43 protein-coding genes, 1 tRNA gene and 1 riboswitch (1 of these 45 cut by a window edge) are annotated in these 57,671 nt (G+C 47.2%); of the genes, 33 read left to right on the top strand and 11 right to left on the bottom strand.

Features of this window, described 5'->3' with window-relative positions:
- The 5 genes from BN3656_RS01770 to adhE all read left to right on the top strand — a co-directional run.
- Positions 1–1,989 carry the 3' portion of a hypothetical protein gene (locus BN3656_RS01770; RefSeq protein ID WP_066543472.1) on the top strand. The gene continues 492 nt to the left of window position 1, outside the view, so only the last 1,989 of its 2,481 coding nucleotides appear in the window; the start codon falls outside the window, past its left edge; the stop codon is at positions 1,987–1,989.
- Positions 1,990–2,155: 166 nt separating this feature from the next.
- Positions 2,156–3,448, top strand: coding sequence for a UDP-N-acetylglucosamine 1-carboxyvinyltransferase (locus BN3656_RS01765; RefSeq protein WP_066543470.1), 1,293 nt, complete (start codon positions 2,156–2,158; stop codon positions 3,446–3,448).
- Between the two features lie 95 nt (positions 3,449–3,543).
- Entirely contained in the window at positions 3,544–5,400 is a 1,857-nt protein-coding gene (locus tag BN3656_RS01760) for a bifunctional UDP-sugar hydrolase/5'-nucleotidase (RefSeq protein WP_066543468.1), read from the top strand.
- A 144-nt stretch (positions 5,401–5,544) separates the two neighbouring features.
- Positions 5,545–5,683: riboswitch (SAM riboswitch) on the top strand.
- A 185-nt stretch (positions 5,684–5,868) separates the two neighbouring features.
- Positions 5,869–7,056 carry a methionine adenosyltransferase gene (gene metK / locus BN3656_RS01755; protein ID WP_066543466.1) on the top strand — a complete coding sequence of 396 codons (1,188 nt, stop codon included), beginning with the start codon at positions 5,869–5,871 and terminating at the stop codon, positions 7,054–7,056.
- A gap of 418 nt (positions 7,057–7,474) precedes the next feature.
- Positions 7,475–10,087 carry a bifunctional acetaldehyde-CoA/alcohol dehydrogenase gene (gene adhE / locus BN3656_RS01750; protein ID WP_066543556.1) on the top strand — a complete coding sequence of 871 codons (2,613 nt, stop codon included), beginning with the start codon at positions 7,475–7,477 and terminating at the stop codon, positions 10,085–10,087.
- Between the two features lie 90 nt (positions 10,088–10,177).
- On the opposite strand, the gene BN3656_RS01745 is transcribed toward adhE, so the two are convergent.
- Complete coding sequence (locus BN3656_RS01745) at positions 10,178–11,185, bottom strand: WYL domain-containing protein (protein WP_066543464.1); 1,008 nt, start codon at positions 11,183–11,185, stop codon at positions 10,178–10,180.
- A complete protein-coding gene (locus tag BN3656_RS01740; protein ID WP_066543462.1) occupies positions 11,172–12,437 on the bottom strand; it encodes a WYL domain-containing protein in 1,266 nt (421 codons plus the stop codon). The genes BN3656_RS01745 and BN3656_RS01740 overlap by 14 nt, the downstream gene beginning before the upstream one ends.
- Positions 12,438–12,559: 122 nt before the next feature.
- Between BN3656_RS01740 and BN3656_RS01735 the strand changes: the two genes are divergently transcribed.
- The 3 genes from BN3656_RS01735 (at position 12,560) to BN3656_RS01730 (ending at position 15,411) form a co-directional block, all read left to right on the top strand.
- Positions 12,560–13,795: an RtcB family protein gene (locus BN3656_RS01735; RefSeq protein ID WP_066543457.1), complete on the top strand. Its 1,236-nt coding sequence runs from the start codon at positions 12,560–12,562 to the stop codon at positions 13,793–13,795.
- A gap of 227 nt (positions 13,796–14,022) precedes the next feature.
- Positions 14,023–14,199 (top strand): hypothetical protein, encoded by a 177-nt coding sequence (locus BN3656_RS16565; protein ID WP_167544847.1) that lies wholly within the window; start codon positions 14,023–14,025, stop codon positions 14,197–14,199.
- Positions 14,200–14,286: 87 nt separating this feature from the next.
- Positions 14,287–15,411, top strand: coding sequence for a slipin family protein (locus tag BN3656_RS01730; RefSeq protein WP_066543455.1), 1,125 nt, complete (start codon positions 14,287–14,289; stop codon positions 15,409–15,411).
- Between the two features lie 15 nt (positions 15,412–15,426).
- Here the strand turns inward: BN3656_RS01730 and BN3656_RS01725 are convergent, their stop codons facing one another.
- The 5 genes from BN3656_RS01725 to BN3656_RS01705 all read right to left on the bottom strand — a co-directional run bounded on the left by BN3656_RS01725 (position 15,427) and on the right by BN3656_RS01705 (position 23,702).
- Entirely contained in the window at positions 15,427–16,923 is a 1,497-nt protein-coding gene (locus BN3656_RS01725) for an alpha-N-arabinofuranosidase (RefSeq protein WP_066543453.1), read from the bottom strand.
- Positions 16,923–19,901, bottom strand: a complete 2,979-nt coding sequence (locus BN3656_RS01720) for a glycoside hydrolase family 38 C-terminal domain-containing protein (RefSeq protein WP_066543449.1) — start codon at positions 19,899–19,901, stop codon at positions 16,923–16,925. Before BN3656_RS01720 ends, BN3656_RS01725 begins: the two co-directional genes overlap by 1 nt.
- Before the next feature lie 24 nt (positions 19,902–19,925).
- Positions 19,926–20,159: a NifU family protein gene (locus BN3656_RS01715; RefSeq protein WP_066543438.1), complete on the bottom strand. Its 234-nt coding sequence runs from the start codon at positions 20,157–20,159 to the stop codon at positions 19,926–19,928.
- Between the two features lie 115 nt (positions 20,160–20,274).
- On the bottom strand, positions 20,275–22,080 hold the full coding sequence (locus tag BN3656_RS01710) for a histidine kinase (protein ID WP_066543436.1): 1,806 nt from the start codon (positions 22,078–22,080) through the stop codon (positions 20,275–20,277).
- Positions 22,081–22,100: 20 nt separating this feature from the next.
- The gene (locus BN3656_RS01705) at positions 22,101–23,702 is read right to left on the bottom strand and encodes a response regulator (RefSeq protein WP_066543434.1); all 1,602 of its coding nucleotides are present in this window, start codon (positions 23,700–23,702) and stop codon (positions 22,101–22,103) included.
- A 246-nt stretch (positions 23,703–23,948) separates the two neighbouring features.
- On the opposite strand from BN3656_RS01705, the gene BN3656_RS01700 reads away from it, so the two are divergent.
- The 9 genes from BN3656_RS01700 (at position 23,949) to BN3656_RS01660 (ending at position 41,738) form a co-directional block, all read left to right on the top strand.
- Positions 23,949–25,355, top strand: coding sequence for an extracellular solute-binding protein (locus BN3656_RS01700; RefSeq protein WP_066543433.1), 1,407 nt, complete (start codon positions 23,949–23,951; stop codon positions 25,353–25,355).
- 83 nt (positions 25,356–25,438) lie between these two features.
- Positions 25,439–26,353, top strand: a complete 915-nt coding sequence (locus tag BN3656_RS01695) for a sugar ABC transporter permease (protein WP_066543432.1) — start codon at positions 25,439–25,441, stop codon at positions 26,351–26,353.
- Positions 26,354–26,364: 11 nt separating this feature from the next.
- Complete coding sequence (locus BN3656_RS01690) at positions 26,365–27,231, top strand: carbohydrate ABC transporter permease (protein WP_066543431.1); 867 nt, start codon at positions 26,365–26,367, stop codon at positions 27,229–27,231.
- Positions 27,232–27,308: 77 nt separating this feature from the next.
- Entirely contained in the window at positions 27,309–29,747 is a 2,439-nt protein-coding gene (locus BN3656_RS01685) for a hypothetical protein (protein WP_066543429.1), read from the top strand.
- A 25-nt stretch (positions 29,748–29,772) separates the two neighbouring features.
- Positions 29,773–31,752: a glycosyl hydrolase family 28 protein gene (locus BN3656_RS01680; protein WP_066543427.1), complete on the top strand. Its 1,980-nt coding sequence runs from the start codon at positions 29,773–29,775 to the stop codon at positions 31,750–31,752.
- A gap of 13 nt (positions 31,753–31,765) precedes the next feature.
- Positions 31,766–33,529, top strand: a complete 1,764-nt coding sequence (locus tag BN3656_RS01675; protein ID WP_066543554.1) for a phospho-sugar mutase — start codon at positions 31,766–31,768, stop codon at positions 33,527–33,529.
- A 156-nt stretch (positions 33,530–33,685) separates the two neighbouring features.
- On the top strand, positions 33,686–35,020 hold the full coding sequence (gene gdhA / locus BN3656_RS01670; protein WP_066543425.1) for an NADP-specific glutamate dehydrogenase: 1,335 nt from the start codon (positions 33,686–33,688) through the stop codon (positions 35,018–35,020).
- A 167-nt stretch (positions 35,021–35,187) separates the two neighbouring features.
- Positions 35,188–40,713: a discoidin domain-containing protein gene (locus tag BN3656_RS01665; protein ID WP_066543423.1), complete on the top strand. Its 5,526-nt coding sequence runs from the start codon at positions 35,188–35,190 to the stop codon at positions 40,711–40,713.
- Positions 40,714–40,724: 11 nt separating this feature from the next.
- The gene (locus BN3656_RS01660) at positions 40,725–41,738 is read left to right on the top strand and encodes a hypothetical protein (RefSeq protein ID WP_066543420.1); all 1,014 of its coding nucleotides are present in this window, start codon (positions 40,725–40,727) and stop codon (positions 41,736–41,738) included.
- A gap of 130 nt (positions 41,739–41,868) precedes the next feature.
- Here the strand turns inward: BN3656_RS01660 and BN3656_RS01655 are convergent, their stop codons facing one another.
- Entirely contained in the window at positions 41,869–42,642 is a 774-nt protein-coding gene (locus BN3656_RS01655) for a GntR family transcriptional regulator (protein ID WP_066543419.1), read from the bottom strand.
- A gap of 177 nt (positions 42,643–42,819) precedes the next feature.
- Here BN3656_RS01655 and BN3656_RS01650 point away from each other — a divergent pair, with 177 nt between their 5' ends.
- The 7 genes from BN3656_RS01650 (at position 42,820) to BN3656_RS01620 (ending at position 47,530) form a co-directional block, all read left to right on the top strand.
- On the top strand, positions 42,820–43,797 hold the full coding sequence (locus tag BN3656_RS01650) for an SIS domain-containing protein (RefSeq protein ID WP_066543418.1): 978 nt from the start codon (positions 42,820–42,822) through the stop codon (positions 43,795–43,797).
- 30 nt (positions 43,798–43,827) lie between these two features.
- Positions 43,828–44,499, top strand: coding sequence for an HAD family phosphatase (locus BN3656_RS01645; protein WP_066543417.1), 672 nt, complete (start codon positions 43,828–43,830; stop codon positions 44,497–44,499).
- Positions 44,500–44,523: 24 nt separating this feature from the next.
- Positions 44,524–44,955 carry a hypothetical protein gene (locus BN3656_RS01640; RefSeq protein ID WP_066543416.1) on the top strand — a complete coding sequence of 144 codons (432 nt, stop codon included), beginning with the start codon at positions 44,524–44,526 and terminating at the stop codon, positions 44,953–44,955.
- Positions 44,948–45,412, top strand: coding sequence for a PTS sugar transporter subunit IIB (locus BN3656_RS01635; RefSeq protein WP_066543414.1), 465 nt, complete (start codon positions 44,948–44,950; stop codon positions 45,410–45,412). The genes BN3656_RS01640 and BN3656_RS01635 overlap by 8 nt, the downstream gene beginning before the upstream one ends.
- A gap of 27 nt (positions 45,413–45,439) precedes the next feature.
- Positions 45,440–46,183, top strand: a complete 744-nt coding sequence (locus BN3656_RS01630) for a PTS sugar transporter subunit IIC (RefSeq protein WP_066543412.1) — start codon at positions 45,440–45,442, stop codon at positions 46,181–46,183.
- Positions 46,184–46,185: 2 nt separating this feature from the next.
- Positions 46,186–47,022, top strand: a complete 837-nt coding sequence (locus BN3656_RS01625) for a PTS system mannose/fructose/sorbose family transporter subunit IID (RefSeq protein WP_081422805.1) — start codon at positions 46,186–46,188, stop codon at positions 47,020–47,022.
- 178 nt (positions 47,023–47,200) lie between these two features.
- Complete coding sequence (locus tag BN3656_RS01620) at positions 47,201–47,530, top strand: SCP2 sterol-binding domain-containing protein (RefSeq protein ID WP_066543550.1); 330 nt, start codon at positions 47,201–47,203, stop codon at positions 47,528–47,530.
- A gap of 62 nt (positions 47,531–47,592) precedes the next feature.
- On the opposite strand, the gene BN3656_RS01615 is transcribed toward BN3656_RS01620, so the two are convergent.
- From BN3656_RS01615 to BN3656_RS01605, 3 genes are read right to left on the bottom strand one after another with little or no spacing between them, the layout of a single operon-like run.
- The gene (locus BN3656_RS01615) at positions 47,593–48,210 is read right to left on the bottom strand and encodes a manganese catalase family protein (protein ID WP_066543410.1); all 618 of its coding nucleotides are present in this window, start codon (positions 48,208–48,210) and stop codon (positions 47,593–47,595) included.
- Positions 48,210–48,512 (bottom strand): spore coat protein CotJB, encoded by a 303-nt coding sequence (locus BN3656_RS01610; protein ID WP_066543408.1) that lies wholly within the window; start codon positions 48,510–48,512, stop codon positions 48,210–48,212. The genes BN3656_RS01615 and BN3656_RS01610 overlap by 1 nt, the downstream gene beginning before the upstream one ends.
- Complete coding sequence (locus BN3656_RS01605; RefSeq protein ID WP_066543406.1) at positions 48,505–48,723, bottom strand: spore coat associated protein CotJA; 219 nt, start codon at positions 48,721–48,723, stop codon at positions 48,505–48,507. Before BN3656_RS01605 ends, BN3656_RS01610 begins: the two co-directional genes overlap by 8 nt.
- Positions 48,724–49,066: 343 nt before the next feature.
- Between BN3656_RS01605 and BN3656_RS01600 the strand changes: the two genes are divergently transcribed.
- From BN3656_RS01600 to BN3656_RS01560, 9 genes are all read left to right on the top strand, one after another.
- Positions 49,067–49,390 (top strand): SCP2 sterol-binding domain-containing protein, encoded by a 324-nt coding sequence (locus BN3656_RS01600; RefSeq protein ID WP_066543403.1) that lies wholly within the window; start codon positions 49,067–49,069, stop codon positions 49,388–49,390.
- 69 nt (positions 49,391–49,459) lie between these two features.
- Positions 49,460–50,866 (top strand): aspartate ammonia-lyase, encoded by a 1,407-nt coding sequence (locus BN3656_RS01595; RefSeq protein ID WP_066543402.1) that lies wholly within the window; start codon positions 49,460–49,462, stop codon positions 50,864–50,866.
- Positions 50,867–51,125: 259 nt separating this feature from the next.
- Positions 51,126–51,956, top strand: coding sequence for an AraC family transcriptional regulator (locus BN3656_RS01590; protein WP_066543400.1), 831 nt, complete (start codon positions 51,126–51,128; stop codon positions 51,954–51,956).
- Positions 51,957–52,125: 169 nt separating this feature from the next.
- Positions 52,126–53,472: a potassium transporter TrkG gene (locus BN3656_RS01585; RefSeq protein WP_331467836.1), complete on the top strand. Its 1,347-nt coding sequence runs from the start codon at positions 52,126–52,128 to the stop codon at positions 53,470–53,472.
- A gap of 18 nt (positions 53,473–53,490) precedes the next feature.
- The gene (locus BN3656_RS01580) at positions 53,491–54,138 is read left to right on the top strand and encodes a TrkA family potassium uptake protein (protein WP_066543399.1); all 648 of its coding nucleotides are present in this window, start codon (positions 53,491–53,493) and stop codon (positions 54,136–54,138) included.
- A complete protein-coding gene (locus BN3656_RS01575; RefSeq protein ID WP_066543394.1) occupies positions 54,135–55,220 on the top strand; it encodes a DUF4118 domain-containing protein in 1,086 nt (361 codons plus the stop codon). Before BN3656_RS01580 ends, BN3656_RS01575 begins: the two co-directional genes overlap by 4 nt.
- On the top strand, positions 55,213–55,914 hold the full coding sequence (locus BN3656_RS01570) for a response regulator transcription factor (RefSeq protein ID WP_066543392.1): 702 nt from the start codon (positions 55,213–55,215) through the stop codon (positions 55,912–55,914). The genes BN3656_RS01575 and BN3656_RS01570 overlap by 8 nt, the downstream gene beginning before the upstream one ends.
- A gap of 149 nt (positions 55,915–56,063) precedes the next feature.
- The gene (locus BN3656_RS01565; RefSeq protein WP_066543390.1) at positions 56,064–57,398 is read left to right on the top strand and encodes an MATE family efflux transporter; all 1,335 of its coding nucleotides are present in this window, start codon (positions 56,064–56,066) and stop codon (positions 57,396–57,398) included.
- Between the two features lie 186 nt (positions 57,399–57,584).
- Positions 57,585–57,661, top strand: a tRNA-Arg gene (locus BN3656_RS01560).
- Positions 57,662–57,671 lie beyond the last annotated feature (10 nt).

Genomic DNA, 57,671 nt, shown 5'->3' with positions numbered 1-57,671 from the left:
ACGGATGCTCCAAGGGCTTTGGATATGCTGCAGCTGGCAGAGGAATTTACAAGAAAGAGTTTGGATTATGAGCAGGCAAAGGAATTGATATCGTATCTGGAAACCAGTCCGGAGGAGGATAACAGTTCTCTGGGCCATGTGACGATCCGGGCCAGTTTTGATCATTTGACCTGGGATGGACTCCATGCGGAGATGGAAGGAGAACCCAGGATTACCCTTCAGGAATTTGACGGAATTATGGGACAGGTTCAGGTTCAATATTATGTCCGGCTTACAGATTCGCAGGGAAAGGAGAGTCTGGCAGAGGCAGAAGATAATTTTGCCATGAAATGGAATGAGCAGCGGATCTACTTAATGAATTATGAGCGCAATGCCAACCATATTTTTACAGGAAGTGAAGGGGCATTTTCTGGAAAGAGGATTGTTTTGGGAATTTCCGATGAAGCCGGTATTGGTACGGTAAAGAGCCAGGATTCCCGGTATATTCTTTTTAAAGTAAATGGCAATCTGTGGCGTTATGATCAATCAGACCACAGGATCATGTGTGTGTTTACATTTTCAAATGGAGAAACAGACGATGTGCGCAGCAGCTATGGAGATCATGATGTACAGATTTTGAGAGCAGGAGATGACGGCTCGGCAGATTTTCTGGTTTACGGCTATATGAACCGTGGACCGTATGAGGGTCAAACCGGAGTGATATTTTATCGCTATGATGCGGGAAGCAATACAGTCCAGGAGAAATTCTTCATTCCGGTTGTTCTGGAATTTGAAAAATTAAAAAAGGATATAGAGCAGCTGGCCTATGTAAGTCCCGGAGAAATGGTATATCTGATGCTGAATGGAAATGTATTTGGAATTGATTTAAGCAGTAACGAATCCATTTCTGTAGCTCAGGGACTTACGGAGGGAACCTTTGCGGTAAGCCATGACGGAAGCCGGATGGCATGGCAGGAAAAGAGAGAGGATACACGGGATGAGAGGATTCATGTGATGGATTTTAATACATCCCAAAAACAGGAAATTCCTGTTTCAGAAGGTGATTATGCCAGGGTGCTGGGCTTTGTAGGAAGTGATCTGATCTATGGTTTTGCCCGGCAGGAGGATGTCTGGAGTGTAAACGGAAGGGTACAGGAAATCCCCATGTATGTGATGTATATCGCGGACAGTGACATGAACATTGAAAGCGAATACAGAAAGGACGGAATCTACATTTCAGATGTGGTGACGGAGGATGGACGGATTCATTTAAAGAGGCTGGTAAAGCTGGGGGACAATCAGTATTCCTATCAGGATGAGGATACCATTGTCTGCAATGAAAAGGTGGAAACAGATCCACTGGAGGGAATTGGCTGGTATGCTTCTTCCGAGATGGGACGAATGTATTTTGTACAGATGGATTCAGACCAGAAGGCTTCGTCTGTAAAATCCGAACGGCCAAAGGCATTTTCGTATGAAAATACAGGTACTCTGGAGCTGGCAGGAAAAGCGGCTTCGGGAGAAAAAGGTGAAGTGATTTTTTACGCTTACGGAGGCGGCCATTTTCTGGGAGCATCCAGACAGTTTGCAGAAGCTGTGAACCTTGCCTATGATAAAATGGGATTTGTGACAGATGAAAGAGGACACCTTGTCTGGGATCGCATTAACCGTCAGCCGATCCGAAATCTGAAAGATCCATCCGGTGCAGCCGGTGCAGTGATGAGCCATCTGGATGGATTTACCAGAAGTACGCTGTATGAGGACGGGATCATGGTGATTGACGCTACGGGCTGTACACTGAATCAGGTATTGTATTTTATTGATAAAGGGATTCCGGCAGCCGCTTACAGAGAGGATGGAAGTTATGTTCTTCTGTCCGGTTATGATACCTATAATGTAACCATTTATGATCCTGCTGTCCAGGAAAACGTAAAAATGGGGCTGGGGGACGCAGCCGCGCACTTTGGAAGCCAGCATAACCGTTTCCTGTGCGGGTTAAAAATTGAATAAAAATAATTTTGAAACACGCCTGTCCGGTGAAACGTTTTTTTCGCCCGGCAGGCGAGTTTGCTTTACAAATCCTGTTCTTATGGTATAATCTAAGAGATGTAAATAAAATGTGAACAAAGACAGAAAGAAAAATTAAGGTCTGTTCGATCAGTAATTGAGGTATAAAATGGAACATTATATTATAAAAGGCGGCAATCCGCTGGTGGGCGATGTGACCATAGGCGGAGCCAAAAATGCCGCACTTGGTATTCTGGCAGCATCCATTATGACCGATGAGGATGTTCTTATCGACAATCTGCCGGATGTGCGGGATATCAATGTTATGCTGGAAGCAATCCAGGAGATCGGTGCCAGCGTACACCGCATTGACCGCCATACAGTAAAGATCAACGCAGGAAATATCAGAGAAGTATCCGTGGATGACGAATATATCCGCCGGATCCGTGCGTCCTATTATTTTATCGGTGCTCTTTTAGGAAAATACAAGAGCGCTCAGGTTCCTCTTCCCGGAGGCTGCAATATCGGAAGCCGCCCCATTGACCAGCATATTAAGGGCTTCCGGGCGCTGGGAGCAGATGTACAGATTGAGGGCGGAGCAGTGATCGCCCATGCCATTGATTTGGTGGCAAGTCATATTTATCTGGATGTGGTTTCTGTGGGAGCGACCATCAATATCATGATGGCTGCTGCTATGGCAGAGGGACAGACGATTCTTGAGAATGCTGCCAAGGAGCCCCATATCGTAGATGTGGCAAACTTCCTTAACAGTATGGGAGCCAATATTAAGGGTGCAGGAACAGACACAATCCGTATCAGGGGCGTAGAGCGGCTTCACGGCACAGAATATTCTATTATTCCGGATCAGATCGAGGCTGGTACCTTTATGTGTGCAGCAGCAGCAACCAGAGGCGATGTGATGGTAAAAAATGTAATTCCAAAGCATCTGGAGGCGATTTCCGCCAAGCTTACAGAGATTGGCTGTGAGGTGATCGAGTTTGATGACGCAGTCCGTGTTGTGGGTAAGCCGAACCAGCGTCATACAGATATTAAGACACTGCCATATCCCGGCTTTCCTACCGATATGCAGCCTCAGATGGCTGTTACACTGGCTCTTACCAAAGGAACCAGTATGGTTACAGAAAGCATTTTTGAGAATCGTTTTAAATACGTGGACGAGCTGGCACGCATGGGAAGCTCTATCAAGGTAGAGGGAAATGTAGCTGTGATTAACGGCGTAGAAGGCTTTACTGGCGCTCAGGTAAATGCGCCGGATCTTCGGGCAGGTGCAGCTCTGGTAATCGCAGGGCTGGCGGCAGAAGGATATACCATTGTAGATGAGATCGGATATATTCAGAGGGGATACGAAAGCTTTGAGGAAAAGCTCCAGGGGCTGGGAGCCATGATCGAGCTGGTGGATTCTGAAAGGGAGATGCAGAAATTTAAACTTAGGGTAGGATGATGACCGTATATCCATCGTACGGTTTCATATAAGAATAGCCTCTGTCAGGAGCAATCCGGGCAGAGGCAAAATTATCTCATAAGGAGGGTTATGAAATGACCGGGAGAACAGGAAAAAGAAGGTTCCTGGGTCTGCTTTGGTCCCTGATTCTTACCTGCAGCCTTATCACAGGTATGTCCATGTCCGCATGGGCACAGGAGGCTGGAACAGTCAAAGGAGCGGATCAGGACATTGTGGTTCTATATACCAATGATGTTCACTGCGCAATTGATGAAAACATCGGTTACGGCGGATTGGCGCTGTACAAAAAGCAAATGATGAACCAGACACCGTATGTTACTCTGGTGGATGCAGGTGATGCCATCCAGGGTGCTCCGGTAGGAACTCTGTCCGAGGGCGGTTATATCATTGATATCATGAATCAGACAGGATATGATGTGGCAGTTCCGGGAAATCATGAGTTTGACTACGGTATGCCCAGATTTCTGGAATTGGCAGAAAAATTAAACTGCGGATATTATTCCTGCAACTTTATCAGCACTGCTTCCGGACAGTCTGTATTTGCACCCTATAAGATGATTTCTTACGGTGATACACAGGTGGCTTATGTGGGCGTTTCCACACCGGAAAGCTTTACAAAATCTACGCCTGCTTATTTCCAGGATGCGAATGGAAATTATATCTATTCCTTCTGTGAGGATGCAGACGGAACTGCATTTTACAATCAGGTGCAGTCGGCAGTGGACAGTGCCAGGGCTGAAGGAGCGGAATTTGTGATTTTAGTTGGACATCTGGGAGAAAATGGAATCACAGAGCGCTGGAGTGCCGGAAGCCTGATCGGTCATATCCGGGGCGTGGATGCCTGCATTGACGGACATTCCCATGAAACTACACTTTCCATGATAGTAAAGGATGCAGACGGGAAGGATGTTATCGTTACCCAGACAGGCACTAAGCTGGCAAATATTGGAAAGATGACCATTCATACAGATGGAACGATTTCCACAGAGCTGATCTCAGAGGTTGTGCCTTCAGAAGTAAATCGTACCTATACGGTTCAGAAGAATGATTCCTTAAGCAGGATCGCCAAGAGAGAGCTGGGAAGCTATGACCGCTGGAGAGAGATTTATGACAGCAATCGGGATAAGATTTCTGATCCGGGTACCATTTATCCCGGAATGGTTCTTACCATCCGCCAGGGCAGTGTTGTAAATGAAAATGGCCGTGCAGTGGATCCGGATACCCACAGCCTGATCGAGCAGATCAAGGGGCAGTTTAACGAAACCTTAAAGACCCCATTGGGAAGTACAGCGTACAAGCTGACGATCAAGGATGAGGCCACCGGAGAACGCCGGATAAGAAATGGCGAAACTAATCTTGGTGATTTGGCGGCAGATGCTTACAGAGTTCAGCTGGGAGCAGACATCGGACTTTGCAATGGCGGAGGCGTCCGCACAGATATTGAGTCCGGAACCATTACATATGAGGATACACTGGCTGTATTCCCATTTGGAAACATGGGATGTGTGGCAGAGGTGACAGGACAGCAGATCAAGGATGCCCTGGAAATGGGCGTTAAGAATTATCCTGAGGAGTCCGGAGGCTTCATGCATGTATCCGGTCTGACCTATACCATTGACAGCTCTGTAAAATCCAGTATAAAGGTGGATGATAAGGGTAATTTTGTCAGTGTAGACGGGCCGTACAGAGTTACGGATATTCAGGTTGGCGGACAGCCCATTGATCTGAATAAGACTTACACAGTGGCTTCCCATAATTATATGTTAAAGTCCGGTGGGGACGGCATGACCATGTTTAATGGCTGCAATATTATAAAGGATGAGGTTATGGTGGATGTAGATGTATTATCCACCTATATTCAGGGCCTGGGCGGTTCTGTATCCTCTGAATATGAGAATTCCGAAGGACAGGGACGGATTGTGATCCAGTAAAAAGATTGTTTTAATGAAAATTCCGGCAGAGGAGATGGAACTTTGCCGGGATTTTTTGCGCGGAAAAATGTATATTGACAGGAAAGAAAAAATGATTTAATATATGCTGGTAGTCATTTCACAATAGAAAACGTTCGTAAATATCCCTTATTCAGAGTGATGGAGGTATAAAGGACCTGTGAAGTCACGGCAACCCCGGTTGAGTATCCCGTAAGCAGTGCTTATGCGGTGTGCGAAAGGGCCGGAAGGTGCCAGCCTGAGCGAGGAGTGCAGCTTATAAAGTTTTAAAAAGAGCTTTTTGATGTGCTTGATCGAGCAATAAGAGGATTTGAAGATCTAATATTTTCAAGTCCGCCGTTGCTGCGGACTTTTCTTTTTGCCAGAGGGCAGAGGATTACACCTGCTTAAATGACACGAAACACAGTACAGTATGTATTTATTTTACAGCAAAGAAAAGGAGAATGATTGATGGAGAGAAGATTATTTACATCTGAATCTGTAACTGAAGGCCATCCGGACAAAATGTGCGACGCGATTTCTGATGCGATTTTAGACGCTTTAATGGAGCAGGATCCCATGAGCCGTGTTGCCTGCGAGACAGCGACCACCACAGGACTGGTGCTGGTTATGGGCGAGATCACCACAAAGGCATATGTAGATATCCAGAAGATCGTAAGAGAGACGGTTCGCGAGATTGGCTATGACCGTGCAAAATATGGTTTTGACTGTGATACCTGCGGCGTGATTACCGCCATTGACGAGCAGTCCTCCGACATTGCTATGGGTGTTGACAAGGCTCTTGAGGCAAAGGAAAACCGTATGTCCGAGGAAGAGCTGGACGCCATTGGTGCAGGCGACCAGGGTATGATGTTCGGCTATGCAAGCAACGAGACAGAGGAGTATATGCCATATCCTATTTCCATGGCTCACAAGCTGGCTAGAAGACTGACTGAGGTAAGAAAGAACGGTACCTTAAAGTATCTTCGTCCGGACGGAAAGACTCAGGTTACAGTAGAGTATGACGAGAATGGAAAGCCGGTTCGTCTGGATGCAGTGGTTCTGTCCACTCAGCATGATGAGAATGTAACTCAGGAGCAGATCCATGCAGATATCAAGAAGTATGTATTTGATGAGATTATTCCTGCAGATATGGTAGATGAGAATACAAAGTTCTTTATCAATCCTACAGGACGCTTTGTAATCGGCGGACCTCACGGAGACAGCGGTCTGACCGGACGCAAGATTATTGTAGATTCCTACGGCGGAACGGCACGTCACGGCGGCGGCGCATTTTCCGGTAAGGACTGCACCAAGGTAGACCGTTCTGCAGCTTATGCGGCCCGCTATGTGGCTAAGAATATCGTAGCTGCCGGTCTGGCTGATAAGTGCGAGATCCAGCTGTCCTATGCAATCGGCGTGGCTCACCCAACCTCTATTATGGTAGAGACCTTCGGAACAGGAAAGCTCAGTGAGGAGAAGCTGGTAGAGATCATCCGCGAGAACTTTGACCTTCGTCCGGCTGGAATCATCCGTATGCTGGATCTGCGTCGTCCGATCTATAAGCAGACTGCTGCTTACGGACATTTTGGCCGCAATGACCTTGACCTTCCTTGGGAGAAGTTAGATAAGGTGGATACCCTTAAAAAATATCTGTAATAAGAATACAAAAAGGCATTTGCACAATGGTATGTATCGGCGTGCAGATGCCTTTTTTCAGCTCCAGCTGCTGTCCGTAACGTGGCATTGGCCGAAACATAGAAAAGCTCTCCTTATGTTACAGTTTTATTTTTATAGTTGCCAGGTATATTTTACCATAATTTATAAAATAGCAGTGGATAGGTTTTAAAATTATACAAAATATCCAAAGTGGTGTTATATATTTAACAATCTTTTTGCCATTGGTGAATCGATAGAGTATGCTCTGAGACTAAAAATTTGCGCAAAACCTGAAAAAAGAAAAAATATGGTTGACATTTTTTTAACGATGTTATATAATGCGGATAGTTAAATTGTTAATAAATTGACAAACATTCCGAATACAAACACAAACACAAGGAAAATGGAGGAAATGGAAATGGCAAAGAAGACCGAGCAGGTAGTTCCGGAGATCATTGACAGCGTAGAGGGACTGAACGCCAAGATGGCAGCAATGCGCGAGGCTCAGAAGGTATTTGCAACCTACACACAGGAGCAGGTAGATAAGATCTTTTTCGCGGCAGCAAGCGCAGCGAATAAAATGCGTATTCCGCTGGCAAAGATGGCGGTAGAAGAGACCGGAATGGGCGTGGTTGAGGATAAAGTAATCAAGAACAACTACGCAGCTGAGTATATCTACAATGCATACAAGAATACAAAGACCGTTGGTGTGGTTGAGGAGGATAAGGAGTACGGTATAAAGAAGATTGCAGAGCCAATCGGCCTGATCGCAGCTGTTATCCCTACTACAAATCCAACCTCCACTGCAATCTTTAAGACACTGATTTCCTTAAAGACACGCAATGCCATCATCATTTCCCCACATCCAAGAGCAAAGAAGAGTACCATTGAGGCTGCCAAGGTTGTGCTGGAGGCTGCTGTTAAGGCAGGCGCTCCTGAGGGGATCATTGGATGGATCGACGTTCCTTCCCTGGAGCTGACCAATGAGGTAATGAGAGACGCTGATATCATCCTGGCAACTGGTGGCCCGGGCATGGTTAAGGCTGCATATTCTTCCGGTAAGCCTGCGCTGGGCGTTGGCGCTGGAAATACGCCAGTTATCATTGACGATACGGCTGATATCCGTATGGCAGTTAACTCCATTATCCATTCCAAGACCTTTGATAATGGTATGATCTGTGCTTCTGAGCAGTCTGTAACTGTTCTGGAGCCTGTATATGAGGCTGTTAAGAAGGAATTTGAATACAGAGGCTGCTATTTCTTAAAGCAGGGTGAGATTGAAAAGGTAAGAAAGACCATCCTGATCAACGGGGCATTAAATGCAAAGATCGTAGGACAGTCTGCATACACCATCGCAAAGCTGGCAGGTGTGGATGTTCCGGTTGATACAAAGATTATCATCGGCGAGGTTGAGTCTGTAGATATCAGCGAGGAGTTTGCTCACGAAAAGCTGTCTCCTGTACTGGCTATGTACAAGGCTAAGACCTTTGACGAGGCTCTGGATAAGGCAGAGCGTCTGGTAGCAGACGGCGGCTACGGCCATACCTCTTCTCTGTACATCAATGTAAATGAAAAAGAAAAGATGATGAAGCATGCAGAGAGAATGAAGACCTGCCGTATTCTTGTAAATACACCTTCCTCCCACGGCGGTATCGGCGATCTGTACAACTTTAAGCTAGCTCCGTCTCTTACACTGGGCTGCGGTTCCTGGGGCGGAAACTCCGTATCTGAGAACGTTGGCGTTAAGCATCTGCTGAACATTAAGACTGTTGCTGAGAGGAGAGAAAATATGCTGTGGTTCCGTACACCTGAGAAGGTTTACTTTAAGAAGGGCTGTCTGCCTGTAGCATTAAACGAATTAAAGGATGTAATGGGCAAGAAGAGAGCCTTTATCGTAACAGACTCCTTCCTGTACAAGAACGGCTACACAAATGTAATTACAGACCGTTTAAATGAAATGGGAATCACATATACCGTATTCTCTGACGTTCAGCCTGATCCTACTCTGGCAAATGCACAGGCAGGCGCCAAACTGATGAAAGAATTTGAGCCGGATGTAATTATCGCAATGGGCGGCGGCTCCGCAATGGATGCAGGAAAGATCATGTGGGTACTGTACGAGCATCCGGAAGCAGATTTCATGGATATGGCAATGCGCTTTATCGATATCCGCAAGAGAGTTTACACTTTCCCGAAGATGGGTGAGAAGGCTTACTTTGTAGCTGTTCCTACCTCCTCCGGTACAGGTTCTGAGGTTACTCCATTTGCCGTTATCACCGATCAGGAGACAGGCATCAAGTATCCTCTGGCTGATTACCAGCTGCTTCCAAATATGGCGATTGTTGATACTGACAACATGATGAGCCAGCCAAGAGGCTTAACCAGCGCTTCCGGCGTTGATGTTTTAACCCATGCATTAGAGGCATATGCTTCTGTTATGGCAACGGATTATACAGACGGACTTGCATTAAAGGCAATGAAGAACGTATTTGACTACCTGCCGATCGCTTACAATGAGCCAAACAATGTTGAGGCACGCCAGAAGATGGCAGACGCATCCTGTATGGCAGGTATGGCATTTGCGAACGCATTCCTGGGCGTATGCCATTCTATGGCACATAAGCTGGGCGCATTCCATCATCTGCCCCACGGTATTGCAAATGCGCTGATGATCTCTCTGGTAGTTGAGTTCAACGCTGCTGAGAATCCACGCAAGATGGGAACTTTCTCCCAGTACCAGTATCCGCATACCATGGCAAGATACGCTGAGTGTGCAAGATTCTGCGGAATCAATGCAGGCAGCGATGAAGAGGCTGTGAAGAAGCTGATCGAGAAGATCGAGGAGTTAAAGAAGGCTGTTGGCGTGAAGTCCTGCATCAAGGATTACGGCATTGACGAGAAAGACTTCTTAGACAGACTGGATGATATGACGGAGCAGGCCTTCGACGACCAGTGTACCGGCGCCAACCCAAGATATCCTCTCATGAGCGAGATCAAGGATATGTATTTAAGAGCTTATTACGGAAAATAATCGAACCCATTGAGGGTGAACCTTTATCCTTTGTGTTTGGAACAGGCCGTCTGTCCGGTTAGGGCAGGCGGCCTGTTCGCGTAGAAATATTTACTCCACCGTTCCATACAAAAGCTCATGCTGCCGTTTCACCCGGTTTTTCACCATACTGCGGAAATGGCCTGGCCCCAGAACCTCTATTACGGGGCCGAAGGAAAGGATATCGATGAGAAGCTCCGTTTCATCTGCGGTATCATAGTAAATGGAGCACAGCCAGTATTTGCCTTCTTCATGGTATTCCGTATGCTTTTCATAGCTGGCAAAGTGAAGCATACAGCGTTCAAGAGAGTTCCGTTCTCCGGTTATTTTTAAGAGAACGGGCTCTTTTGCTTTGCGGACCGGGAGAAAGCGGTGGCAGGAGAGAGTCTGTATATCGCTGTCCGAAAGGAGGTCAGGGGAAACGCGGCAGTCACGAATCCGTTCCAGGTTGAGAATGGTATTTAGGCCGCAGCGTCCCCGTCGGTACTGCAGACAGCAGAGACGGAATTTGTCATCCTTGGAGGAGTACTGGAGCTGATAGGGGATGACTTCAAAGGAATGGCAGATTCCTTTTTTGCCTTCATATCCAATAAAAAGGATATGATGCTCCCTCAGGGCTTTTAAAATTGCCTGAAAATGCTCCCGGTAGGAAGGTGAAGCATAGGAATCACCGTCGCAAAACTGGTCGTAATAGTAAAAATTTTCTTGCTGATACAGCGGTTCAAATCCCTTTAGGGATTCTGAAAGATTTTTTAATTCTTCATCCGTAAAAAAGAGCCGGAAGCGCGGGTCATGGATCAGAGCTGCCAGCCAGGACATCTGAAGTGCAGTCAGCGGCAGTTCGGGAGGAGAAAAATGCAGGGCACTTTCATAGCAGCCAGGATGCTCCTTTGGGGGGAAAAGAAGGGGCCACTCTCCCTTTGTAAGTTTCGGGAGTACAGCCAGGGCTGTTTCCTGAAAGGCCTGATTTTTGCAGATCTGCTCCATTTCTTTCATGTTCACTGAATGGCCGGCAGCTTCCTCCAAAATATGGCGGACCGTGTGGTAGTAACAGCTATATATCTCATTAAACAGTTCCATTTGTTTCTTCCTTTTCTTCGCTGCAGTACATCTGATACATCCGTTCCCAGTCTCTTGTGACCTTAAGGATGGCAGGTTCACAGGTTCCCTGAATATCCAGAATGCGCCCGGTAAAGGACTTTACCCAGGACAGAAGTTCATTGGTATCGAAAAATGCTCCCGTATACAGATATTCATGCTCCCGTATTTTTAGGATTTCTCCGCCCTTCCCCTCCCGGTAAAGGCGTTTTAAAACATAGGGTTCTTTTTCTTCATCAATAGAAAGGCGCAGGCAGATGGTTTCCAGGCGGCTTCTTCCGCTTCCGAAGGAAACGCCCCAGCAGCGTTTTATATTCGCCAGCAGCGCCTCATAGGTTCGTTCATAGTCTTCCCAGGGCTCCTTAATGGTAATGGAGAGAATGGAGTCCAGACGGGCATTGTGGAACCTCCGCAGAGATGGAAGGTACAGACAGAGGTAGCGCCTTCCGGTACGGGTGCTTACAAAGATTTTTAAGGGAACGCCGGACTGGGAGGAAATGCTCCCGGAACGGAAACTCTTATTTTCATAGTCGATCAAACGGTGCTCCCGGATGGCTGTAAGGCTTTGCAGGAGCACCTGATCTTCCAGGGTATGTACGATAAAATGATGCTTGAACTGAAAAAAGGTATTTTTCCGGTCGTGCCAGTCCAGAATGGTGCTCCCGATAAACCCGAAAGGGGCGGTTCCCTGAAAAAAGGAAACAGCGGTTAAAAGAGTATCATTTAAGGGAGAGTCATGGGGAAACTGGGGCGGGAGCATCTGATAGATAAGGTTTTTTCCTTCTTTATGAGAGCACAGCAGTCCCAGAGATTCGTATTCCTTCAGCTTCAGCCGCACGGTCTGGGGGTCAAAGGCAACGCCGTAGGTAAGGGAGATCGCATCGCTCAGGGCAGAGGCATTCATTCCCCGAGGATGATCGGTGAGCTGATCCAGAATGAAAAAGTGCAGAAGGATATCATTATCCGTAAAGCTTTTCGATTTCCAGGCCGCATAGAGGGGATTTTCGGGCACTGTCTTGCTGTCGATATTGATATAGACCTGTTTTCCCTTGGTCGTATAGGAAGAGCAGGTGTAATCGCCCAGCCAGCTCTCGATCCGCCTCCGTTCATTGTCATAGGTCCGGGCGCTGCGGGAGTCAAAATCATTTCTCACCTTAAATCCATAAATATAAAACTGGCGCATATAATCCCGGATCCGGTCAAAGTTTTTGATAAGCTCCTGAAATTCTGCCATATAGATCCCTCCATAGGGTGATATAGCTCCATTATAGCGGGTTCGCACCTTTTTTTAAATGATAAAAATGGAAAATCAGGCTAAGATAAAGCCATGATAAGAAATGAAAGGATGTGCAGGATATGTTCGTAATGTATGAAAAGGATGCCATGAGATTGCCGGTAAAGGTATGGCTTGAGGATAAAAAGGATTTGGAAGAGACCTGCAGGGAACAGGCATACCACCTGGCACAGCTTCCATTTCTCCATAAATGGGTCAATCTGATGCCGGATACCCATGCAGGAATGGGAATGCCCATCGGCGGTGTGATCGCTGCAGAGGGAGTGATCATCCCTAATGCAGTGGGTGTGGATATTGGCTGCGGGATGGCATATACGGAAACCAATATTCCGTTAGAGGCCATTCGGGAGATCCAGACCGGGAACGGAACGCTGATCCAGGCGGTGATCGGTGATATTATGAGAAATGTTCCCGTGGGCTTTGCCCATCATAAGTTGGGGATGCCCTCTTATACCATGGACCGGGCACTGGAAGAGCTGAACCTGTATGAGGAGGATGCAGAGCTTTTGGGACAGTTGGAGGCCGGATATTTTCAGATCGGAACTCTGGGCGGAGGAAATCATTTTATTGAGCTTCAGGAGGATGATCAGGGGATGCTGGCAGTGATGATTCACTCCGGCAGCCGTCATTTTGGAAAATCCGTCTGCGACTATTTTCATTATAAGGCCCGTCAGCTGAACCAGAAATGGTACAGCCAGGTGCCGGATGAATACAGGCTGGCTTTTCTGCCCGTGGACAGCCCGGAGGGCCGCCAGTATCTGCGCTGGATGCAGCTTTCCATGGATTTTGCAAAGGAAAACCGGGAAAAGATGATGCTGGCAGTAAAGGCGATTCTGGAAAAGTATATTGGAAAATATACGGAGCTGGATTTGAAGTTTTCCGGCGATATTAACTGTCATCATAATTATGCATCCCTCGAAACACGCTATGGAAAAGAGGTATGGGTGCACAGAAAAGGTGCGGTAAGGGCAGAAAACGGCGAACTGGCAGTTATCCCCGGCGCCATGGGTTCTTACAGCTATGTGGTGATGGGAAAGGGGAATCAGGAGAGTTTTTGTTCCTGTTCTCACGGAGCAGGGCGGAAATATTCCAGAAAAGGCGCTATGGAAGCCTTTTCCTGTGAGGATGTAATCCTGGATCTGAGAAAACAGGGCGTGGTTCTGGGAAAGAAGGGAAAGGCAGATGTGGCAGAGGAAAGCCGGTTTGCCTATAAAGATATCGATCAGGTAATGAACGCCCAAACGGATCTTGTAACCCCGGTCAAACGGCTGAAGACCGTAGGGGTGGTAAAGGGATAATGATGGAAAAGTCCGGCACCTGCAGGGCAGGAGGGCCGGTGTCAGATACAGGCAGTTCTGCCCATGGGAGGAGTATTTCCTGGCTCCCCGGTGCCGTCGCCTATGGCGTTTTGGTATTCCGGCAGGACAGCATATAGTCAGCACGATGGGCCGCAGGTTCAAATCCTGCCATGATGGCAAGTCATGTAGCTAAGCGGGTATAGCAATCGTTAAGAGACATCTTAAAAATGTCACAGGAGCACGGCTTTGCAGTCAAAAGGCTGCAGGGCCACAGAAAGAATGCGCTTTTTGCTTCGGCTGCAGGCAGCATCGCGGCAGTCTCCGGCAAGGCCTGTGCAGTTTCGGATACCGCCCAAAGGAGCCGGGATAAGGAAGTTTTGGAGTCCTTTGCCCTTTGGGCTTAAGAAACAGCCCCCTGGGCCGGGGATGAAGCATGGCGCAGGATTTTCTGTATGAAACAGGGAAATTGTTTGTGAAACAGGGAGGTACCTATGATAAAGAAATATAAGATCAATGAAAATGAGTGCGGCTATCTGATCCGCAGGGGCCGCTTTGAGAAGCTGTTGACTGTGGGAACCTACTATTTTCTCAGCCTGTCCGGCTGTGAGGTAAAAATTGTTCCCATGACCGGGGCTGTAAATACCTGTGGGATTCCGGAGGAAATCCTGATGAAGAATCCGGAATTTGCTTCCCGTGTGGTAAAAAATGTGCTTCCGGATACATCCATTGCCATCCGGTTTGTAAATGGAGCGTTCAGAGAGGTGGTCTGTAAGCCGGAGACATTGTTCTGGAATGTATTTGAGAAAAATGAATTTCAGGTGATTGATATCACAAAGCCATGGATGGAAGAAACCCTTCCCAGGATGTATATGGAGCTGATGCCTGCCAAATACTATAAGAAAATTGTGATTAAGGACGGAGAGACCGGGCTTTTGTACTTTGACAATCAGTTTGAGCGGCAGCTGGAAACGGGAACTTACTTTTTCTGGAATTACGGAAGGGAAACTACCTGCAAAGTATTTAACCTGAAGCTTCAGCAGCTGGAAATTTCCGGTCAGGAGATACTGACAGCAGATAAGGTGGGGGTGCGGCTGAATGTGATCTGCACTTACAGGATCACAGATCCCCGCAGGCTGGTAATGCTGGTGGAAAATGTGGGAACACAGCTCTATACCCATGCGCAGCTGATCCTCAGGGAATATGTAGGACGGTTCCGTCTGGATGAGCTTTTGGAGCAGAAGGAGGAGATCAGCCAGTATGTGCTGGAGGAGATGAAAAAGAAGCAGGAGGATTACTGCGTGGAAATCGTCTCTGCGGGAATCAAGGATATTATCCTTCCGGGGGAGATACGGGAGATCATGAATACTGTGCTTCTGGCGGAAAAACGCGCCCAGGCCAATGTTATCACCCGAAGGGAGGAGGTAGCTTCTACCAGAAGCCTCTTAAATACCGCAAGGCTGATGGATGAAAACCAGACCCTCTTTAAGCTTAAGGAGATGGAGTATCTGGAGCGGATCTGCGATAAGGTGGGGACGATTTCTCTAAATGGCGGAAAAGGAGTCATGGAGCAGCTGGCGGAGCTGGTGGGGATGGAACGAAAGGAAGCCGGGAGATAGATTCCCGGCCTTGTCTTATTTCTTTAAAATAATTACATTCCAGCTCTTGGAAGGAAGATGAGAGGACAGAATACCATTTTCCAGAGAGGAGATGCCGGTATCTGCTGGAATGACCTCATTGGGATTTTTTTTTGTATTAACTGCCTTTAGATCAGAATGGGTCATTACAATATGGCGGCTTACATGATAGCCCTCGTACTGTCTGAAATCAGCCGTCAGCTCTATATTCTCAGACAGATTTTTATTGACGGCGAAGATCGTAAGTGTTTCTTCTTCCTCATTTTCAATAGTTACGGCATCCAGATAGGGGACATCGCCGTACCGGCTCTCATAGCAGGGAGACTGGATCTGGGTCTGCAGTACGGTTCCCCGTCCCAGACAGCTGGCATGCATATAGGGATAGAAGATCGTCTGAGCCCATGCGCCTGTTGAATCGGTCATAATGGGGGCAATTACATTGACCAGCTGAGCAAGACAGGCGATTTTTACCCGGTCTGCATGGCGCAGTAAAGTGATAAGCATGCTTCCCACTAAAAGAGCGTCCTCGAAATTGTAAATATCTTCCAATTGAGGAGGACACTGAACCCACCGGGGAAGCTGTTTATCCTGCTCCTTGGAGTGATACCATACATTCCATTCGTCAAAGGAAAGGCAGATATGCTTTTTGGAACGTTTTCTGGCTTTGACAGAGTCGCAGATGGAAATAACGGATGAGATAAATGCATCCATATCAGCAGAGCAGGCTAAGAAGTCGGGTGTGTTATCCTGGGGATTCCCATAATAGGTGTGAAGGGAAAGGTAATCCACCTGATCGTAGCACTGTTCCAGTACCTGATCTTCCCAGTAGCCAAAGGTGGACATGTTCCGGTTGGAGCTTCCGCAGGCTACCAGCTCAATATTAGGATCTACCATTTTCATCAAACGGCCTGTCTCGGCAGCCAGCCGTCCGTATTCACCGGCTGTTTTGTGGCCCATCTGCCAGGGGCCGTCCATCTCGTTTCCAAGGCACCAGAGGCGGATGTTATGGGGGTCTTGATAGCCGTGGGAACGCCGTAAGTCACTGTAAAGAGTACCGCCGGAAATATTGCAGTATTCCAGCAGATTTTTAGCGTCCTCAGCGCCCCGTGTGCCAAGATTGACGGCCATCATAGGAGTCGTGTTGGCAGCTTTTGTCCAGTCCATAAATTCATTTAAGCCGAATTCATTGGATTCAACTGCTGTCCAGGCCGGTTCCAGACGTTTGGGACGCAGGGAACGGGGGCCAACCCCGTCCTCCCAGTGGTAGGCGGAAACAAAGTTTCCTCCTGGATAACGCACCACCGGCACATCAATCTGACGGATCAGCTCCAAAACATCTTTGCGGAATCCCCTTTCATCCGAAAGGGGATTCCCAGGATCATAGATACCGCCGTAAACGGCGCGTCCCAGATGCTCGATAAAGGAACCGAAGATGCGTTTGTTAACAGAGCCAATAGTAAAATGTCTGTCAATGCACAAAGAAGCCTTCATAATTATTTTCCTCCCAGGTAATCCTTCACAGGAAGTCCCAGCGTGATCAGTTCAAAGGGGCTGTAGTACAGAGTCTGTGTTTCACCTTCTACATCCTCCAGCATATTCATTACAGCCATTGTCTGAGGCAGATTTAAGCAGCCCCGGCGGCCGTTCTGCTCACTTAAGCGGAATACAATATATTCTCCATTTTCAGACAGCTTCACAGCCTGAAGATACAGCTCTCCAAAATCCCAGTCCGGAGCGGCTGCTTCTGCTTTTACCAGAGGATGGTTGTATTCCAGGGCAGCATCATTGATGCCTGCTGTTACAGCGCTTCCCTCATGAGGCAGGATCACATAGCAGAAATCATGATGGCCGATATCGGATTGGATATCCGGGCGGATATTGGCCCGGAGCAGGCTTAAGCTCATACCGTTTTCTTCGATGCCTACACCGTATTTATTTTCGTTGATCAGGGCAATACCGCCGCTTTCCTCTGCAAAATCGCACCATTTATGGTGGCAGACCTCAAAACGGGCCTTCTGCCAGCTGGTATTGGTGTGGGTTTCACGCTTGATATAACCGGCGCTGGTATCGCAGATCAGCTCTCTGGACAGCACGTTGCAGGAAAACTCGGCTTTTACCAGCTTGTGCTTCTCATCCCAGTCCACAATATGCTCTACTTCGATAGCAGGAGAAGAACGGAAGAGACGGATCACAACCATCCAGCGGCTCTTATTTCCGGGAGTTCTCAGCACACAGGCAAATTCTGCGGTTTCTCCGTCAAAAGCCTGGAGGCTTAAAGGAGATTCTGCTGTAAAATCATATTCAACATCCTTGTAGTTGGGAAGGATATCCCAGGCATCATACATACCGGGCGTATCCTGATATAGGTGGAGCTTATTAAAGCCGCCATTTGCCCACTCACGGTTCATCTTTTTGTCAAACAGGCTGCTGATGGAGCCGTCCGCTTCAAACTGAACGTCATAGAAGGGCGTTTTTACCGTTAAGCCTGTGCCGCAGGACGAAGACTCAAACCAGTTCTCTTTTCCGGCGCATGGGGATACGGATACGGAAGAAAGGGGTTCTGCATGAGTGTAGGTAAAGTATCCCCGGATTCCCCGGCGTACAAACGCACCATTTTCAGAAGGAATGAAGCTGGCTTCCCGGCGCTTTTTGTTTAATGGGTTAAATAATACGGAATCGGAATCGTTTATAATCGCATCCAGACGTTTTTCCAGGTCTTCATAATCCCGCACTGCATCACAGAAAACGGGGTTAATGTGGCTTCCGGGAAGAATATCGTGGAACTGGTTTAAAAGGAGCTTTTTATAGCAGTCTCTCAGCTCTGCGGCGGGATATTCTTTTCTCTGCTTCATACGGAGGACAGAAAGAAGCTCTGCAGCTCTTAATTTGGCCTCCAGACGGCGGTTAAAGTCTTTTAACACAGCCTTGGTGGTAAAGGTGCCCCGGTGCATTTCCAGGTAGAGTTCACCGTCCCAGGTTTCTAACAGGTCATTGTCCTTCAGATTCCGGTGGAGGAATTCATCCGCTCTCATATGCTCTGTTTTTGGCATAATACTCAGCTTGTCGAAGCGGTGCATTAATTCAACCATTTCTTCCGTTACGCCGCTGCCGCCGTCTCCATATCCGAACATGGATAAGGTCTGCCCGCCGGTTTCCTTGTCCTGGTATGCGTCCCAGTTTTCCTGGATCTGGCTGGGCATATTCCAGGTGATGAAATGGGTAGGGGGAACGCAGGCGCAGATGCGGGTGCCGTCGATGCCCTTCCAGAGGAAATTGTTGTGTGGGAAGCGGTTGGTATCGTTCCAGGTAGACATTTTATTGGATACGAAATAATCCACGCCGGATTTCTTTAAAATCTGCGGCAGGATCCAGCTGTTTCCGAATACGTCCGGCAGCCAGGCATTGTCAACGGTGATGCCGAAGGCTTCTCTGTAATAAAGCTGTCCGTAGAGGCACTGGCGGATCAGGCTTTCTGCGGTGGGGATGTTGCAGTCCGGCTCTACATACATGGCGCCTACGGGTTCAAACTGTCCGGAGCGTACCTTTTCCTTCAGCTCTTCAAAGAGCTCAGGATAATACTGAGACAGAAGCTCATAGGTATAGGGCTGAGTATGGGCGTATTTAAAATCAGGATACTGGTCCATGAGACGCATCTGGATCAGGATGGTACGGGCATTTTTATGTACCACATGGATCCGGCGCCAGTAGTATGCAATATCCAGATGGGAATGGCCTACCAGAGCTACGTTTCCGCTGGAACGGAAATCGGTGTTTTCATAGATATGTGTCTCAATGTAGGAAAGAGCAGCTTCCACGCCTTCCCAGGTATCAAAATCAACCAGATTTAAGGCATTATTTAATTCTCTGTTTAAGAATACCCGATAATCCTCATCAAAATGATTGGATTTTGCAATATCCAGCAGGATGGTCAGATCGTAAAACAGGGATAAGAGCGGCTCATTGAGCTCTGCCAGATAAGCGCCTTCAAAGATCTGGCGGCAGCCCCGGCAGGAGAGGGCATCGGGATTTCGCTCGTCATCCGGCTTGGAACGGTTGTATCCCTCGATTTCAATAGTAAGCTCAGCGCTGTCCTTATTTAACCAGGGGTTTACCAGAATACGGTCACGGTTGGGGTCAATTCCTCCAGCATAATGTCCATTGATCTTTACGATCATTTCAGCTGCCGTATGCAGGGTAAACCAGATATCCTTTCCCTTCAGGGCTTCGGGAATCTGTGCATGGCCCCGGATAAAGGCGGTGCCGTCAGGGCTGAAATACATATCCCCGGTTTTTAAGGGGCGGTAATCGGATGTATAGGTATATTCATTTTCAGCGGTCTGGAACGCATCGCGGATTTCCAGATCGGTAAATTCATACTTTTCTTTGATTAAGCTGCGTTTGATCCAGGAATAGCGCAGGTCTGTCCATTCCTCAGGACGCATACTTCTTCTGATAACTTCAACAAAAGCCATGGCTCCTCCGTTCTGTGAAAGGGATCAGTGATCCCAGAAAAATGGTTTTTTGCAGATGGGTTTTATAGTAACGTCTTCCCCCAGATCTCTGAGGATTTCCTGGCGGATCCAGTCCAGACAGCGGTTTAAAATGATGCATTTTGAACATTCTCCGCGGAAAATCAGGGTAAGACAGCGATCCTCATAGGATACAAATTCCACCCAGCCTCCGTCTCCCCTGATACGGGGACCAATGGTATTGCAGATATATTCTTCCATAACAGCCTCCTGATGTATTCTTAAGGCTATTATATAAATCCCTTGAATATAGAGACAGGACAAAATCTATGAATCGGGTGGCCTTTTCTAATGGATTTTGTCCTGTTGTGCTGTTTTATGACCCAAGGGGGATACGGATGGAAATTACATTGCAGTAGTAGGGGATGGAGCTGAAAGAAATGTGTACCTTTTCTGCTCCATAGTAGGCAGTAAGCCGTTGATATACGTTTAAGATCCCTACATGACCGCCTTTGGCGGTGGAGCTCTTTTTTAAAAGTTCATCCAGCTCAGAGGGTTCAAAGCCGCTTCCATTGTCATTGATATTGATCACAAGTTCATCTTCTTCAGCCGTGATGATCACCTCGATCGCAGGCGTGGAAATGGGGATTCCCGGTGAGTCTACGCCGAAGCCGTGCTTGATGGAATTTTCCACAAGGGGCTGCAGGATGGTTTTGACGATCAGATGGTGGCTCAGTCCCGGAGCCAGATGATACATGAAACGGATGGACTGGCCGAAACGCTGGTTCATCAGACGTACATAGGCATTGGCATGGCGGATCTCACTGGAAAGCGGAATAAGATCAGCTCCGTTTGACAGGCCGATTCTTAAATATTCCGCCAGATACTGGATCATATTGGCGGCTGTGTCGGACTCACCCCGTTTTACCTCCGACTGGATGCAGTCCAGTGTATTATACAGGAAGTGGGGATTGATCTGCTCGGTTAAAAGCCGTATTTCTGCCATATATTTTTCAGATTCCTCCTGTTTAATGCGTTCCATCTGCTTTTGAATGGTATCGTGCATCTGGTTAATGGCAGTGCACAGATGGCCCATTTCATCGCCGGTCCCAAGCTCCTGTTTGTGTTCATAACGGTTCTCACGGATCCGCTCCACAATGGCCATGAGCTGTGTGACCGGACGGGTAATATAGCGGGTCATCATCCGGGATATGACAAGGAGAATACCCACAACAAGAAGCAGGACTATGGCAAGGAAATCAATGGTAGGTCCGAATATGTCATAAAAAGGCTCTTTGGGAACACATTCCAAAAGGATAAGGCCTGATTTCGCCATATGGGACGCTGCCAGATAGAAATCAGAGGTCTGGGCCGCTGTGTGCGTTTCATCTGTTTCTGTCAAAGTGCGGATCAAAGCATCTGTCTCAGGAAGCATTAAAGGATTTGTTTTTTTATCATAGGATGAGGGGCTTAAGGGTACGTTATCCTCTGTAAAAAGGTAATACGTACCTTCTGCAAGTCCGGTGCTTGCCAGAGTAAGGCTCTGGAGAAGCTTGGTACAGTCCAGATAGACGACCACATATACGTCGGAGGGCTCATCTGTTATATTTACAACTGCGTATTCGGCCTCATTGACCCGGATAGGAACGACCAGAGGAAGAACAGGCACCCTGCTTCGCAGCGGACTTTGGCGGATTGGAAGGCAGGTTACTCCGTGAAGCCCGTAAAGCTCTTCTTCCGTAAAAAATTCTGCGGTATCCGGAAGAGGATTTTTATAAAGGGAATAGGCAGTTTTTCCATCTCCGGAGAGAACCAGGGCAGACTGTACCAGATAGTTGCAGCCTGCCAGATCGGACAGTTCATTTTGAACCAGACGTTCCTGAACGATATAGGACACAGAGGGAGAGGCCAGCATACGGATATCGGAAGAAAATTCAGCCGTTCCGCAGATGGCAGTCAGCCGATCCATAATATTCTTATAGTTATAATTTAAGGTTTCAGAGGCATTCTGGGCCGCCTGCTTCGTCCTCTCAAACTGCCGGTCTGAAAGGATGAAGCTGTAATAAAAAATGGAAATAGCAGTAATCAGCGTAGTCAGAACCAGGGTCAGGATCCCGATTACGATATTTATTTTCCCCATAAGGGAGGCATCTCTAAAGTGCCGGGGTAATTGTTTTTTCACAGCAAGGCCTCCTGCCTGTTTTAAGATCGGTATTTTGCCTGAAAGTCCGAGGGTGTAATGCCATGGACATTTTTAAATGCCCGGGAAAAGGAGCGGTAATCCCCATATCCTACATCATAAGCCACATCGCTGATCGAAGCAGAGGGATTCATAAGAACGAGGCGGGCATATTCCATTTTTTCTGTCAGCAGATAATCCCTTAAATTTACATTTGTCTTATTTTTAAAATAAATGGCAAAATAAGAGGGGCTCAGATGAACCTCACGGGCAATATCCTCGATTTTGATATGGTTTGTGATGTTCGAGTGGATATATTCCTTGGCAGTGCAGATGATGGGATCATCGGCTTTGGATGCATTTTCCTGCACCTGAGCGTATTTGGAAGATGCGTAGCCGTACACAGCGTCGATAAACTCCGACAGCTGGCAGAAGGAGTCGCACAGCCACTGGCGGATCTGGGACAGCTGTTTGAAACGGTAAAGGTCTCTGGCAGTAGCAATTTCTGATATTTCTCCGTGGGAAAAATTGGAAAACTCCTGCTGAACCTGATGGAACAGGGCGTAGCACAGGCTGTAAACATAGTTTGGCGGCGGCATAGGTACATAGAGAAGGCTGTCAATAAATTCATCGCAATAGGCTTTGATCTTATCTCTGTCCTTTTTTACAATATACTGAAAAAGAGGAAGGTAGTCTATATCAGACAGCCGGGTTTTGGGCGGTACGCTGCAGATCGTCTCATAAGTGAAAATGTGGGAGGAGGAATCATACAGCTGATAGGTAAGAGCAGTCAGCGCCCGGTTGTAGGAATAGGAACATTCCATCAGTCCGGATACCGTATCTCCGACGCCGATCAGGGGCAGCGAAAGTCCGGCATTTTTTAAGGATTCCAGACAGCGCAGGGCAACATGAAAGGGGATCAGGCTGGAGATATTGAAGATTCCGATGAGCTGTTTGGCATCATGCTTCCAGAAAATGCATTTTTCACCGGCAAATTCCTGATTCAGCTGCTTTAAAACAGGATCAGGGGAGAATGAGGCTGTGCCGGAAGAAAGGGTTTCTTCAAATATAAAAGCGCAGACATAGCAGGAACTGTCGCTTAAAGGCAGCTGCGTATCGCACAGCATCCGGGAAATAATACCGGATTCCAGGATTTTCCCATCAATGAGATTATTGAAAAAATTAAAATTAAACTGCTCCTGATACAGACGCCGGGTGCTGTGACGGCTCTGGCTGGTCCTTTCCATAAAAATACGGCAGATTTCGTCCGTAAGCTCGGTACTGTTTAGAGGCTTTAAAAGATAGGCCTTGGCTCCGTACCGCATGGCCTCCTTTGCATAAGAAAAGTCATCATAGCCGCTTAATATGATAAAATCGGTAGAGATTCCCGCATTGCGGCAGCGCTCAATGACCTGGATCCCTGTAAGGTCTGGCATCCGGATGTCGATAATGGCCAGATCTGGCTTATATTTAATGATAGCATCTAACGCCTCATGGCCGTTGGACGCCAGGGCTGCAATACGGATTCCCAGACTTTCCCAGTCGATTGCGGTTTTTACTCCTTCCAGAACGGAATATTCATCGTCTGCCAGAACAGCAGTAAATTCAACGGTATTTTGTTCCATGAGGGTCCTCCTGTGGGCGAAAATAAATAGATGATGGTACAGACAGATAATCAGAAATATGGTGTGATTTCGATTATATACGCCAGTATAATGACTGTCAAGCATGGGATTTGTTACATGAGACAGCATAAAAATTGTTACATGGAAGATAAAATATGTCCTTCTGATTGTGAAAAATAAATGATAAAGTTATGCCATCGACAGGTAAGAAGGAAACAGAAAATAAAAAATTTTAAGGAGGAAGTTATGAGAAAGAAACGTTTCATCAGCATTGCTCTGGCAGCAGTGATGGCAGCTTCTGTTGTAGGCTGCGGTTCCGGTTCCGACACGGCAGCGAATGTAGAAAATACCCAGGCAGAGGGCGGAGAAGCCAAGGCTCCTGAGGGTGCGACTACAGTAGAGGTATGGACAGAGGATCGTCATGATCTGGAGTATGTAGAAAAGATGATTGATCAGTACAACCAGAACAATGAGGACAATATTTTTATCAATCTGACTGTTATTACAGAGGATTATAAGAATATGCTGGCTCTGGCATATAACGGCGGAACCGCTCCTGATGTTGTAGGCGCAAACAGCCTTCCATTAAATACATTTGCAGATACAGGAATTCTGATGCCTTTAAACGAGTACATTGATTCCGATGAAACCTTCCAGAAGGTAAATGAACCCTATGAGCATTCCTATGAAGGCGAGAATACAAGAAACGGAAATATCTACTTTGTATACAGCGGTATGCGTTCCGGCGTTCGTGTAGAATATAATAAGAATATTCTGGAAGAGTGCGGTTATACAGAAATTCCTTCCAAATTAGAAGATTACATTGATATGGCTAAGGATATTACAGCAAAGGGTGCAGGCAACTATTATGGTATCGGATTTACATCCGCATCTACCTTTGAGCGTCTTCTGGAAATGTCCGCTCAGGTTTCCGGTATTTACTACTATGACTATGTAAACGGAAAATATGACTTCAGCGGCTACAAGGATATTGTTGAACTTGGAAAGAGATTTATTTCTGAAGACATCGCATATCCGGATCAGCAGGGCGTTGACAATATGAGAGCTCTGTTTGCAGAAGGCCAGTTTGCCCTGTGGAGCAACGCTTCTCAGGAAGCCAGCGTATTTACCAATCAGATTCCGATTACCGAGTTTGAGTGGGGCGTAGCAGAGGTTCCGTCCCTGACAGGTGAGATTGAGGGCGCACTGCAGACAACTCCTTCCAAGGCATACGGTATCGTATCTACCTCTGAGCATAAGGATGAGGCATGGAAGGTAATTCAGTACTTCCAGTCTGAAGAGTTCTTAAAAGGATATCTGGAGAGCGGCTACTGCCTGCCGATCAGCACCTATATGGATGCTGCAATCGACAAGACCAAGATCGGACGTATGGCAGATTTCTCACTGCTTGATTATGAGTCCGTATATCCGAAGCCTCCGGTAATTAACCTGACAGGAGATGACTACAGAGTTGTGCTTTGGAATGCAGTAATGGATTATGTAGACGTAGATGAGGCCATCGAAGATCTGAATACCCGTTACAATGAGGCTCTGGAGGCAGACGTGGCTTCCGGCGCTACCAAGAGACTGGTGATTTCCGATTATGATCCTCTTCATCCAAGCGACGGAACGATCACATATCTGGATAAATAAGCAATAATTGACAGAGGGGATCCGGCTGCTGGAATGTACCGGTTCCCCTTCGGTTTTTACAGCCTGTATGCAGGAGGTTTTAGATGAACACGAAGAAGAAAAAATTTAAGATTACAAGGGACGGTATTGCGGCGGCGCTGATGCTGACTCCCTCCACCATCCTTTTAGCTGTGTGCTCCATCTATCCATTTATCTGGATTTTCCGGTATGTATGTTTTGACTATAATGGATTTACAGCTACCTATACCGGAAGCCGGAACTTTATGAGAATGTTGTCGGATAAGGCATTCTGGGGAAGCGTGGGACACACTATGGAATACGCAGTCTATAAGCTGGCCTTTATTATCCCCCTGGCGCTGCTTTTAGCTGTACTTTTAAATGCAAAGATGAGAGGAAGCAATTTCTTCAGAGGCATTTATTTTATGCCTACGGTTATCAGTACGTCTATTTCCGGTATGATCTTTGCATTTATTTTTGCAACTCAGAACGGTATTGCTAATGAAATGCTTTTAAGTGCACACCTGATTGATTCTCCCATTAAATGGCTGACCAGCAAGGAATGGGTTATGGTGGCTGTAACGGTACTGGCAGTCTGGGGCGGTCTTGGAAACTATATGCTGTATTTTACTACGGGAATGAACAGCGTGGCAGAGGACGTATATGAATCGGCCAAGATCGACGGGGCAGGCGCAGTCCAGACCTTCTTTTATATCACACTGCCTATGCTGGCTCCGGTTCTTAAGGTTGTTCTGATGCTGGCTATTACCAGCGCATTTAAGGATTACGAGGCGATCATGGTTCTCTCCAAGGGAGGTCCGGGAAACCGCTCTATGGTAATGTTCTTATACATTTACAACCTGATCTTTGGAACTACCAATACAACCACTCAGGCACAGATCGGTTACGGCGCTCTCTTAAGTGTTGTGGCAGCTCTGATCGTAGGTATTATCACAGCAATCTATCTGTTTGTATCCAGAAAACTGGATGATGTAGTATAAGGAGGAAAACCATGGAAAAAGGTCATGCGGTGTATTCCACCAAATCGAAAATTTTACGAGGGATTGTCTGGGTGCTTATGCTGATCCTGGCGCTCTTTATGGTATTCCCGATCCTTTATATCATACTGGGTTCCTTTAAGGAAAACTCAGAGCTTTTAGTAGGCGGAACAAATATCCTTCCAAGCCACTGGGTATTTTCCAATTACTCAGATGCATGGAAGCAGGCTAATTTTGCTACCTACACTATGAACAGTATTTTCCTGGCTCTGGGTGTTATGACGATTACGCTTCTTACATCTACTATGTCCGGATATGTATTTTCCAGAAGGAATTTCCGGGGAAAAGAACTCCTGTACAGCCTGTTTGTAGCGTTTATGTTTATCAATGTGGGTTCTGTTTCATTAAGACCTCTGTTTGAACTTGCGGTAAAGCTGCATATGAATAAGAATCTTTTCTCGGTTATCCTTATTTCGGTAGGAACCGGACAGGCAACTTATATTTTCCTTTGCAGAGGCTTTGTAAACTCCCTTCCAAAGGAGCTGGATGAGGCAGCCAAGATTGACGGATGTACCTTCTTTCAGACCTACCGTCTGGTAATCGTGCCTCTGTTAAAGCCGGTTATGGCTACTATCGCGCTTTTGTCCTTTAGACAGGGCTGGAACGAGTACATTCTTCCGCTGGTATTTACTATGACAAATGATAAATTAAGACCTCTGACGGTAGGTGTAAATATGCTGAAAAATGCAGGGGACGGCGCTGCAGCCTGGAACATTATGTTTGCAGGTGCGACCATCGCTATTATTCCTATGCTTATTACATATTGTATTTTCAGCAGATACTTTATGGGCGGTATGACTACCGGCGCAGTAAAGGGATAAAAATGAGCCGCTTATCTTCGGATAGGCGGCTTATTTTAATAAATGAGCCTGCGGGCGTATGATGAAGGAGAAAACGGATGAAAGAATGGATGCTGGGCCATGACGGATTTATCATGGAATATATGATCGCGGGGCCGAAGGTTACGCCTTTTAAGTCGGATGAGAGGGCGGAAAACCAGCTGGAGCTGGAAGCGCGTCTCAGAGCGCAGATCGTAACGCCTAAAAAGGAGGAATACCAGGTCGATCCCCGATTGGGACAAGAGGCAGAGAACGGGTGCAGATGGTCTGTATGGGCTCCGGGAAATAACTGCTTTATTGACGTATCCCATTTCTACAGCACGCTTCAGAGCGTCAGCCTGTTAGCTGCTGTGAACCTGAATGCAGATACAGCCTGTGAGGTGCAGGCCAGGATCTGGACCTATATGGCAGTGGGGATCTACTGCAACGGGAAACTGGCAGGAGAGGTAAAACGGCCGGTTTATAAGCCGATCCAGTATCAGGATGTGATATTTCAGCTGAATCAGGGAAAGAATCTGATCCTGTGTGAATGTGAGAATCTGGGTGTGCGGGATACCAGAAATATAGTGGGAATCCAGATCGTGAGCCATAGGGAGCACATAAAGACAGCACTGCCGGACGACCGGTTCCAGGAGCAGGTATTTGAGGATACGGAGTTTATGAGGCAGCTTTGTCTGGAACAGGGAAGTCTTGTGATGCCTGAAATTGCAGGGGCAGAGACATCTGTCTGCTTTCACAGGGACAGTCCGGACTATGAGGTTATGTGCCTTCCCCAAAAGGAGATTTCTCTTGAGGGAAAGAAGATCCTGCCTGTGCCGGAAGCAACAGCCCTTATATCCGTAATACGGAAGCGCCCAGAATATGAGCTGAGCCGTGAGCTGGAATTTACAGAACGCCGCCTCCCCTGTTATCCGTCATCGGGTATGGCAGAAGAAGAAAACTGGAAGCGGATCTTAAAGGAAATTGCATCTGTGGGAAGCCTGAACCGGGGAAAATTCGGTTTTGCGGTTTTTAATATCCTGGCAAGAAAGCAGCTGGGAATCCATGACCCTAAGGATAGGCAGCGCTTATTTGAAACGCTGGATCTGATCGAGGAACGGGTGGACTGCTCAGATTTTCTGGTCTGCGGCCTGATCCGGTATATGCATCTGTATGAGATGGATGAAAAGCTGCAGGAGAGAACAAAGCAGGTGCTTTTAAATTACCGGTATTGGATGGATATGGACGGGGCGGACGCCATGTGCTTCTGGAGCGAAAATCATTCCCTGATGTTTTACTCTGCTGCCATGGAAGCCGGAAAGCTTTACCCTGAGGAGTATTTCCCGCGGGCCGGCATGAAGGGAGAAACACTTCAGAAATGGGGACGCAGCCGTCTTTTGCAGTGGCTGGATGATACAGAAGAATACGGTTTTGAGGAATTTTTAAGCACCGTCTATATGTGCGTGACCTTTGCGGCTCTGTTAAATGTGATTGATTTTGCCGAAAAGGAGATTTCAGACCGGGCAAGGGCACTGGAGGACCGCCTGGTGGAGGAACTTTGTACTCAGACCTTTAAAGGAAGCATCATTGCGCCTATGGGACGGGTTTACAGAGAGGTAATTTATCCCTTCTGCCAGGGAGCACAGTCTCTGATCAACCGGATCGACCCGGAGGCGCCCTGGGCTTACGGAGAGGGATGGCTGGGCTTTCTTTCAGGAAGCACCTACCGTTTCCCACAGGGGATGAAGGAACGGATGAAGCAGGATATATCCTGCCGCTGTACCTCTGGAAATGCTGCCATCGTTCTTGAAAAAACGCAGGATTACTGCTTAACCTCCGTAGAATCTCCCAGAGCAGACCGTGACGCCAGATGGGAAAATATCCGCTCCGGGCAGGGAGAAAAAGTCCATACCCATGCATTTACCAAATCATTAAATGAATGCTTCCATGGAACCTCTGCTTTCGGGCCGGGAATTTACGGTTATCAGCAGCATATGTGGTATGGAGCACTGTCACCGGAGGCAGTGATATTTGCAAACCATCCGGGAGCCACCTCGGAACAATCCGATATGCGGCCGGGATACTGGTATGGAAATGGTGTGATGCCGGCTGTAAAGCAGGTTCCGGGAAAAGTGGGTGCGGTTTACCGGATTCCTGAAAGCCATCCCATTCATTTTACCCATATTTACTGCCCCAGGGACCGGTTTGACCGTGTGCTGAAAGCCGGAAACTGGCTCCTCTTAAAAAAGGATACAGGCTATATGGGATTGTGGTGCAGTACAGAGCTGACGCCCTTTGACGATACGATCTTTCACTGTGAACTCAGGGCTTATGGTGATGATATGGCATATCTGTGCGTCTGCGGCAGTACGGAGAAATGGAACACACTGGAAGAATTTGGAAACTGGGTGCAGGGACTGAAACCGTCTTACTGTCGGGAAACGGGAACCTTAAAAACAGAGGACGGATTTGAACTTCGTTATCAGGCGGTGCAGGACGATACGCAGTATCTTTTATAAAAATAAAAAAGGAAAGGAAGACACGATGAAGACAGAGAAGAATCTTACCAGGATCAAGGCGCCAGTTATCTTTAAGGCGGCAGAAAACGTAAGCTGGAGCAGCCCAAGGCTCTATATAAAGGATGGAGTAAAGACCATTGTGATGAACCGTCATGTAAGCGATGGAGATCACACAGAAACCGTACAGGTGGCAAGCAGCAGCCGGGATTTAACATACTGGACAGTTCCGTCCGTTTTTGAGGGCGGACAGCCGGAGGGAGAAGCAGGAAAGGAAGCAGAGCCCTCCCGGAGCTGGACACAGTTTCCGTGGGCAGCAGCCGGGATCCATGCCGTAAGCGCAGTCTGGGATACAGAACTTGAAATGTATCTGGCTGTCTATGAGGGACAGGAAATGACAGGGAAACGGTCCGGGAGCATCGGCCTTGCAGTCAGCAAAGATCTGATCCACTGGCAGAGCTTTTTTAGGGATCAGCCCACCTATCCCGGTCATGGCGTGATCTATGAGGGAGATTACTATCCATCCATTCCTTTTGGAGAGTATATTCATTCCATGGAGCTTCCGACAGGAGAAAATGTGTTTGATGTGCGTGATTACGGAGCGGTTCCCGATGGAGAAACTATTTCTACAGAAGCGGTTCAGGCAGCAGTGGATGCTGCGGCAGCCTGCGGGGGAACGGTACTGGTTGCAGGCGGCTATTATTGTGTGGGAACTGTTTATGTGGCTTCCGGCGTTACCCTGTGGATCCAGAAGGACAGCGCCCTGTGTGCTTCCAGAGATTTAAAGCAGTATAAAGACGCCCTGATTGCCTGCGTAAATGCAGAAAATGTGAAAATCACAGGAGGCGGAAAAATCATTGGAAGGGGAGAATATTTTGTCTATCTGCCAAAGAATCCGCCTTTGACGGTTCCTATGGAGACAACTAAGCTTCCGCCCTTTTTATATGATCCCATGGGATATCCGGTAGATTCCATCCGCTATACATACCGCAGCCGGATCCGTTATGCGGAGGACCGCTATGCGGAAGGACTTCCTTCGATTCCAAGACCCATGTACACTCTGTGGGTGCGGGGCTGTACCAATGCGGTGATCGAAAATATCATAATCGAGGATGCTCTGGACTGGACCCTCAGCATTGACTGCAGCCATCAGGTTATGGTACATGATCTGGTAATCAATGGAAACCGCCATGTGGCAAATACAGACGGAATCGACATCATGGGAAGCAGCCAGGTCGAAATCAACCACTGCTTTGTATCCTGTGCCGACGACGGGATCTGTGTGAAATCCCCTATGAAGCAGGGGCATGACGGGATTACCATTGAGGATGCAGATGCAGAAATGAAGGGAACCGAGCAGGTTCATATTAAAAACTGTACCGTCGTTTCCGTAATGAATGCATTTAAGATCGGAACAGAGACATACTTTGATATTAAGGATATTACCGTTGAAAACTGCCGCTTTATGCTGCCGGACATTTATCCGGGAACGGTTTCCGGAATTTCCATTGAATCTGCAGACGGAAGCCGGATCCAGAATGTCCAGATCCGCAATATAGAGATGGACCGGGTCTGCTGTCCTGTTTTTATCTGCCTGAACATGAGAAACAAGTATGGATTTTTAAATGAAACGGACCGGCAGGAAAAAGCCTTCGGAGGAGCCATTGAACATGTTGTAATTGAGCATGTACGGGCTTATAATACAGAGGTTCCGAGTATTATCACAGGCTTTCAGACGGATGAGAACGGAGTTCATACGGAACGCCGTGTATCAGATATCAGGATCCGTGATTTTAAGGCTGTTTACCATGATAATAAGGAGGTTCTGGATATTCGGACTCCTGTTTATGAGAATGTCCGCGATTACCCGGAAAATAACGCATTTGGAGATGTACCTGCATATGGATTTTATATCCGCCATGCAGACAGAGTCACTCTGGAGGACTGGGAGGTTATCCCCAGAACCATGAATACCAGGGAAGCGCTTGTACGGGAATATACAGATTGAGAGGGAAAAAGATATGGACACCGTTTATGAGAAGATTAAAAATGAGTATGAGGTATGGAAAAAGAAGGTCACAGAGGATGCAGACCTGACAGCAGAGCTTACGGACATGGAGGGAAAGGAAGAACGGATTACGGATGCATTTTATCAGAATCTGGCCTTTGGAACAGGAGGACTGCGCGGCGTGATCGGCGCAGGAACCAACCGCATGAATATTTATACCGTAGGAAAGGCTTCTCAGGGACTGGCAGATTATATCAACCGCCATTTCCCAAAAGAAGAGCGGAAAATTGCAATCAGCTATGACAGCCGGATTAAGAGCAGCCTGTTTGCAAAGCGGGCTGCGGAGGTTTTTGCGGCCAATGGGATCAGGGTATTTATCTATACGGAGCTGATGCCCACTCCGATGTTGTCCTGGGCAGTACGCAGCTTAAGCTGCGCCACAGGCGTAATGGTAACTGCAAGCCACAATCCTTCCAAATACAACGGATATAAGGTATATGGCCCGGACGGCTGCCAGATCACAACAGATGCTGCAGCAGAAATCCTTGGATGCATCGAAAAAACAGATGCCTTTGAGGATGTAAAAAGGGAAGATTTTGAAACTGCCCTTGAAAACGGCAGGATTTCCTATATCGGAGAAGACACGGTCACTTCCTTTATCGAGGCGGTGAAGGGCCAGTCCATGCTGACAAGATCAGAAGAAAACGTGGATAAAAATATTTCTATCGTATACTCTCCTTTAAATGGAACCGGATTAAAGCCGGTGTTAAGAACACTTAAAGAAAGCGGCTTTACCAATATTACGGTTGTAAAGGAACAGGAGCAGCCGGACGGCCATTTTCCGACCTGTCCCTATCCTAATCCGGAGATTCGGGAGGCAATGGCTCTTGGAATGGAGTATGCAAAGAAGTGCAGTGCAGACCTTCTTTTGGCGACAGATCCGGACTGTGACCGTGTGGGGATCGCGGTTCCCAACCGTGAGGGCGAATATGTGCTTTTATCCGGAAATGAGACAGGGCTTCTTCTGTTAAACTATATCTGCAGCATGAGGCAGGCAGCAGGGACTATGCCGGAGCACCCGGTTTTTGTAAAAACCATTGTTACAATGGATATGGCAGCCAGGATCGCAGCTGATTATGGAGTAAAGACAGTGGATGTGCTGACCGGATTTAAATTTATCGGGGATCAGATCGCACGCCTGGAAGCAGAGGGAAGAGAGAATGATTATATCCTGGGCTTTGAGGAAAGCTACGGATATTTAAGTGGAAGCTATGTCCGTGATAAAGATGCGGTAGACGGCGCGTTTTTAATCTGTGAGATGGCTGCATATTACCGTTCTAAGGGAATGGGGCTTTTAGAAGTGCTTGAGGGGCTGTATGAAAAATATGGTTTCTGCCTTAACACCCTTCATTCCTATGAATTTGAGGGAATGGAAGGCTTTGAAAAGATGAAGGGAATCATGAACCGCCTTCACACCATGGCTTCCCGTATAGCGGAGGGAGAGGCAGTCTGCATCGGCGGACGAAAGACAGAAGCCGTAGAGGATTATCTGTCCGGTACGATCAGCAGGGCGGACAAAACGACAGAGCCGATCGCAGGCCTTCCTTCCTCGGATGTGCTGAAATTCCGTCTGGCCGGAAATGCGTCTGTGGTTGTAAGGCCTTCAGGAACAGAGCCCAAGTTAAAGCTGTATATTTCCGTGAGTGCAGAAGACAAAGGGAAGGCTCAGGCAGAGGAAGAGAAAATCACAGCTCAGATGGAAGAGTGTTTTTTATAAGAAAAAGAACAGGACTGATTGAAAATTCCTTCTTGACTTTAGCAAGTTAACTTGCTATACTGTCCCTAAAATGTACATCGAAAGATGGAGCATCCCATATACGTCCGCTTAAAACCGGGCGCATACCCCAACAAAAACCAAAGGAGGATCAGTACCATGTCATATGTTGATGAGATTTATGAGAGAGTGGTAGCACAGAATCCCGGTGAGCCGGAATTCCACCAGGCAGTAAAGGAAGTTTTGGATTCCTTAAAGCTGGTGATCGACGCAAATGAGGAAAAGTACCGCAAAGCGGGCATCCTGGAGCGTTTTACAGAGCCGGAGCGCATTATTTCGTTCCGCGTGCCGTGGGTGGACGATCAGGGAAATGTGCAGGTCAATAAAGGTTACAGAGTGCAGTTTAACAGCGCCATTGGACCTTACAAGGGCGGACTTCGTTTCCATCCTTCCGTAAACCAGAGTATTCTTAAATTCCTGGGCTTTGAGCAGACCTTAAAGAATTCTCTGACCGGTCTTCCTATGGGCGGCGGAAAGGGCGGCTCCAACTTTGATCCAAAGGGCAAATCCGACCGTGAGATCATGGCCTTCTGCCAGAGCTTTATGACAGAACTGTACCGTCATATTGGCAAGGATACGGACGTTCCCGCAGGCGATATTGGCGTAGGCGGAAGAGAGGTCGGATATATGTTCGGCCAGTACAAGAGACTGACCGGCTTATATGAGGGCGTTCTCACCGGAAAGGGACTGACCTTCGGCGGTTCTCTGGCAAGAACCCAGGCGACCGGCTATGGCCTTGTATACATGCTGGATGAGATGTTAAAGCACAACGGCAAGGAGATTGCAGGAAAGACGGTAATCGTATCTGGTTCCGGAAATGTTGCCATCTATGCAGTTGAGAAGGCACAGCAGTTTGGCGCAAAGGTAGTTGCCATGAGCGATTCCAACGGCTATGTATACGATCCGGAAGGCATTAAGCTGGATGTTGTAAAGGAGATCAAGGAAGTGCGCAGAGGCCGCATTAAGGAGTATGCAGAGGCAGTTTCTTCTGCTGTATATACAGAAGGAAAGGGCATCTGGACAGTTCCCTGCGATATTGCTCTTCCATGTGCAACGCAGAACGAGCTGAATCTGGAGGATGCAAAAGCTCTTCTGGCAAATGGCTGCTTTGCAGTGGCAGAGGGTGCAAATATGCCTTCCACCAGAGAAGCAACTGATCTCTTTGTTGAGAAGAAGATTCTCTTTATGCCCGGTAAGGCAGCAAATGCAGGCGGCGTTGCAACCTCCGGTCTGGAGCAGAGCCAGAACTCTTTAAGATTGTCCTGGACCTTTGAGGAAGTAGATGAGAGACTTCATAAGATCATGGCCGATATTTTTGCAAAGGCTGCGGATGCGGCAGAGCGCTACGGCGTTCCCGGAAACTATGTGGCAGGCGCCAATATTGCAGGCTTTGAGAAGGTTGTTGAGGCTATGCTGGGTCAGGGAATTGTATAAAACAGAATGAAAAAATGAACTCCCGCGCATAAACGGAAACGGTATATGCGCGGGAGTTTTTATATGGAAATAAAAGTAAAAAAACAATTGAAATGACAAACATTTCCTGATATACTAAGGTGCATTTGGTTACAAAAACGAAACAAAAAAGAAGAGGAGAAGCAGAAATGAAACGACAACTGGCATGTGTGCTGGCTGCCTGTATTGGCCTGCAGCTTCCCCTTGGCGCCTTTAACGCCTATGGAGCGCAGCTGCCGGAATCAGCAGGGCAAATGGAAGCCCTGGAGGAAAGCAAAATCCCCGGTCTGGAATCAGACAGCAGGGACGAGGAAACGCAGACTGAGGAAACAGAGAAAGAAACGATTCCCACTGCAAGTTCATCTGAAAGCCATCGGCAGGAAGATGAAGAGGATGGAGGAACAGAGACAGAATCAGTTCCCACTGCAAGTCCCAGTGAGCCGGTAAAGCCGGGAAAAGAGCACAGAGGCGCTGTTATGGTGGAAATACGGACCCTGCTGCCTGTAATGTCTGCTGTGGATTTTAATGTTGAATTAAATGAAGTCGTATCCAAAAAGGCAAGAGCGAACGAAGACGGGGATATTTACCAGGATTCTCTTACCATCAGCCTGATGCCTGAAGAGGAATCGGGAGAGGGACAGCAGGAAAAGGAGATATTCGAAAACGTTCCGAACGGAACTTATGAGCTTGAGGTAACAGCCGAAGGCTATCTTCCATACGAACAGACCATAGAGGTCAGGGATGATACCTCCAAGATCATGATTTTAAATGATTACGGTGATTATGAATATTCCTCCTCCGCTCATCCGGGCCTGATCCGTATGGGTGATGTGGACGGAAGCGGCGTGATTGATAAAGAGGATATGAATGCTCTGGTAGATGCTGTTTATGAGGGCAATCTCACAGGTATGGATGAGGAAGGCATGGATTTAAACCGTGACGGAGAAATCGACCTGGTGGATCTTCAGTATTTTGCCAGCCTGTATAAAGGAAAGGAAGGCAGTGATAATAAATATCCGGTTTCTACGATTGAACGTTCGATCACGGTTCAGGAAGGCGATGTAACGCTTGCCTCCCCAAGTGAAGCGACAAAAAGCAATGCTACAAAAGTAGAGGGAACGGTACAGGATCTGTTTAATAATGATACAGAGAGTTCCATAACACTGGAGCATGCGGACAGCGAGATAGATGAACCGATTTCAGAGGCTTATCCGGTTGAACTGGAGCTGGATCTTTCCAGACAGCCGGTGATCGGAGGAATTGTAATCCAGTCTCCGCCTGATTCTGAGGGCGCGATCAGCACTGGTGAGGTAGAAGCAGAGCTGGCTGACGGCGAGAAGATTACAGTAACCATTGACAGGTATGCGAGAACTAAAAAGCGCCGTTCCTTCCGAAGCGGTGCGACTGCCATGATCGATGCAGACGGTGCGATCCTGATTGATCTGAAGAATCAGAAGCCTGTGAAAAAGATCCGTATTAAGGTAACGGGAACCGTATCGGAAGGAAATCTGGCAGAAATCAGCCAGGTAGAATTTTTAGGCGATATGAAGGACCGCATCCCGCCGCCAGCCCAGAATATCCCTCAGAATGTAAGCGCACAGATTGGAAGCAAGATCTTTACCCTTACATGGGATAAAGAGGTAAATATTACAGGCTATGAGGTTTCCATTACAAATAATGGAAAAACGGAAATTATCGAAACGACGGCAAATACCCTGGTTGTTGATGAATTTAATGGAAAAGAACTGTTAAATTATGAAACGTTTCTGGTAAAGGTGCGTTCTGTAAACGGAAGCTGGAAGAGCAGCTACAGCGCTCAGATTGCCGTAACACCGGAACCGGACGGTCCGCCGCCTGCACCGGAAAACATTTCCATTGAGGGAGGCTATAAGAGCCTTCATATCTCATGGAAAAAGATGAAGGATACAAAGAGCTACAGCCTGTATTACCGCAAGGCGGGCACAGAAGACGCGTTTACAATGCTTGGCGAGTTTACAGGAACGAGCACAACCATCAGCGGTCTGGAAGATAAGACGGAGTATGAGATCTACATGGTTGGCCATAACCCTATAGGAGACAGTCCGGCTTCTGAGAAATATTCCGGAAGCACCATCACAGTAGATGCGGCAAAAATGCCGGCGTACCGCCTGATCAACAAAGCTGCAGAGACAGGGGAAGCGCTGACGGAGCATATAAAAGAGGTATCCATTGTAGCCGGTTCCATAACAGGAGCGCCGGGAGATGTGGTGGACGGCGATCCGCTTTCTTATTGGGAATTAGATGACTGGGATGCTGGCGGTGTATATCAGAATTACCGCGGCCCTATTATCACGTTGGATCAGTCCTATGAAATGGACACCATTGCATTTACTGCAGGCCCGAATCAGAAAGCCGGTTTCAGAGAATTCTGCATCAGAGCCTGGGATGGGGAAGGCAGTGAGCCAACCATCATAAAGGGACGCCTTTCTGCAAGAGCCAGTCTGGACGGAAATGGAAAGACATACTATGAGTTTATGGCAGATGAGCCGTTTACTGCAGATAAGGTTCAGATCAATGTATCCGTACCAAGCAATCAGCGCGGTATCAGTATTGCAGAGGTGCGTTTCTATGAATATGATGTGCTTTTAAATGAGGTACTTTCTCTGTATACAGATGATTTGCATATGACGCTTCGCGGGGATGTTACCATGGATACCATTGCAGAGCTGAGAGCACGGGCAGATGAGGTGGATCCTGAAAGCGGAGAAATGACGCCTAAGAGAGAGCTTATTTTAAAAGAGCTTGATAATGCAGAGCTGATCTTAAAGAATGAAGCGGTTCAGAATGTGATTAAAGTGGATACCACCGTATCCAAGGCATATGATAAACACATTACCTTCAGCGGCGGCCTTAACGGATGGCAGCCATTAGGAACGGCAGCGTTAGCCGGTGAGCAGATTGTGGTTTATGTAGGAGCAGCCGGAAAGCGTCCCGGAGATAACACAAATCTGGCGCTTTATGCGACCCAGTATCACGGAGAAGCAAGCCATTTCCAGAAAAAGGTAATGGATTTAAAGGTGGGGATCAATGAAATTGAGATTCCGGCCGTATCCAGCCTGGGAGTGGAAAAGGGCGGTGCGCTCTATGTAGAGTATACGGGAAATAATCCCAATGACGAATACGGAGTGCGTGTGATCGGCGGTTCTCAGTACCCTGTTTTAGATGTAACCAGGGCAAAGACAGAGGAGGAGCGCCGGGAGCTGATCGATGCATATGTGGAAGAGATGATAGAGTATGTTCCGAAGATTGAAGCTCTGCACAATGCGGATCAGGACAATGAAAAATCCCACTATGCGCTTTCAAAGAATGAATACCAGGAGAAAAACTGTATCCTGGGAGCAACGGATATTGTTCTGGATCAGGTGATGTATTCCGTACCGATCAAACAGGTTTATAAGTCTATTACAGGAAATAATGAATCAGCAGAGGAAGCGGCAGAGAAGCTGTCCCAGTCCCTTACAGCTATGGATGAGATGGTTCACTTATTCTACCAGCACAAGGGACTCAGCGAAAATCCTGTGATTGGCGGGACGACCTACGGAAAAGACAAGCTGCCGACCACCCGCTTAAACATCCGTTACCAGAGAATGTTTGCAGGCGCATTTATGTACGCAGGCGGCCTTCATATCGGTATCGAATGGGATTCCTCTACGCTGGTAGGCGGTTCTGTACCTGTGAAGCATGATAACGGTAAATATGTAAGCGGTAGCTACTTTGGCTGGGGAATTGCCCATGAGATCGGCCATATCATCAACGAAGGCGCTTACGCTGTGGCTGAGGTCACAAATAACTACTATTCAATTCTGGCTCAGGCCAAGGATACCAATGATTCTGTGCGCTTTAAGTATGAGGACGCTTACAGAAAGGTAACCTCCGGAACAAAGGGCGGAAGCAGCGATCAGCTGGGAATGTACTGGCAGTTCCATTTGGCCTATGATGACGGATATAACTTTAAGACCTATGAGGATTATGAGGAGCAGAGAAAGAACCTGATCTTTGCCCGCATCGATTCTTATGCAAGGGATATAAGCCGTGCTCCCGCTCCCGGTGATGTGAAGCTGACTCTGGACGGAGCTGATAAGGATAATAAGCTTATGCGTCTGGCCTGTGCGGCCGCTGAAAAGAACGTGCTTGAATTCTTCACACGCTGGGGAATGACGCCGGATGCAAAAACAAAGAAATATGCAGAGCAGTTTGATGCAGAAGAGAGAGCGATTTACTATATCAATGATGAGGCCAGAGAATACCGTGCAGAGGGCGGAAGCAGTATCGCAGATTCTGTAGAGGTAACAGCCACAGCACAGCAGGATGCAGCTGATCCAAGCCGTGTGACACTTACCATGGAAGCCAGCGGCAAAGACGGAGCTGCCATGAGCGGAGAGCTTTTCGGCTATGAGATCACCCGGATTCAGCGCCGCTACGGAAAGGAAGAGCGCCAGGTTGTTGGATTTACACAGGAGAATACGTTTACGGACGTGATTTCCGGAATCAATAACCGGGTGGTTGGATATGAGGTAAGAGGAATTGACTGGTGCATGATGCCGACAGAGGCTTATGTCCTGGCTGATGAGATCCTGGTTTCCCATGATGGAAGCATGGATAAGACCGGCTGGAGCATTACCGTAAATACCTTGTCCAAAGCGGATGAAGAGGTAAACGGGGATGTAAACAGTGAGGAAAACCAGTTCAACCAGTCCTGCAGCGGAACCATCAGCAGCGCAAAAATTATGATTGACAATGATCTGAATACTGCATATGAGGGAACGGTAAATGCGGCAGAGGATGCGGAACAAAAGGCAGAGGACGCTCAGGCAGTCATTTCCCTTGGCAGAACAGAGGCCATTGCAGGCGTGAAATATACATATAAAGGAACCGGGGAGCCGATCAAGAGATACTCCATTTCCATCAGCGAGGACGGAACAGACTGGAAGGAGATTAAAAAAGGAACCTTCCAGCTGAAGGATGGCGTCACCACAGTACATTTTGACAAGGAAAATGACGGAAAGTACTATATCTATGATGCAGCCTATGTGAAGATCACAGCGCTTGATTCCAACCGTTTCGCAGCTACGGAGATCGATATTCTCAGCCCTGTCGGAGACAGTGTTTGGCTGGATCAGTTTGGAATTCTGGCAGAGGATGCGGTATTTGAGCATTCCGGAAGTGATAATAGCGGTGAAGACAGCACAGCAACGTCTTCCAGCGCAAAACGCAGCGGCAGAACTGCAACCGGCAGCAATGCGACCAGAATCCCCAAGGGTTCCATCGTATTTACAGGACGCTACAAGGGAAATCCTGCCTATAACATGGTGATCCTCTATGATGAAAAGGGTAATGTAGTCGGCGGAAAGGATAAGGACGGAGATACAGTTGCAGATCAGTTGATCCTGGCTCCCGATCCAAAGGACGGACAGTTAGGAGAGGTTTCCGAGGGAAGCTGGATTTACTATATTGAGCCTGAATATCTGAATGGCTTTGAATGGTCAGAGAAGGTACGGGCAGAGCTTTACCGTGTCCAGGATGCGGAAACCAATGAAGGTGACCGCCTTGTAAGTGATACAAAGCTGATTTCCGTTCCGAATCCGATTCCGACCATCAAGCTGGAGAACAGTCAAACACCAAACAACGGAGAATAAGATAGAAAAACATGAAGAAGAAATCAATTTTCGGCTGTCTGGCCATCGTCTGCCTTCTTCTTGTGCTGATCCCGCCTGTGATGACACGGGCGGAAAAGCACAGCCTGATCACATGGGAAAAGAAGAGCAAAAATGTAGTAAGTATGTATCTGGAGCTTCAGGAAAAGGAAGCGTTTGAGGAGATTAAGGCCTTCAGCCTGACACTGAATTTTGACAGCAAGGAAGATCTGTCAAAGGAGCCTGTTTTTAAATTCGGATCTGATTTTAAGGGAGAGAAGGTATCGGTTCATGAAGAACGGTACAATGAGGAAGATCAGACCATGAAGCTGTATGTAGCCGGAAGGGATACCGTTCTTGAAAAAGGAGAAAAGGTCCTTCTTGGAACCATTACCATAAAATCGGATGAAAATGTGACGATTTCCGTGGATGAGAATGATTTTCAGGTGGTAGACAGGCTTCATGAGAAGGGAATGATCACAGAATTCGGCGATTATGAGCCATATGAAATGATCCTTAAGAAAGAGGAAGAAACTACAAATCCGGAGACAGAAGCTCCTCCGTCTTACAATGACAGCAGTGACGAGGATGAGGAAGAGATTTATGAGTATGAAGTCCAGCCTCAGAAGGAGGAGGCTCCTGAGCCAAACGGCCAGTGGATGCAGAATGAAAAGGGCTGGTGGTTTGAAGCCTTAGACGGTTCCTATCCGGCAGACAGCTGGTATGAGTGCTCCTGGAACGGTTTTAAAGCATGGTATTACTTTAATGCTGAGGGATACATGAACAGCGGCTGGTTTACAGACCGTGACGGAAACACCTATTTCCTCCATGACCAGAATGACAGCAGAGCCGGTTCCATGTACACAGGCTGGAACTGGATCAATGGAAAGTGCTATTACTTCCAGGATACTCCCGCTCCCAACCGCCCGGTTGGCTCCATGATAAAGAATGAAATGACACCGGACGGCTATATGGTAAATGAAAACGGCGAGTGGATCATAGATGGGAATGTACAGGTAAAACAGTAAAACAGGAAGTTCAGATATTAACAAAAAGAAGGACGTTTGACTTATTTTAAGTCACAGTCCTTCTTTTTTACTGTATTTTCTGCAGTCTTATAGCAGGCAGAATGAGGGGGATTTTGATAAAAACTCTTTATTATTTTCTTTTATGAAAACAGGAAGCCAGCCTTTTTTCTTCCATATGCAGAAACTGGTTTGTACGGACAACATAGGTAACGGAGTCACAGCGTACATATGTGGAGGAAAAATGGATAGGTGTTCCATCGGAATTATAGGCGGTTTTTTCTACATAGAACAGAGGGTCGCCTACCAGACATTTTAGGAGGGATGCCTTAGAACTGTCGGCTAAAATTCCATTAATTTCCAGAGTGGCCTCTGCTACCTCCAGACCGTAATCTTCTTTTAAAATATGATAAAGAGGTTTTTCAGAGGCGGCTTTCTGTATAAAGTCAGGGAAGGCGGCTTCTGAAACATAGATGGTATCAAGGCCAATGGGTTTATTGTCTGCCCAGATGAGACGTTCTACATAAATAACAGGACTTCCTTCACACAGGCTGAGAGCTTCTGAAACACGGTCATCGGATTGGATTTTTTTGATCTCCAATACTTTATGACGGGAAGTGTGGCCATGGGAGGAAAGGGAATCGTTAAAACCTCTTGTCTCGGAGAGGGCAATTTTGTCCTTTTGTGGGCACACAAAGGTACCTTTTCCCTGAACCTTCTGTATTAATCCATTATGGGAAAGTTTTTCCATAGCTTTACGTATGGTGATTTTGCTTACATTATATTTTGCGCTTAGTTCGGTTTCTGTGGGAAGCTTATCACCGGCTTTATAAATGTGTGTTTGGATATCGCTGCGAATGGATGCTTCAATCTGTTGATACAATGGTTTTACACTTTTTGAATTCATAATAGGATTCTCCTTCAACAATTCATTATAGCATATACTATGATGATATGCAATCTTTAAAATTTTTATCTTTTTGTATCTTTTTTTGAAAATATACTTGATTTTTTCGGGACAAATCACTATAATAAGATATATAAAGATACATAATGATATATAATCAATTAGGAGGAGACGGATATGAGACAAGAACATCTTGGACAGATTGTACAGGCGGTTAGTGCTGTGGAGCAGATGGGAACAGTGAATGCTGTTTATTTTGTGGCCTGTGGAGGCTCCCAGGCAGTTTTGATGGCAGGGCAGTATATTTTTGATAAGGAAACAACGGTTCCCAGCCATGTGTATACAGCGAATGAATTTATGTATGATACACCCAAGTCTTTAAATGAACAGTCTCTGGTAATCAGCTGTTCCCATTCCGGTAATACTCCGGAAACGGTTGCCGCTACAAAGCTTGCCAGAGAAAAAGGAGCTATGACGATTGCTTTATCAAATGCAGAAGGATCGCCTTTATGGAACGCCGCTCAGTGTCCTGTTCACTATGATTGGGGCAAGGAAGTGAGCGACAGCGACAAGAATAAAGGTATCCTTTATGGTCTTCTTTTCCATCTGCTGAAGGTTTTGGCTCCCAGTGAAAAATGGGATGTATGCCTGAAGGAGCTTGATAAGCTGTCTGAGTTGTCAGGAAAGGCAAAGGAGCTTTATCAGGAAAAGGCGGAGCGCTGGGCAAAGGAGAACAAGCGGGAGAAGCTTATCTATACTATTGGAAGCGGAATTAACTATGGAGAAGTGTATTCTACTGCGATGTGCTGGTTTATGGAAATGCAGTGGATCCACTCCGGCTGCATCCATTCCGGCGAGTATTTCCATGGTCCATTTGAGGTGACAGATTATGATGTTCCGTTTTTATTAGTAAAAAGTATTGGCAACACACGATTCCTGGATCAGAGAGTAGAGGATTTCAGTAAGAAATATTCAGACAAGATGCTCATTCTGGATCAGGAGGATCTTCCGCTGGCAGGAGTAGCAGATGAGGCTAAGCCTTATATTGCAGCCATTCTGTCCGGAGTAGTTATTCGTCAGTTTGTAGAAGCGATTGCTTTTGAGCGTGGACATTCTTTGGATGTGCGCCGGTATATGTGGCACATGGAGTATTAATCAACCGGAGAAAGAAGGAGGGGATTAAACATGCTGCCGCAGTTGGTTATTTTTGATGTAGACGGACTGCTTTTGGACACGGAGCAGGTGTGGAAACAGGCATGGCGCAAAACAGCTGATTCGTTTGGGCTTCTGAATGTACGGGACGAGGAATTTCATCGGCTGATTGGAAAAACCGGACAGGCTTCAATGAATGAGGCATGTGAAATTTTGAACGGGGCTTGCCGCGCAGAAGATTTTATGGAGCGTATGAGGGCGTTTGGCTCCAAAATGCTTGAAGAGGATCTGCGGTTAAAGCCGGGGGCACGGGAGCTGCTTGAGAAGCTGCAGGAAAAAGAAATTCCCTGTGCGGTTGCTACGGCAACCTCTCGGGAACTGACTGAAAAACGTCTGGGGCGAATGGGAATCCTTTCCTTCTTTTCTTATGTTTGCTGTGGGGATGAGGTGAGAAGAGGAAAACCATTCCCTGATATATACCTGAACGTTTTGAAGCAGATGAAATGCCCTGCCGACAGAGCGGTAGTTCTGGAGGATTCTCCCGTAGGCGTAGAGGCTGCTTTTCGGGCAGGGATTCCCTGTGTAATGGTTCCAGATATGATTTTGCCGGGAGAAGCTGAAAAGGAGCGGGCAAAGTGGATTCTTCCGTCCTTATTTGAGGCGGGCCGCCGGATTTTTCAGGAAGACAGTGCAGGTACGACATAAACAAAGGCTTAAGAGGTGAAACATATGGAAAAAGAAGATTTCGGGATTTTGATGGTTACCCACGGCGGACTGGCAAAAGGGTATTTGAGCGCTTTAAAGCTGGTTTTGGATATTGATGAGACAGATTTAGACACAGTATGTTTTGAAGAAGGAGAAAGCACAGAGGAGTTTGAACAGTGTTTAAGGACTGTGATTGAAGAACAGTATAGAGACAGAAATCTGGTAATCCTCTTGGATATACCCGGCGGAACCCCGGCCAATACGGCTTTGCGGTTTCTGTCGGATTCAAGAAGGCTGATCGCAGGAGCTAATCTTACTGTGGCAGTGGAAGTAATGATGGAAAAGAAAAATCATACTCCCTGGGATAAACTGAATCTGGATTCCATTGCAGAGGATGGAAAAAACAGCGTTGTTTATTATAACAGGCTTTTGAAGGAGGAACAGGCTTATGATTAAATTAGTGCGGGTGGATCACAGGCTGCTGCATGGACAGGTTATTTTTTCCTGGACCCGGCAGACGGCAGCGAATCATATTATTGTGGCGGACGATCTGGTTCCTAATGACCCCATCGGAAAGATGGCATTGTCTCTTGCAAAGCCGTCAGGCTGTTCATTAGATATTATCCCTTTCAGTGAATTGAAACAGGCAGTGGAGTCCAACGCGGACAAGAATATTATGATTATTGTAAGAGGCCCTAAAGAAGCGTTGAGGCTTGTCCATGAGCTGCCTCAGGTCAGAGAGATTAATTACGGCGGCGTTGCAAAAAAACAGGATTCTAAACCATATGGAAAAGCAGTGTACCTAAATAAGGAAGAACTTAAGGATACACAGGAGATACTGTCAGAGGGGATCAGCATTTATATACAGCAGGTTCCCACCTCTCAGATTGAACATGCTGATTTTTCAAAATAGCAGATTGAGCAGAGAGGGGGTAATATTATGTTGATTCAATCAATTTTGCTGGGACTGGTGGGAATTATCGCAGTTATTGACTCACGGTTAATTGGCCGTCAGAATATTGGCAGGCCGTTGATTTTAAGTACGCTGGCAGGTCTGGTTCTGGGAGATTTAAGAGCTGGAGTTACGCTGGGAGCCAGTCTGGAGCTGATTTCCATGGGCTTTGTAGCCATTGGTGCGGCTGGTCCGCCAAATATGCAGTTGGGAAGTATTATCGCGACGTCATTTGCGATTTTATCCGGTGCGTCTACAGAGGCCGCGCTGACCATTGCTATCCCTGTGGCAGTAATTGGTGAGTTTATGAGCGTGATCATGCGTATTATCATTGCTCAGTTTTCTCATGTGGCAGATCGGGCGATAGAAGAAGAAAATTACAAAAAGGCTCAAAATATCCATATTTGGTGGTCATTTGGATTAAACTGTGTTGTTTATTTTGTGCCGATTTTTCTGACGATCTACTTTGGAACAGATTTAGTGGATACAATGGTGAACGCGATTCCCGAGGTAATTACAAATGGCCTGACAGTAGCTGGAAATCTGCTTTCTGCATTGGGCTTTTCCATGCTGCTCAGTACGATGCTTTCTAAAAAGCTGTTTCCGTATTTTCTGTTCGGTTTTCTGGTGGTGGCATATTCCGGGCTCGATTTGATCGGTCTGACGCTGTTCGCCTGTATTTTAGCATTTATTATGGATAAAGTGGTTTATGGAAGAAGGGAGAGTGCGTAGATATGGAAGAAATGAATCAGACCGTCGCAGAGGGCGCTGTGACAAAAAAGGATCTGCGCAGATTATTCCTGCGTTCCTGGACTATTATGTGTTCCTGGAATTATGAGAGGCAGATGCATATGGGGTTTATGTTTGGAATGGCTCCCATTCTGGACAAGCTATATAAGAATAAGCCTGAGAAGTGTCGGGAAGCATATCAGCGTCATATGGAGTTTTTTAACTGTACACCGCAGGTGACAGGTTTTATTATGGGATTGGCTGCCTCCATGGAGGAGCAGAATGCTAAATGTGAGGATGGTTCTTTCCAACCAGAATCGATTTCTATGATTAAAACCAGTCTAATGGGACCTTTTGCGGGAATTGGCGACAGCTTTTTCCAGGGTACTCTGCGTATCATAACATTTGGAATTGGCCTGTCTTTTGCACAGCAAGGCAATGTATTAGGACCGATTCTGGCAGTTCTTCTCTTCGCAATTCCCTCAATTATCATGGGGTATTATGGAACGGTTCTGGGCTATCAGTCTGGTAATAAATACCTGACCAAGCTGTATCAGGAAGGAATCATGGAGCGGGTTATGCAGTGTGCATCCATTGTGGGATTAGCTGTAGTAGGAGGAATGGTGGCAAGTATGGTCAGCATAACAACACCATTGGCCTTTCATGCGGGGGGAACGGAGCTGGTGCTTCAGGATATGCTGGATACGATGTTCCCTAAGCTTCTGCCTCTTTTGGCAACGCTGGGGATTTACAGGCTTATTCAGAAGAAAGTCAACACAAATCTGCTTTTGCTGGGAATTGTGATATGTGGAATTGTGTTGGGGGCATTGGGAATTTTGTAGTGCAGGGAATGTGTTAGTAATCAGAATAATATTATTATGTAAGAACTGTCGTTTTAACGGCAGTTCTTAATTTAGGTGCGCTTGGGCAGATGGCCTTTATTGCGTTTTTTAGAAAAATAGTATATTATATTAATACCTGATATAAAAATAAAATGAAAACCAAGAGGTAGAAATGGGGATGACATACGAAGAAGTATTTTCACAGGTAAAGAAAATTTTTATGGAGGCAGATGTAAGCGGGGAAAAGGAGCATCTGGCATTCCAGTTTAATATTGCAGGTGAAGGAGAAGGCGCTTTTTATGCTGAGGTAAAGGAAGGCGTACTTTATGTAGAGCCCTACGAATACTATGACAGAGATGCCATTTTTACCTGCAGCGCAGAGACGCTTTTTAAGCTGGCAGGCGGAAAGCTGGATCCAATCTTTGCTTTTACCACAGGAAAACTGAGGGTTGAAGGAAATCTGGAAAAAGCCATGAAGCTGCAAAGCTTTGTGAAGAAAAATAAATAGAATAAAATTAAAAGCAGCCGGCAGGAGCATCCGGATTCAGGCTCCTGCCGGCTGTTTTAGACTTATTTTGCCTCTGCTGTAAACTGTTTATCAAATTCAGGATTGAAGAAATAGAAGTTTTTGCTGTCCAGGCTGTCCTTTATCTTTTCCAGAGCTTCACCGAACCGCTGGAAATGGACGATTTCCCTGGCACGCAGAAATCGAAGTGGATCCAGTACATCCGGATCATCAATAATGCGGATAAGGTTTTCGTAGGTGCTCCGGGCTTTCTGTTCTGCAGCCAGGTTTTCATGAAGGTCTGTGATGGCGTCTCCCTTAGACTGGAATTCGCAGGCATTGTAGGGAATGCCTGCGGCAGCCGCAGGCCACAGTCCGGTGGCATGGTCAATATAATAAGCATCAAATCCGGCTGTCTTTGCCTGTTCTGCCGTCAGGTCTTTGGTAAGCTGAAATACCATAGCGCAGATGATTTCCAGATGAGCCAGTTCTTCTGTGCCGATATCCGTTAAAAGTCCCGCTGCTTCTCTGCATGGCATGGTGTAGCGTTGGGAAAGATAACGCATGGAAGCAGCTAATTCACCGTCCGGACCGCCAAACTGACTGATGATCAGAGATGCGGTTTTGGGACAGGTCTTTTTTATATTGACAGGATACTGGAGACGCTTTTCATAGATCCACATCAGAGAACACCTCCTTCACGATCCCAGGGCAGAGGCCCGTCGGTCCAGGTAAAATGTTTCTGTCCGGGGTAGTCGGTACAGAAGCCGGACTGATTGTTTGTATCAGGGCAGACACAGTCTCTGGTAAGGGGTTCAAATTCCCTGGCAAATTGTTCGAGAAGGTTTTTCCGTCTGGTATTTGCCTGCATAAAGGCTTCAAGTGCAGGCATATCCAGAGGATGGGTATCAAGGTATAGGTTTAGATCATCGGCAGTAAAGCTGATTTCCTGAAGTTCCTTTAACATGGCTTTACGGTCAGACATGAGCGTTTCCTCCTTCCTTAAAAAACGGGAGCACGAGGCTCGGAAAGATACTCCCCTGCTTCAGTCCCACAGCCGGAGAAAGGGGCGTTTCCCAGGGCTGGGTAGGAACTGCAGCGATTGCAAGCGTCAGCTTTTCGCCGGGAAACGGGGAATTTCTTTCGTATCCGCAGACAGCAGCGTAAGGAGCGGTTTCGTCTCGATACAGGTTCATTTAAATAGTACCTCTCTTTCTGAACATGTGGATCGGGGCTTTCAAGATCCTAAAACCTGCCTGAAAACCCCGGCGCCGGAAACCGGGCGCTGATCTTAGTATGTCCCGGTTTCATAAGGCTCCCTTTGGGAATGAACGGAAGAAAAGGAATTTGTCGCGTCTATTCTATTTCCCGACGTCAATAATAAATTAAGAGGAAGAGTTAGTTTTGTGCTTCAGAAACAGAAAATGCCTTCCGTTTTGTGCGGAGAGTATAACATATCCGATTTTCGGCTGTCTGGAAAACAAAGGGAAATCATGGTATACTAAAGAAGTGTAAAAAATAGGAAAAGGAGATACAGGTATGACGTACGAGGAAGTATTTACACAGATTAAAAGTATTTTTATGGAGGCAGATGTAAGCGGGGAAAAGGAGCATCTGGCATTCCAGTTTAATGTCACAGGAGAAGGGGAAGGAGCATTTTACGCAGAAGTAAAAGAGGGTACTCTCTGTGTGGAACCCTATGAATATTATGACAGGGACGCAGTGTTTACCTGTACTGCAGATACGCTTTTTAAGCTGGCCAGTGGAAAACTTGATCCGATTTTTGCCTTTACCACAGGAAAATTGAGAGTTGAGGGAAATCTGGAAAAAGCAATGAAACTGCAGAATTTTGTAAAAAAGTGATATGCTCCAGATAGGAGCCGGAGTAAAGGTGGTTTTTGACACTACCTGCAAAACAGGAGGAGATATATTATGATAACCAGAAAAGAAGCGGATTCCATAGGCACAATGGAGGTGCCCATGAAGGCGTATTATGGAGTACAGACATTACGCGCGAAGAAGAATTTTCACATTACAGGACGGCCGCTGCATCCGGAATTTATAAAAAATCTGGTGAGAATAAAAAAGGCCGCGGCTTATACCAATATGACGGCCCATATACTGGACGAGAAGATTGGAAATGCCATTGTAAAGGCCTGTGATGAGATCATAGAGGGAAAGCTCCATTCTCAGTTTATTGTAGACGCCATTCAGGGAGGCGCAGGCACCTCGGCCAATATGAATGCTAACGAGGTCATAGCCAACCGGGCGATTGAGATCCTGGGCGGTGAAAAGGGGGATTATACGATTGTTCATCCCAATGACCATGTAAATATGGCCCAGTCTACCAATGATGTGATCCCCAGTGCAGGAAAGCTTACGATCCTGGCGCTGCTTCCGGGCCTTTTGGAACAGCTGGAACGGCTGCACAAGGCTCTGAGGGACAAATCCATTGAATTTGACGATGTGGTAAAGATGGGACGGACCCAGCTTCAGGATGCGGTGCCGATCCGCCTGGGGCAGTCCTTTGAAGCCTATGCGGCAGTGATCGAGAGAGATATCCGGCGGATACGCTCCCTGGATTCAGAGCTTAAGGTGTTGAATATCGGAGCTACTGCGGTGGGAACGGCGATCAATGTAAACCCGGTGTACTTATTTCACATTATCCGAAATGTAAACCTCGTCTGTGGCACAGACTGCAGCCAGGCAGAGGATCTGTTTGACGCCACCCAGAATCTGGACGGCTTTGTACATACCTCTGCGGCTCTCAGAGTTTGTGCGGTAAATCTGTCTAAGATCTGCAATGATCTGCGTCTGCTCTCCAGCGGCCCCAAAGCAGGACTGGGAGAGATCAATCTGCCTCCGAAGCAGAACGGCTCTTCCATTATGCCGGGAAAGATCAATCCGGTTATCCCGGAGGTGGTTTCCCAGGTTGCCTACAATGTGATCGGAAATGACGTAACCGTTACTATGGCTGCAGAGGCAGGACAGCTGGAATTAAATGCTTTTGAGCCGGTGATTTTCTATAAGATTTTTGAGTCGATCGATACCTTAAGAGGGGCGGTGGAGACGCTGATCGATAACTGTATTCTCGGTATTACGGCGAACAGAGAGCGCTGCCGTGCTCTGGTAGAGTCCAGCGCGGCTTTGGCTACAGCCCTTTGTCCGGCTCTGGGATATAAAAAATCGGCCGAAATTGCAAAAAAATGCAATCGAACCGGGATTCCGGTGCGCCAGATCGTACTTGAGGAGGGACTGCTGCCGGAAGAAGAACTGGATCGTTATTTAAGTCTGGTGGATATGACCCAGGCGGGCCATCCGGTGGATTACAAATTATAAAACTGCTTAAACAGCAAAAGACCAGGTACTGGGGATACCTGGTCTTTTCTATGTGTATAAAGGGGGGATAAAATGTGTGAAAGGGGGAGGACCCTTTCGGTTTTGTTTACAATTAGGATTATAGTATATTGGGGTAAGGATTTCCATTGTGAAATGAAAAAGAAATATTGCAAAATGCACAAACTCTGATAAACTGATAGATAACGAAAAATGTGCGGCCGAAGGAAGGGACGGACAGAAAAAGTCAGGAGGAAATGAGGTGTACCAGGAGGTCAGTTTTAAGACAGAGCAGGTGATCTATGCCCATACCCGCAGTGATGAGGCAGACATGGAGTATAAAATGCACTGCCATAACAGCTATGAGATTTATTATATGATAACCGGGAATGTAGAGTATCTTCTGGAAGGAAGATCCTATTGTCCCCGTCCGGGAAGCCTTTTAGTGATCGCACCAGGCTGTTTTCATGGTCTGAGAGTGCTGGATGGAAATGAATATGACCGGATCCGGGTTCATTTTACAGAGGATCTTTTAAATGGAAAGGAGCGGGAGCTTCTGTTAAAGCCCTTTGGAACGGGATGGGGCTGTCTTGAAGAGCAGTTCCCCATTGAATGGTATTTTCATGCAATCGAAGAGTGCGGTACTTACGGGAAGGAGCTGCAGAATATTGCAATTCGCACACGGATCCTGTCGCTTTTGGCGGGTATTTCTGCAATATACGTCCGAAGTGCGGGACGCGTTCATGGAGCAGAGGGACAGGCCCAGGAGATAATCCGGTATATTAACAGCCATCTGAGGGATACGCTGACGGTAGAGGGGCTGGCAGAGCAGTTTTTTATGAGCCGAAATCATCTGACTTCCATATTCCGCCAGGCAACAGGAACTACGGTAGCCCGTTATATTATTTATAAGCGCATGACTATTGCAAGAAAAGAACTGGCAATGGGGACTCCGGCGGCTGAGGCTGCATCCAGAGCCGGCTTTGGAGATTATTCCAGCTTTTTCAGAGCCTATCGGAAGATGTTCGGCTGCGCTCCTACCGATAAGACGGCGATGGAACTTCCCGATATGGATAAGAGCGGAGATTTTTAGGCAGTTTCCTAATGGGGTCTTTATGCCGTCTTTATACAATCTTTATACCAGCGTTTTTACTTTTAACACAATCTTTTTGAATGATGTGGCATAATTAGCAATTACAGAGACAATATAAAGACCGTATAAAGAGACGGTTTTTATGGTGTCCGTTAACCGGAGGGATATTATGATGAATGTTCAGGGCAGAAAAAAACATATGACGTCCGCTCAGATCATTATTTTCGGTTTTATGGGAGTGATCTTTATGGGAGCACTGCTCCTGATGCTTCCCATATCAACCAAAGGATCAGGGGGAGCGCCCTTTTTAGACGCGCTGTTTACCTCTACATCTGCCGTATGTGTTACAGGGCTGATCGTACATGATACTGCGACCTACTGGACGGAATTTGGCCAGTTTGTGATCATTTCGCTGATTCAGGTCGGCGGTATGGGCGTAGTGACTGTGGCTGTGGCTGTGGCTATGGTGTCTGGAAAAAAAATCGGCCTGAGGGAACGAAGTACCATGCAGGATGCTATTTCTGCACCCAAGGTAGGAGGGATCGTCCGTTTTACGGGCTTTATCCTCAAAGGTACGTTTATCGTTGAGCTGACGGGCGCTGTCTTGATGGCGCCGCAGTTTATTAAGGATTTCGGCTTTGTTAAGGGAATCTGGTATGCAGTATTCCACTCGATTTCCGCATTCTGCAACGCAGGTTTTGACCTTATGGGCGTAAGAGAACCCTTTTCCTCTCTGACCCATTATGTGGGCCATCCGGTTATCAATTTTGCCATTATGATGCTGATCGTAGTGGGCGGTCTGGGCTTTCTCACATGGGAGGATATATGGACCAACCGGCGGTGCTGGAGAAAATACAGGATGCAGAGCAAGGTGATTCTCACCACAACGGCTCTTTTGATCCTGATCCCGGCAGTGATTTTTTATTTTCTTGAATTTAACGGGCCTGAGTGGCAGGGACGGGGCGCGCGTATTTGGGCTTCTTTATTCCAGTCTGTAACGCCCAGGACTGCGGGATTTAACACGGTGGATCTGACAGCCATGAGCGAGCCGGGACAGCTTCTTACAGCGATTTTGATGCTCATAGGAGGTTCGCCGGGGTCTACGGCAGGCGGTATGAAAACGACTACTCTGGCAGTGCTTTTGCTGTCCGGCTGGGCAGTATTTTACCGCAAGGAGGATACGCAGTGCTACGGGCGGCGTATTTCAGAGGAAACCGTGCGTTATGCGGCGGTTGTAATGATGATGTATATCACACTCTGTATCGGAGGCGCGCTTGCTATCAGTTATCTGGAAGGCCTTCCTATCTTAACCTGTATTTACGAAACAGCCTCTGCCATTGCTACGGTAGGATTGACCCTTGGCATTACGCCGGAGCTGGGAACGACATCACGGATCATACTGATTCTTTTAATGTATTGCGGAAGAGTAGGCGGACTGACACTGGTCTATGCGGCTATTTCCGGAGTGAAGCCTCATGTTTCAAGGTTGCCCCAGGAAAAGATTACTGTGGGATAAAAGAAAGGGAAATGACTTATGAAATCAATTTTACTTATTGGACTGGGCCGTTTCGGCCGTCATGTGGCAGAAAAATTATACGAGCTGGATCATCAGGTTATGGCGGTAGATAAGCAGGAGGACCGCGTGGAGGCGGTTATGTCATATGTAACCAATGCCCAGATCGGAGACAGCACCAATATGGAGTTTTTGGAAACACTTGGCGTAAGCAATTTTGATGTGTGCATTGTCGCCATTGCCAGCGACTTCCAGAGCTCTCTGGAGACAACGGCTTATTTAAAGGATCTGGGGGCCAAGATGGTGGTTTCCCGTGCTTCCAGAGATGTACACGCCCGGTTCCTGCTGCGGAATGGTGCAGATGAGATCGTCTACCCGGAAAAGCAGGTGGCAAACTGGACAGCTATCCGCTACAGCTCAGAGCATATATTTGACTATGTGCAGATCAGTGACACTCACGCTATTTTTGAGATTGAAATGCCTCAGAACTGGGTGGGAAAGACCATCGGACAGGTAGACATACGAAAGAAGTTCAATATCAATATCATGGCTCTGAAGCGGGATGGAAAGCTGGATATGGCGATCCGGCCAGATACCATGCTTACCGATGATGCGACCATGCTGGTTCTGGGTGAGAGCCGTGATATCCAGAAATGTTTTAAGATATGAAACGATTTTCCCGTAGAACACACAGCATTATAAGAGATGGGGGACGGGCTGCGGGAATTCTGATCGCGGCTACGCTGGTGGGACTCCTTTTTTCAGGGCTTAAGATCCCGGAGGCGAATATTATCGCCGTGTACATCCTGGGTGTGCTGATTATATCTATTATTACAAGCAGCTGGATGTACAGTTTTCTGGCCTCTGTGATCAGCGTACTGGCCTTTAATTTTTTGTTTACAATCCCGCGTTTTACCCTGCGGGCCTATGACCCCAGCTATCCGGTGACCTTTGGCATCATGTTTCTGGTAGCCCTTATTACCGGTTCTCTGGCCTCCCGGATGAAGGAATATGCCAGGGAGTCCGCCCAGGCGGCCATGCAGATTGAAAAGGAGCAGCTTCGGGCTGACCTTCTTCGGTCCATTTCCCATGATCTGCGCACTCCTCTTACCTCTATTTCCGGAAATGCCAGCAACCTGCTTTCCAATGAAAATGAATTCAGCCAGGAGACGCGGATGCAGATCTATGGGGACATTTATGATGATTCCATGTGGCTGATCAAGCTGGTGGAAAATCTGCTGTCTGTCACACGGATTGAGGACGGACGGATGGATCTTCGGATGTCTGCAGAGCTTATGGATGAGGTCATTGCCGAGGCGATGCGCCATACGGACCGGAACCGGGACGGACGGAAGATCGAGGTAAGCAGTGATGAGGAGTTTATTTTGGGAAAGATGGATGCCAGGCTGATTGTCCAGGTAGTGATCAATCTGGTGGACAATGCTGTAAAATATACGCCTGAGGGAGCCCAAATCCGGATCCATACAGGAAAAAAGGACGGTATGGTGGTGGTGTCGGTCAGCGATACAGGTCCTGGAATACCGGATGAACAGAAATCAAAAGTATTTGATATGTTTTATACAGGAACAAACCGGGCGGCGGACGGACGCAGGAGCCTGGGACTGGGGCTGGGACTGTGCAGATCCATTATCCGGGCGCACGGGGGAGAAATATGGGTATCAGACAATAAGCCCCAGGGGGCTGTATTTACATTTACACTGCCTGCAGAGGAGGTAACACTGCATGAATAAACCATTAATTTTAGTGGTCGAGGATGACGCTCCGGTGCGCAATTTGATCACTACCACATTAAAAGCAAACGATTACCGGTTCCAGACAGCAGCAAACGGAGAAGCGGGAGTTCTGGCAACCGCTTCCCAGAATCCCGATATTATCCTGCTGGATCTGGGACTGCCTGATATGGACGGCATGGAGGTTATCAAAAGGGTACGCAGCTGGTCGAATGTTCCCATTATTGTGATCAGTGCCAGAAGCGAGGATACGGATAAGATCGACGCTCTGGATGCGGGGGCAGATGATTATCTGACGAAGCCCTTTTCCGTTGAGGAGCTTCTTGCCAGACTGCGCGTCACCCAGAGGCGTCTGGCAGTTATGAACGGCGACGGGGCGGGAAGAGAATCCGTATTTACAAACGGAAGGCTGCGGATCGACTATGGAGCAGGCTGCGCTTATCTGGGAGAGAAGGAAATGCACTTAACGCCGATCGAGTACAAGCTGCTCTGCCTCATGGCCCAGAACGTGGGAAAGGTCCTGACCCATACTTATATCACGCAGAAGGTATGGGGAAGCAGCTGGGATAATGATATCGCCTCCCTGCGGGTATTTATGGCAACTCTGCGTAAAAAGCTGGAGAGCGAGCCCGATTCCCCCCAGTATATCCAGACCCATATCGGAGTGGGGTATCGGATGATGAAGGTGGAGTAAAGCTGCGCACCGGACTTCAGGATACGCCGGAGGCGGTGCAAAATGCAGAGACGAGAAGGAGTTTTTTCTTGACATTCTCCTGAAATGCACTAATATTGTAAGTGTTTACATTTTATAGTATGAAAGAGAATGACAAGGGAGAACACAGTATGACAAAGGATATGACGACCGGAAAAATAATGCCCATGCTGGTGCAGTTCACAGTTCCGCTTGTGCTGGGGAATTTATTCCAGCTGACATACAATGCGGTGGACAGTATCATCGTGGGCCATTTTGTTGGAAAAGAGGCACTGGCGGCTGTGGGAATCTGCAATCCCATTACCACTCTGATGATCCTTTTTCTCAACGGACTGTGCATGGGAGCAGCCATCCTTATGGGAACGCAGTACGGAGCCAGGGATTATGATACGCTTCACCGGCAGATCAGTACAACCATGATATCGGGAATGGTATTTTCCATCATTCTGACCCTGATCTGTGTTATATTTGCAGAACCGATCCTCATGCTCATGCAGGTTGATCCGTCGATCATGCAGATGACAAAGGAGTATCTGCGGATTATTTTCTGGGGTCTGATGTTTACCTTTTTATATAACTTTTTTTCCAGTACTTTAAGGGCTCTGGGGGACAGCAATACGCCCCTTTATTTTTTGATTATCAGTGCAGTATTAAACATTTTCGGCGATCTGTTTTTTGTAGTCGTATTAAGGGCCGGAAGCAACGGCTGCGCCATTGCCACTGTAATCAGCGAGGCTCTTTGCTGCCTGTTTTGTATGATTTATATACAAAAGAAGGTACCAATGCTGCGGCTGGGGAAAAAATGGCTGGTGTTTGACCGGAAGCTGCTGAAGTGTACGATTTCCTATGGATGGGCTTCCGCCATGCAGCAGGCTACCGTTCAGCTGGGAAAGCTGGGAATACAGGCTATTGTAAATACCATGGGAGTATCGGTGGCAGCTGCTTTTGCAGTCGTAAACCGGATCGATGATTTCGCCTATACGCCGGAGCAGAATATCGCCCACGCTATGACCGCTCTTATGGCCCAGAATAAAGGTGCGGGAAAGAAGGAACGTATGAGGGAAGGCTTCCGCTGCGGAATGAAGCTGGAGCTGATTTACGGCGTGGCTGTGTTTGCTGTCTGCTTTCTCTTTGCACGGCCCTTGATGCTGCTCTTTGTAAAGGATGAGGAGGTCATCCGCCATGGAGTAAGCTATCTCCATCTGATCGCAGCCATGTATCTGCTTCCCGCAGCTACTAACGGTATCCAGGGCTATTTCAGAGGGATTGGCGATTTGAAGATTACCCTCATCAGCAGCTTTATCAATATGGGTGTGCGGGTACTGGCAGCACTGCCGCTGGTATTCCTGATGGGAATGGGAATTGAGGCCCTTCCTCTGGCCTATATGGCAGGCTGGATCGGAATGCTGATCGCAGAGGTTCCGCTGCTGGTGCGGACTTACCGGAAGGGAATGGATGGGAATTGATACTTGATTTTTGGATGGAAATCATGTATGATATAAAACAGGCTGTGAGAGAAAATGTAGCCTGTCTTGTCTTTTGGCTTTGAGTCTGAGAGATGAGTGGAGTTGTTTCCGTAGCTCAGTTGGATAGAGCGACCGCCTCCTAAGGGCTTGTTGGAGCAATCGCCCAACACTGAAAATTTTATATACGTCCATGTACCTCAGTAGGATAGAGGGTTCGCCTCCTAAGCGAAACGCCGCAGGTTCGATTCCTGTCATGGACGCCAGTAAACAACG

The organism is Clostridium sp. AT4 (genome assembly GCF_001517625.2).
Lineage (GTDB): Bacteria > Bacillota > Clostridia > Lachnospirales > Lachnospiraceae > Enterocloster.
Note: the sequence above shows the minus strand (reverse complement) of the source record. Positions and strands in the feature narration are given on the sequence as shown.

Bases quoted from the DNA above. Each gene is read 5' to 3' on its own strand.
- BN3656_RS01765 (WP_066543470.1), top strand. From the start codon at position 2,156: ATGGAACATTATATTATAAAAGGCGGCAATCCGCTGGTGGGCGATGTG.
- BN3656_RS01760 (WP_066543468.1), top strand. From the start codon at position 3,544: ATGACCGGGAGAACAGGAAAAAGAAGGTTCCTGGGTCTGCTTTGGTCC.
- metK (WP_066543466.1), top strand. From the start codon at position 5,869: ATGGAGAGAAGATTATTTACATCTGAATCTGTAACTGAAGGCCATCCG.
- adhE (WP_066543556.1), top strand. From the start codon at position 7,475: ATGGCAAAGAAGACCGAGCAGGTAGTTCCGGAGATCATTGACAGCGTA.
- BN3656_RS01745 (WP_066543464.1), bottom strand. From the start codon at position 11,185: ATGGAACTGTTTAATGAGATATATAGCTGTTACTACCACACGGTCCGC.
- BN3656_RS01740 (WP_066543462.1), bottom strand. From the start codon at position 12,437: ATGGCAGAATTTCAGGAGCTTATCAAAAACTTTGACCGGATCCGGGAT.
- BN3656_RS01735 (WP_066543457.1), top strand. From the start codon at position 12,560: ATGTTCGTAATGTATGAAAAGGATGCCATGAGATTGCCGGTAAAGGTA.
- BN3656_RS16565 (WP_167544847.1), top strand. From the start codon at position 14,023: ATGTCACAGGAGCACGGCTTTGCAGTCAAAAGGCTGCAGGGCCACAGA.
- BN3656_RS01730 (WP_066543455.1), top strand. From the start codon at position 14,287: ATGATAAAGAAATATAAGATCAATGAAAATGAGTGCGGCTATCTGATC.
- BN3656_RS01720 (WP_066543449.1), bottom strand. From the start codon at position 19,901: ATGGCTTTTGTTGAAGTTATCAGAAGAAGTATGCGTCCTGAGGAATGG.
- BN3656_RS01715 (WP_066543438.1), bottom strand. From the start codon at position 20,159: ATGGAAGAATATATCTGCAATACCATTGGTCCCCGTATCAGGGGAGAC.
- BN3656_RS01705 (WP_066543434.1), bottom strand. From the start codon at position 23,702: ATGGAACAAAATACCGTTGAATTTACTGCTGTTCTGGCAGACGATGAA.
- BN3656_RS01700 (WP_066543433.1), top strand. From the start codon at position 23,949: ATGAGAAAGAAACGTTTCATCAGCATTGCTCTGGCAGCAGTGATGGCA.
- BN3656_RS01695 (WP_066543432.1), top strand. From the start codon at position 25,439: ATGAACACGAAGAAGAAAAAATTTAAGATTACAAGGGACGGTATTGCG.
- BN3656_RS01690 (WP_066543431.1), top strand. From the start codon at position 26,365: ATGGAAAAAGGTCATGCGGTGTATTCCACCAAATCGAAAATTTTACGA.
- BN3656_RS01685 (WP_066543429.1), top strand. From the start codon at position 27,309: ATGAAAGAATGGATGCTGGGCCATGACGGATTTATCATGGAATATATG.
- BN3656_RS01680 (WP_066543427.1), top strand. From the start codon at position 29,773: ATGAAGACAGAGAAGAATCTTACCAGGATCAAGGCGCCAGTTATCTTT.
- BN3656_RS01675 (WP_066543554.1), top strand. From the start codon at position 31,766: ATGGACACCGTTTATGAGAAGATTAAAAATGAGTATGAGGTATGGAAA.
- gdhA (WP_066543425.1), top strand. From the start codon at position 33,686: ATGTCATATGTTGATGAGATTTATGAGAGAGTGGTAGCACAGAATCCC.
- BN3656_RS01665 (WP_066543423.1), top strand. From the start codon at position 35,188: ATGAAACGACAACTGGCATGTGTGCTGGCTGCCTGTATTGGCCTGCAG.
- BN3656_RS01660 (WP_066543420.1), top strand. From the start codon at position 40,725: ATGAAGAAGAAATCAATTTTCGGCTGTCTGGCCATCGTCTGCCTTCTT.
- BN3656_RS01655 (WP_066543419.1), bottom strand. From the start codon at position 42,642: ATGAATTCAAAAAGTGTAAAACCATTGTATCAACAGATTGAAGCATCC.
- BN3656_RS01650 (WP_066543418.1), top strand. From the start codon at position 42,820: ATGAGACAAGAACATCTTGGACAGATTGTACAGGCGGTTAGTGCTGTG.
- BN3656_RS01645 (WP_066543417.1), top strand. From the start codon at position 43,828: ATGCTGCCGCAGTTGGTTATTTTTGATGTAGACGGACTGCTTTTGGAC.
- BN3656_RS01640 (WP_066543416.1), top strand. From the start codon at position 44,524: ATGGAAAAAGAAGATTTCGGGATTTTGATGGTTACCCACGGCGGACTG.
- BN3656_RS01635 (WP_066543414.1), top strand. From the start codon at position 44,948: ATGATTAAATTAGTGCGGGTGGATCACAGGCTGCTGCATGGACAGGTT.
- BN3656_RS01630 (WP_066543412.1), top strand. From the start codon at position 45,440: ATGTTGATTCAATCAATTTTGCTGGGACTGGTGGGAATTATCGCAGTT.
- BN3656_RS01625 (WP_081422805.1), top strand. From the start codon at position 46,186: ATGGAAGAAATGAATCAGACCGTCGCAGAGGGCGCTGTGACAAAAAAG.
- BN3656_RS01620 (WP_066543550.1), top strand. From the start codon at position 47,201: ATGACATACGAAGAAGTATTTTCACAGGTAAAGAAAATTTTTATGGAG.
- BN3656_RS01615 (WP_066543410.1), bottom strand. From the start codon at position 48,210: ATGTGGATCTATGAAAAGCGTCTCCAGTATCCTGTCAATATAAAAAAG.
- BN3656_RS01610 (WP_066543408.1), bottom strand. From the start codon at position 48,512: ATGTCTGACCGTAAAGCCATGTTAAAGGAACTTCAGGAAATCAGCTTT.
- BN3656_RS01605 (WP_066543406.1), bottom strand. From the start codon at position 48,723: ATGAACCTGTATCGAGACGAAACCGCTCCTTACGCTGCTGTCTGCGGA.
- BN3656_RS01600 (WP_066543403.1), top strand. From the start codon at position 49,067: ATGACGTACGAGGAAGTATTTACACAGATTAAAAGTATTTTTATGGAG.
- BN3656_RS01595 (WP_066543402.1), top strand. From the start codon at position 49,460: ATGATAACCAGAAAAGAAGCGGATTCCATAGGCACAATGGAGGTGCCC.
- BN3656_RS01585 (WP_331467836.1), top strand. From the start codon at position 52,126: ATGATGAATGTTCAGGGCAGAAAAAAACATATGACGTCCGCTCAGATC.
- BN3656_RS01580 (WP_066543399.1), top strand. From the start codon at position 53,491: ATGAAATCAATTTTACTTATTGGACTGGGCCGTTTCGGCCGTCATGTG.
- BN3656_RS01575 (WP_066543394.1), top strand. From the start codon at position 54,135: ATGAAACGATTTTCCCGTAGAACACACAGCATTATAAGAGATGGGGGA.
- BN3656_RS01570 (WP_066543392.1), top strand. From the start codon at position 55,213: ATGAATAAACCATTAATTTTAGTGGTCGAGGATGACGCTCCGGTGCGC.
- BN3656_RS01565 (WP_066543390.1), top strand. From the start codon at position 56,064: ATGACAAAGGATATGACGACCGGAAAAATAATGCCCATGCTGGTGCAG.